Origin of the sequence: Rhizobium sp. BK399 (assembly GCF_014194695.1) — a bacterium.
Classification (GTDB): Bacteria; Pseudomonadota; Alphaproteobacteria; order Rhizobiales; family Rhizobiaceae; genus Rhizobium.
This window is the reverse complement of record NZ_JACIAH010000002.1, coordinates 1-55,910: the sequence shown is the minus strand read 5'-3', so window position 1 is coordinate 55,910 and position 55,910 is coordinate 1. Positions and strand designations below refer to the sequence as shown.

The 55,910-nt window shown below is 59.9% G+C and carries 55 protein-coding genes, 1 tRNA gene, 1 other RNA gene and 1 pseudogene (1 of these 58 running past the window's edge); 34 read left to right on the top strand and 24 right to left on the bottom strand.

The features are described from left to right. Positions 1-368, bottom strand: a transfer-messenger RNA (tmRNA) gene (gene ssrA, locus FHT97_RS06815); it reaches 2 nt to the left of the window's first position. A 373-nt stretch (positions 369-741) separates the two neighbouring features. Here ssrA and FHT97_RS06810 point away from each other — a divergent pair. From FHT97_RS06810 to FHT97_RS06790, 5 genes are all read left to right on the top strand, one after another. Continuing rightward, positions 742-1,536 carry a thymidylate synthase gene (locus FHT97_RS06810; RefSeq protein ID WP_016554467.1) on the top strand — a complete coding sequence of 265 codons (795 nt, stop codon included), beginning with the start codon at positions 742-744 and terminating at the stop codon, positions 1,534-1,536. A gap of 12 nt (positions 1,537-1,548) precedes the next feature. Next, the gene (locus FHT97_RS06805) at positions 1,549-2,064 is read left to right on the top strand and encodes a dihydrofolate reductase (RefSeq protein WP_183860853.1); all 516 of its coding nucleotides are present in this window, start codon (positions 1,549-1,551) and stop codon (positions 2,062-2,064) included. Positions 2,065-2,215: 151 nt separating this feature from the next. Next, positions 2,216-3,301 carry an FtsH protease activity modulator HflK gene (gene hflK, locus FHT97_RS06800; protein ID WP_016554465.1) on the top strand — a complete coding sequence of 362 codons (1,086 nt, stop codon included), beginning with the start codon at positions 2,216-2,218 and terminating at the stop codon, positions 3,299-3,301. Between the two features lie 3 nt (positions 3,302-3,304). Next, the gene (locus tag FHT97_RS06795; protein ID WP_114713142.1) at positions 3,305-4,231 is read left to right on the top strand and encodes a protease modulator HflC; all 927 of its coding nucleotides are present in this window, start codon (positions 3,305-3,307) and stop codon (positions 4,229-4,231) included. A gap of 192 nt (positions 4,232-4,423) precedes the next feature. Then, positions 4,424-6,019: a DegQ family serine endoprotease gene (locus FHT97_RS06790; RefSeq protein WP_183860851.1), complete on the top strand. Its 1,596-nt coding sequence runs from the start codon at positions 4,424-4,426 to the stop codon at positions 6,017-6,019. 119 nt (positions 6,020-6,138) lie between these two features. Here FHT97_RS06790 and FHT97_RS06785 read toward each other — a convergent pair whose 3' ends face one another. Both FHT97_RS06785 and serB read right to left on the bottom strand, forming a co-directional pair. After that, positions 6,139-6,705: a GNAT family N-acetyltransferase gene (locus FHT97_RS06785; RefSeq protein WP_183754656.1), complete on the bottom strand. Its 567-nt coding sequence runs from the start codon at positions 6,703-6,705 to the stop codon at positions 6,139-6,141. After that, the gene (gene serB / locus FHT97_RS06780) at positions 6,702-7,592 is read right to left on the bottom strand and encodes a phosphoserine phosphatase SerB (protein ID WP_183860850.1); all 891 of its coding nucleotides are present in this window, start codon (positions 7,590-7,592) and stop codon (positions 6,702-6,704) included. The genes FHT97_RS06785 and serB overlap by 4 nt, the downstream gene beginning before the upstream one ends. 1 nt (position 7,593) lies before the next feature. Here serB and miaA point away from each other — a divergent pair, with 1 nt between their 5' ends. Further along, complete coding sequence (gene miaA / locus FHT97_RS06775; protein WP_183861399.1) at positions 7,594-8,484, top strand: tRNA (adenosine(37)-N6)-dimethylallyltransferase MiaA; 891 nt, start codon at positions 7,594-7,596, stop codon at positions 8,482-8,484. Between the two features lie 11 nt (positions 8,485-8,495). Here the strand turns inward: miaA and FHT97_RS06770 are convergent, their stop codons facing one another. Beyond that, a complete protein-coding gene (locus FHT97_RS06770; RefSeq protein WP_183860847.1) occupies positions 8,496-10,589 on the bottom strand; it encodes a DUF87 domain-containing protein in 2,094 nt (697 codons plus the stop codon). Positions 10,590-10,934: 345 nt separating this feature from the next. On the opposite strand from FHT97_RS06770, the gene FHT97_RS06765 reads away from it, so the two are divergent. Together FHT97_RS06765 and ilvN are read left to right on the top strand one after the other, a co-directional pair. Continuing rightward, on the top strand, positions 10,935-12,728 hold the full coding sequence (locus FHT97_RS06765; RefSeq protein ID WP_114713136.1) for an acetolactate synthase 3 large subunit: 1,794 nt from the start codon (positions 10,935-10,937) through the stop codon (positions 12,726-12,728). 26 nt (positions 12,729-12,754) lie between these two features. Then, positions 12,755-13,327 carry an acetolactate synthase small subunit gene (gene ilvN / locus FHT97_RS06760; protein ID WP_016554457.1) on the top strand — a complete coding sequence of 191 codons (573 nt, stop codon included), beginning with the start codon at positions 12,755-12,757 and terminating at the stop codon, positions 13,325-13,327. A gap of 80 nt (positions 13,328-13,407) precedes the next feature. Here the strand turns inward: ilvN and FHT97_RS06755 are convergent, their stop codons facing one another. Continuing rightward, positions 13,408-14,388, bottom strand: coding sequence for a LysR family transcriptional regulator (locus FHT97_RS06755; protein ID WP_246712576.1), 981 nt, complete (start codon positions 14,386-14,388; stop codon positions 13,408-13,410). A gap of 82 nt (positions 14,389-14,470) precedes the next feature. On the opposite strand from FHT97_RS06755, the gene FHT97_RS06750 reads away from it, so the two are divergent. After that, on the top strand, positions 14,471-15,595 hold the full coding sequence (locus FHT97_RS06750) for an alkene reductase (RefSeq protein ID WP_183860845.1): 1,125 nt from the start codon (positions 14,471-14,473) through the stop codon (positions 15,593-15,595). Positions 15,596-15,658: 63 nt separating this feature from the next. Here FHT97_RS06750 and FHT97_RS06745 read toward each other — a convergent pair whose 3' ends face one another. Continuing rightward, positions 15,659-16,507, bottom strand: a complete 849-nt coding sequence (locus FHT97_RS06745) for an aldo/keto reductase (protein WP_183860843.1) — start codon at positions 16,505-16,507, stop codon at positions 15,659-15,661. Positions 16,508-16,666: 159 nt separating this feature from the next. Between FHT97_RS06745 and FHT97_RS06740 the strand changes: the two genes are divergently transcribed. The 4 genes from FHT97_RS06740 (at position 16,667) to FHT97_RS06725 (ending at position 18,979) form a co-directional block, all read left to right on the top strand. Further along, on the top strand, positions 16,667-17,260 hold the full coding sequence (locus FHT97_RS06740) for a LysE family translocator (RefSeq protein ID WP_183860841.1): 594 nt from the start codon (positions 16,667-16,669) through the stop codon (positions 17,258-17,260). A gap of 75 nt (positions 17,261-17,335) precedes the next feature. Further along, positions 17,336-17,965, top strand: coding sequence for a nitrile hydratase subunit alpha (nthA, locus tag FHT97_RS06735; RefSeq protein WP_183860839.1), 630 nt, complete (start codon positions 17,336-17,338; stop codon positions 17,963-17,965). Next, complete coding sequence (nthB, locus tag FHT97_RS06730; protein ID WP_183860837.1) at positions 17,962-18,621, top strand: nitrile hydratase subunit beta; 660 nt, start codon at positions 17,962-17,964, stop codon at positions 18,619-18,621. The genes nthA and nthB overlap by 4 nt, the downstream gene beginning before the upstream one ends. Beyond that, on the top strand, positions 18,608-18,979 hold the full coding sequence (locus FHT97_RS06725; protein WP_183860835.1) for a nitrile hydratase accessory protein: 372 nt from the start codon (positions 18,608-18,610) through the stop codon (positions 18,977-18,979). The genes nthB and FHT97_RS06725 overlap by 14 nt, the downstream gene beginning before the upstream one ends. A gap of 3 nt (positions 18,980-18,982) precedes the next feature. Here FHT97_RS06725 and FHT97_RS06720 read toward each other — a convergent pair whose 3' ends face one another. From FHT97_RS06720 to FHT97_RS06710, 3 genes are read right to left on the bottom strand one after another with little or no spacing between them, the layout of a single operon-like run. Continuing rightward, complete coding sequence (locus tag FHT97_RS06720) at positions 18,983-19,765, bottom strand: anti-sigma factor (RefSeq protein WP_183860833.1); 783 nt, start codon at positions 19,763-19,765, stop codon at positions 18,983-18,985. Then, positions 19,762-20,277: an RNA polymerase sigma factor gene (locus tag FHT97_RS06715; protein WP_183754677.1), complete on the bottom strand. Its 516-nt coding sequence runs from the start codon at positions 20,275-20,277 to the stop codon at positions 19,762-19,764. Before FHT97_RS06715 ends, FHT97_RS06720 begins: the two co-directional genes overlap by 4 nt. Before the next feature lie 10 nt (positions 20,278-20,287). After that, a complete protein-coding gene (locus FHT97_RS06710) occupies positions 20,288-20,668 on the bottom strand; it encodes a lipoprotein (RefSeq protein ID WP_016554447.1) in 381 nt (126 codons plus the stop codon). Positions 20,669-20,888: 220 nt separating this feature from the next. On the opposite strand from FHT97_RS06710, the gene FHT97_RS06705 reads away from it, so the two are divergent. After that, positions 20,889-22,016: an ATP-dependent RecD-like DNA helicase gene (locus FHT97_RS06705; RefSeq protein ID WP_183754679.1), complete on the top strand. Its 1,128-nt coding sequence runs from the start codon at positions 20,889-20,891 to the stop codon at positions 22,014-22,016. Positions 22,017-22,029: 13 nt separating this feature from the next. On the opposite strand, the gene FHT97_RS06700 is transcribed toward FHT97_RS06705, so the two are convergent. Then, entirely contained in the window at positions 22,030-22,716 is a 687-nt protein-coding gene (locus FHT97_RS06700; RefSeq protein ID WP_183860831.1) for a MerR family transcriptional regulator, read from the bottom strand. Between the two features lie 420 nt (positions 22,717-23,136). Here FHT97_RS06700 and FHT97_RS06695 point away from each other — a divergent pair, with 420 nt between their 5' ends. Then, positions 23,137-23,889: a pyridoxine 5'-phosphate synthase gene (locus FHT97_RS06695; protein WP_183860829.1), complete on the top strand. Its 753-nt coding sequence runs from the start codon at positions 23,137-23,139 to the stop codon at positions 23,887-23,889. A gap of 57 nt (positions 23,890-23,946) precedes the next feature. Here FHT97_RS06695 and FHT97_RS06690 read toward each other — a convergent pair whose 3' ends face one another. Next, positions 23,947-24,834 carry an SDR family oxidoreductase gene (locus tag FHT97_RS06690; RefSeq protein ID WP_183860827.1) on the bottom strand — a complete coding sequence of 296 codons (888 nt, stop codon included), beginning with the start codon at positions 24,832-24,834 and terminating at the stop codon, positions 23,947-23,949. A gap of 117 nt (positions 24,835-24,951) precedes the next feature. Between FHT97_RS06690 and FHT97_RS06685 the strand changes: the two genes are divergently transcribed. Beyond that, a complete protein-coding gene (locus FHT97_RS06685; protein ID WP_183754687.1) occupies positions 24,952-25,368 on the top strand; it encodes a helix-turn-helix domain-containing protein in 417 nt (138 codons plus the stop codon). Here the strand turns inward: FHT97_RS06685 and FHT97_RS06680 are convergent. From FHT97_RS06680 to FHT97_RS06665, 4 genes are all read right to left on the bottom strand, one after another. Continuing rightward, complete coding sequence (locus FHT97_RS06680) at positions 25,354-26,583, bottom strand: MFS transporter (RefSeq protein ID WP_183860825.1); 1,230 nt, start codon at positions 26,581-26,583, stop codon at positions 25,354-25,356. The genes FHT97_RS06685 and FHT97_RS06680 overlap by 15 nt on opposite strands. Before the next feature lie 70 nt (positions 26,584-26,653). Further along, positions 26,654-27,271 carry a TetR/AcrR family transcriptional regulator gene (locus FHT97_RS06675; RefSeq protein WP_183860823.1) on the bottom strand — a complete coding sequence of 206 codons (618 nt, stop codon included), beginning with the start codon at positions 27,269-27,271 and terminating at the stop codon, positions 26,654-26,656. 60 nt (positions 27,272-27,331) lie between these two features. After that, a complete protein-coding gene (locus FHT97_RS06670; RefSeq protein ID WP_183860821.1) occupies positions 27,332-28,249 on the bottom strand; it encodes a bifunctional helix-turn-helix transcriptional regulator/GNAT family N-acetyltransferase in 918 nt (305 codons plus the stop codon). Between the two features lie 64 nt (positions 28,250-28,313). Continuing rightward, the gene (locus FHT97_RS06665) at positions 28,314-29,033 is read right to left on the bottom strand and encodes an aspartate/glutamate racemase family protein (RefSeq protein ID WP_183860819.1); all 720 of its coding nucleotides are present in this window, start codon (positions 29,031-29,033) and stop codon (positions 28,314-28,316) included. A gap of 161 nt (positions 29,034-29,194) precedes the next feature. Here FHT97_RS06665 and FHT97_RS06660 point away from each other — a divergent pair, with 161 nt between their 5' ends. Both FHT97_RS06660 and FHT97_RS06655 read left to right on the top strand, forming a co-directional pair. Further along, on the top strand, positions 29,195-29,659 hold the full coding sequence (locus FHT97_RS06660) for an Lrp/AsnC family transcriptional regulator (protein ID WP_183860817.1): 465 nt from the start codon (positions 29,195-29,197) through the stop codon (positions 29,657-29,659). 117 nt (positions 29,660-29,776) lie between these two features. Continuing rightward, complete coding sequence (locus tag FHT97_RS06655) at positions 29,777-31,048, top strand: NAD(P)/FAD-dependent oxidoreductase (RefSeq protein WP_183860815.1); 1,272 nt, start codon at positions 29,777-29,779, stop codon at positions 31,046-31,048. A 36-nt stretch (positions 31,049-31,084) separates the two neighbouring features. Here FHT97_RS06655 and FHT97_RS06650 read toward each other — a convergent pair whose 3' ends face one another. Then, the gene (locus FHT97_RS06650) at positions 31,085-32,131 is read right to left on the bottom strand and encodes an NAD(P)-dependent alcohol dehydrogenase (protein ID WP_114713100.1); all 1,047 of its coding nucleotides are present in this window, start codon (positions 32,129-32,131) and stop codon (positions 31,085-31,087) included. Between the two features lie 185 nt (positions 32,132-32,316). Between FHT97_RS06650 and FHT97_RS06645 the strand changes: the two genes are divergently transcribed. The 3 genes from FHT97_RS06645 (at position 32,317) to ilvC (ending at position 35,093) form a co-directional block, all read left to right on the top strand. Then, complete coding sequence (locus FHT97_RS06645) at positions 32,317-33,222, top strand: AraC family transcriptional regulator (protein WP_183860813.1); 906 nt, start codon at positions 32,317-32,319, stop codon at positions 33,220-33,222. Positions 33,223-33,361: 139 nt separating this feature from the next. After that, entirely contained in the window at positions 33,362-34,027 is a 666-nt protein-coding gene (locus FHT97_RS06640) for a TetR/AcrR family transcriptional regulator C-terminal domain-containing protein (RefSeq protein ID WP_183754803.1), read from the top strand. Between the two features lie 46 nt (positions 34,028-34,073). Continuing rightward, a complete protein-coding gene (gene ilvC / locus FHT97_RS06635) occupies positions 34,074-35,093 on the top strand; it encodes a ketol-acid reductoisomerase (protein ID WP_088692034.1) in 1,020 nt (339 codons plus the stop codon). A 49-nt stretch (positions 35,094-35,142) separates the two neighbouring features. Here ilvC and FHT97_RS06630 read toward each other — a convergent pair whose 3' ends face one another. Together FHT97_RS06630 and FHT97_RS06625 are read right to left on the bottom strand one after the other, a co-directional pair. Further along, positions 35,143-35,730 carry a class I SAM-dependent methyltransferase gene (locus tag FHT97_RS06630; protein WP_183754706.1) on the bottom strand — a complete coding sequence of 196 codons (588 nt, stop codon included), beginning with the start codon at positions 35,728-35,730 and terminating at the stop codon, positions 35,143-35,145. A 92-nt stretch (positions 35,731-35,822) separates the two neighbouring features. Next, a complete protein-coding gene (locus tag FHT97_RS06625; protein WP_183754708.1) occupies positions 35,823-36,080 on the bottom strand; it encodes a GlsB/YeaQ/YmgE family stress response membrane protein in 258 nt (85 codons plus the stop codon). Positions 36,081-36,231: 151 nt separating this feature from the next. Here FHT97_RS06625 and FHT97_RS06620 point away from each other — a divergent pair, with 151 nt between their 5' ends. Continuing rightward, positions 36,232-36,702, top strand: a complete 471-nt coding sequence (locus tag FHT97_RS06620; RefSeq protein ID WP_183754710.1) for a YidB family protein — start codon at positions 36,232-36,234, stop codon at positions 36,700-36,702. A 215-nt stretch (positions 36,703-36,917) separates the two neighbouring features. Here the strand turns inward: FHT97_RS06620 and FHT97_RS06615 are convergent, their stop codons facing one another. Next, a complete protein-coding gene (locus tag FHT97_RS06615; protein ID WP_183860811.1) occupies positions 36,918-38,018 on the bottom strand; it encodes a branched-chain amino acid aminotransferase in 1,101 nt (366 codons plus the stop codon). Positions 38,019-38,237: 219 nt separating this feature from the next. On the opposite strand from FHT97_RS06615, the gene FHT97_RS06610 reads away from it, so the two are divergent. After that, on the top strand, positions 38,238-39,458 hold the full coding sequence (locus tag FHT97_RS06610) for a PLP-dependent aminotransferase family protein (protein WP_183860808.1): 1,221 nt from the start codon (positions 38,238-38,240) through the stop codon (positions 39,456-39,458). Positions 39,459-39,482: 24 nt separating this feature from the next. On the opposite strand, the gene FHT97_RS06605 is transcribed toward FHT97_RS06610, so the two are convergent. Further along, positions 39,483-40,541, bottom strand: coding sequence for an aldo/keto reductase (locus tag FHT97_RS06605; protein WP_183860806.1), 1,059 nt, complete (start codon positions 40,539-40,541; stop codon positions 39,483-39,485). A gap of 164 nt (positions 40,542-40,705) precedes the next feature. Here FHT97_RS06605 and FHT97_RS06600 point away from each other — a divergent pair, with 164 nt between their 5' ends. From FHT97_RS06600 to FHT97_RS06570, 7 genes are all read left to right on the top strand, one after another. Beyond that, positions 40,706-41,683 (top strand): ABC transporter substrate-binding protein, encoded by a 978-nt coding sequence (locus FHT97_RS06600; protein WP_183860804.1) that lies wholly within the window; start codon positions 40,706-40,708, stop codon positions 41,681-41,683. Positions 41,684-41,700: 17 nt separating this feature from the next. Beyond that, the gene (locus FHT97_RS06595; protein ID WP_183860802.1) at positions 41,701-43,395 is read left to right on the top strand and encodes an iron ABC transporter permease; all 1,695 of its coding nucleotides are present in this window, start codon (positions 41,701-41,703) and stop codon (positions 43,393-43,395) included. Then, positions 43,383-44,408 carry an ABC transporter ATP-binding protein gene (locus tag FHT97_RS06590; protein ID WP_183860800.1) on the top strand — a complete coding sequence of 342 codons (1,026 nt, stop codon included), beginning with the start codon at positions 43,383-43,385 and terminating at the stop codon, positions 44,406-44,408. The genes FHT97_RS06595 and FHT97_RS06590 overlap by 13 nt, the downstream gene beginning before the upstream one ends. Positions 44,409-44,476: 68 nt before the next feature. Further along, positions 44,477-45,586, top strand: a complete 1,110-nt coding sequence (locus FHT97_RS06585; protein WP_183860798.1) for an endonuclease/exonuclease/phosphatase family protein — start codon at positions 44,477-44,479, stop codon at positions 45,584-45,586. Then, positions 45,583-46,329, top strand: a complete 747-nt coding sequence (locus FHT97_RS06580; protein ID WP_183860796.1) for an NUDIX hydrolase — start codon at positions 45,583-45,585, stop codon at positions 46,327-46,329. Before FHT97_RS06585 ends, FHT97_RS06580 begins: the two co-directional genes overlap by 4 nt. A gap of 66 nt (positions 46,330-46,395) precedes the next feature. Beyond that, the gene (locus tag FHT97_RS06575) at positions 46,396-47,307 is read left to right on the top strand and encodes a PhzF family phenazine biosynthesis protein (RefSeq protein ID WP_183860794.1); all 912 of its coding nucleotides are present in this window, start codon (positions 46,396-46,398) and stop codon (positions 47,305-47,307) included. 124 nt (positions 47,308-47,431) lie between these two features. Beyond that, positions 47,432-47,507 (top strand) — tRNA-Lys (locus FHT97_RS06570). A 155-nt stretch (positions 47,508-47,662) separates the two neighbouring features. Here FHT97_RS06570 and FHT97_RS06565 read toward each other — a convergent pair. Further along, positions 47,663-49,453: a glycoside hydrolase family 15 protein gene (locus tag FHT97_RS06565; RefSeq protein WP_183860792.1), complete on the bottom strand. Its 1,791-nt coding sequence runs from the start codon at positions 49,451-49,453 to the stop codon at positions 47,663-47,665. 300 nt (positions 49,454-49,753) lie between these two features. Between FHT97_RS06565 and FHT97_RS06560 the strand changes: the two genes are divergently transcribed. The 4 genes and pseudogenes from FHT97_RS06560 (at position 49,754) to FHT97_RS06545 (ending at position 52,310) form a co-directional block, all read left to right on the top strand. Then, complete coding sequence (locus FHT97_RS06560; RefSeq protein ID WP_183860790.1) at positions 49,754-50,152, top strand: DUF1236 domain-containing protein; 399 nt, start codon at positions 49,754-49,756, stop codon at positions 50,150-50,152. Positions 50,153-50,274: 122 nt separating this feature from the next. Then, a complete protein-coding gene (locus FHT97_RS06555; RefSeq protein WP_183860788.1) occupies positions 50,275-51,135 on the top strand; it encodes a DUF1236 domain-containing protein in 861 nt (286 codons plus the stop codon). Between the two features lie 142 nt (positions 51,136-51,277). Continuing rightward, positions 51,278-51,875: pseudogene (locus tag FHT97_RS31520) on the top strand (BA14K family protein). A 201-nt stretch (positions 51,876-52,076) separates the two neighbouring features. Further along, positions 52,077-52,310 (top strand): hypothetical protein, encoded by a 234-nt coding sequence (locus tag FHT97_RS06545; RefSeq protein WP_183860786.1) that lies wholly within the window; start codon positions 52,077-52,079, stop codon positions 52,308-52,310. A 608-nt stretch (positions 52,311-52,918) separates the two neighbouring features. On the opposite strand, the gene FHT97_RS06540 is transcribed toward FHT97_RS06545, so the two are convergent. From FHT97_RS06540 to FHT97_RS06530, 3 genes are read right to left on the bottom strand one after another with little or no spacing between them, the layout of a single operon-like run. Continuing rightward, positions 52,919-53,920, bottom strand: a complete 1,002-nt coding sequence (locus FHT97_RS06540; protein ID WP_183860784.1) for a Gfo/Idh/MocA family oxidoreductase — start codon at positions 53,918-53,920, stop codon at positions 52,919-52,921. Between the two features lie 37 nt (positions 53,921-53,957). Beyond that, positions 53,958-55,181, bottom strand: coding sequence for an FAD-dependent oxidoreductase (locus FHT97_RS06535; RefSeq protein WP_183860782.1), 1,224 nt, complete (start codon positions 55,179-55,181; stop codon positions 53,958-53,960). A gap of 6 nt (positions 55,182-55,187) precedes the next feature. After that, positions 55,188-55,502 carry a MocE family 2Fe-2S type ferredoxin gene (locus FHT97_RS06530; protein WP_183860780.1) on the bottom strand — a complete coding sequence of 105 codons (315 nt, stop codon included), beginning with the start codon at positions 55,500-55,502 and terminating at the stop codon, positions 55,188-55,190. Between the last annotated feature and the right edge of the window lie 408 nt (positions 55,503-55,910).

Below are 55,910 nucleotides of genomic sequence, written 5' to 3'. Positions count from 1 at the left end.
TGAAGGCTTCTGTTGCCAGGTGCCTTCGGACCCCGCCTAGAGGTGCGAACCACTAGGGCTTTATTTGAAGTGTCACACCGCGATTAAGCAGCGAGACGAGCTTCCGCATAGTTGTCGTTTGCAACTACAATTTTAGCCCGATAACGGCGGTACAATGCCGAGCAAAAAGACGATCTTTACACCCTTGTCGATCCTGTTTCGCCCCCATCAAAAGCCGGCCATCTCATTGCTGGGCCGCCGGTTTTTGGTGGAGGCGCCGGGTACCGCCCCCGGGTCCAATAGGTTTATTACACCGCTCATTTATCGCCATAGCCGGCCCGAAGACCGGCATGGGTGATATAGTGTTTTCCGTCAGGGATGGGAAGAGGTGTTGTCACAAAACCGTGTGGTCCGCTCAGAAAGCGAGAGGACGCTCGGCAGCCTAAGAGAGAGAGAGAGAGAGAGAGAGAGATCACCTTCCGATCGTGAAGGCGCCACGCTTTCAACATACTGACGATCCCGGTCGCTGCTCCGACTATCGCTACAAACAAGCCAAGGAGAGAGATGCAGGGAAGCGGCGGGCATCAAAGGCTTCGGCAACCTTCGCATTGAACGTCAAATCGCCAATAGGCTGATCCTAGTCAGCGAATGGATACGTGGGCGCTGATCGTGACGGAGATTTGTCGGGATAAAGCCCGCGCGACGATTGGTTTCGATGAGCGAAGCGCTTAAATAAGCTCAGAACGGAATCGGCGGCGAACGATGAAGCAGTATCTCGATCTTCTGAAGCATGTGATGGAACACGGAACCGATCGCGGCGATCGTACCGGCACGGGCACGCGCTCTGTGTTCGGCTATCAGATGCGGTTCGACCTGCAGGAAGGCTTTCCGGTTCTTACGACAAAGAAGCTGCATCTGCGGTCCATCATCCACGAGCTGCTCTGGTTCCTACGTGGCGACACCAATATCCGCTACCTCAAGGACAATGGCGTTTCGATTTGGGATGAATGGGCGGACGAGAATGGCGATCTGGGGCCGGTCTATGGCGCGCAGTGGCGCTCGTGGCCTTCGCCGGATGGCGGCCATATAGATCAGATCGCCAAACTTGTTGCCGGCATCGTCAAGAATCCGAACTCGCGCCGCCATATCGTTTCTGCGTGGAATCCTGCCGAGGTCGATGACATGGCGCTTCCGCCATGCCATTGCCTGTTCCAGTTCTACGTCGCCGACGGCAAGCTTTCCTGCCAGCTTTATCAGCGCTCCGCTGATATCTTTCTCGGGGTGCCATTCAACATTGCCTCGTACGCTTTGCTGACGATGATGGTGGCGCAGGTTGCCGGTCTGAAACTCGGTGATTTTGTGCATACGCTTGGGGATGCGCATCTCTATCACAACCATTTCGAGCAGGCGAAGCTGCAACTGACCCGCACGCCGAAGCCGTTGCCGTTCATGCGGATCAACCCCGATGTGAAGGATATCTTCGGCTTCAAGTTCGAGGATTTCGAGTTGGTCGGCTACGAAGCCGACGCCAGCATCAAGGCCCCGATCGCGGTCTGATTGGAGAGGTCGATGTCTGACATTCGCAAGACGATCGTGGTCGCCGTTTCCGAGAACGGCATCATCGGGCGGGATGGTGACATGCCATGGCGGCTCTCCACCGATCTCAAGCGCTTCAAGGCGCTGACACTGGGCAAGCCTGTTGTCATGGGGCGGAAGACCTATGACTCCCTTGGTAAGCCGCTGCCCGGGCGACCAAACATTGCGATTTCCCGGCAGTCTGCCGCGGTAGCGAATCCGGACGTGCATATGGCTCGTTCGCTGACCGAGGCCATCAGCCTTGCAGAGGACCTTGCCAAGCAAAATGGTGGGAGCGAAATCTGCATCATCGGTGGTGGGCAGATCTATGAGCAGGCCATCGATCTCGCCGATCGGCTGTGCGTGACGCATGTCGAAACCGCGGTCGAAGGCGATACGTCATTTCCGGCGATTGACCCAGCGCTCTGGAGGGCGACGGAGACGATCGACGTGCCTGCAGGCGACAAGGATAGCTATCCCACGAAATTCGTGGTCTATGACCGGCGCTAACCGCTGAAAACCAACTATTTTCCAATAAATATCGTCAAGTTCCTCATGCTGCGTTGAAAGCAGATGCGGCGATACCTATAACGGTCACGATCGCAGCTATCCGCCGCCCCCGTGGGTTAGGCGATCGGAGTTCAACGAATAAGAGGTTTTGATGCCCTGGAGCAATCAGAATGGCGGCGGCGGCCCTTGGGGCGGCGGCGGCGGTAACAATCAGGGACCATGGGGGCAAGGGCCCAATCGCCCGCGCGGTGGCGGCAAGGGTGGGCCGCCTGATCTTGAGGATATTATCCGGCGCGGTCAGGACCAGCTGCGCAACATTGTGCCTGGCGGGTTCAACGGCGGCGTGCTTGTCATCGTTGCGGCGATTTTGGTGGTGTTCTGGCTCTTCCAGTGCATCTATATCGTCCAGCCGGACGAGCGCGGCGTCGAACTGCGTTTCGGCAATCCCAAGGAAGAGGTTTCGACCCCGGGCCTGCATTTCCACCTGTGGCCGATGGAAACCGTCGAGATCGTCAAGGTGACGATGCAGCAGCAGAATATCGGTGCGGCATCGACGTCGACATCCTCGTCGAGCGGGCTGATGCTTTCCGGTGACCAGAACATCCTGAACGTTCAGTTTTCAGTCTTCTTCACGGTCAGCGATCCCAAGGCCTATCTTTTCAACGTGGAGAACCCGGCTGAGACGCTGCAGCAGGTCGCCGAAAGCGCCATGCGCGAAGTTGTCGGTCGCCGTCCGGCCCAGGATGCCTTCCGCGACAATCGTCAGCCGATTGAAACGGAAGTCGCCAACATCGTCCAAGGAACCATGGATCGCTACAGGGCTGGTATTTCCATCGGCGCCGTGACGATTCAGGACGTGGCTCCGCCACGTGAAGTCGCCGATGCCTTCGAAGAAGTGCAGCGAGCCGACCAGGACAAGCAGCGACTGGTCGAAGAGGCCAATCAGTACGCCAACCAGAAGCTCGGTCAGGCGCGCGGTGACGCCGCCCAGATCCGCGAAGCGGCAGCGGCCTACAAGAACCGCGTGGTCAAGGAAGCCGAAGGTGAGGCTCAGCGCTTCTCGTTCATCAACGAACAATATGCGAAGGCGCCCGAGGTCACTCGTACACGTCTCTTCCTTGAAACGATGGAGCAGGTTCTGAAGAATTCCAAGAAGGTCGTGATCGACGAGAAGCAAGGGGTTGTGCCTTACTTGCCGCTTAATGAGATCGGCAAACCGGCGCAGCAGGGAGGTTGAGCCATGACATCGAACAGGCTTCCCCTCATTCTCGGCCTTCTCGCCGTCGTCTTGATTGCGCTCTACTCGTCGGTCTTCGTCGTGAATGCGCGTGAGCAGGCGATTGTTGTCCGCTTCGGTCAGATCCAGTCGGTGAAGACCGAGCCGGGTATCTACTTCAAGTTGCCGTTTGCCTTCATGGATGCCGACCGCGTCCAGATCGTGGAACGGCAGGCACTGCGCTTCGACCTCGACAACATTCGTGTTCAGGTTCGTGGCGGCGCGACCTTCGATGTTGATGCCTTCGTGGTCTACGACATCAGGGATGTCCGCAAGTTCCGCGAAACCGTCTCGGGCGATCGCGAGGCCGCGGAGGCACGCCTTCGCACGCAACTCGATTCTTCGCTTCGACGTGTCTACGGTCTGCGCGACTTCGATGCTGCACTGTCTGAAGAGCGTGTGGCAATGATGCTTGAGGTTCGCGACGACTTGCATCGCGATGCTGAAGATCTTGGTCTCAACATTCAGGACGTCCGCATCCGTCGTACGGATCTGACGCGCGAAGTCGCGCCGAAGACCTATGACCGGATGCGCGCCGAGCGTCTTGCCGAAGCTGAACTCCTGCGTGCGCAGGGTACGGAAGAGGGTCAGCGTCGCCGGGCTATCGCAGACAGGCAGGTGGTCGAAATCACCGCCGAAGCGCAACGCGATTCTGAAGTCCTGCGCGGTCAGGGCGACGCCGAGCGCAACCGCTTGTTTGCGGATGCATTCAGCAAGGATCCTGCGTTCTTCGAGTTCTACCGTTCGATGGCCGCTTATTCGACGGCTCTGACCTCGCAAGACACGACGTTGGTGATCTCGCCGAACTCGCAGTTCTTCCGTTTCTTCAACGATGCAAGCGGCGCGCCTCGAAACGCAGCGCCGGCGATGCCGACAGCACCGACCAACTGATCGCCGCGTTGCGACGCCTGACAAAAAAATGCGAAGGCCGGCTAATCTGCCGGCCTTTTTGCGTGGCGGCACGAGGGCTGCGAGCGCGGTGAACAGGATTGCACGGGATTTCGCGAAAAGGTGATTTCACCCTCCATCATTCCGCCTTATGCTGGTGCTCAGAGTGCGTTTTATTTGAAATGAGGATGCTTGATGGCCCCGACGACCCGCCCGACCTTCAGACGATCGCTCGCTCTCCTGGCCGGCGCCGCACTTCTGGCAAATGTTGGTTTCACCGGCTCGGTGCAAGCGCAGGGCACGCCGCCGATGAACGGCCCGGCATCCGTTGCCGATCTCGCAGAAGGCCTCCTCAATGCCGTTGTAAACATTTCGACTTCGCAGAATGTCAAGGATGACGAGGGTGTTGGCCCGGCCCCGCGCGCGCCCGACGGTTCTCCCTTCCAGGAATTCTTCAACGACTTTTTCAACAAGCAGAAGGGTAACAAGGGCGGCAACCACAACGTCAATTCGCTGGGATCGGGCTTTGTGATCGACCCTCAGGGCTACATCGTCACGAACAACCACGTGATTGAAGGCGCCGACGATATCGAGGTCAATTTCGCGGATGGCACTAAGCTGAAGGCGAAGCTGATCGGCACCGATACCAAGACCGATCTTTCGGTGCTGAAGGTTGAGCCAAAGGCGCCGCTGACGGCCGTGAAATTCGGCGATTCCAGCGGAATGCGCATCGGTGACTGGGTCATGGCGATCGGCAATCCGTTCGGCTTCGGCGGGTCGGTGACTGTCGGCATCATTTCGGGACGCGGTCGCAACATCAACGCCGGACCCTACGACAACTTCATCCAGACGGATGCGGCCATCAACAAGGGCAATTCCGGCGGCCCGCTCTTCAACATGAAGGGTGAGGTTATAGGCATCAACACGGCGATCATTTCGCCGAGCGGCGGATCGATCGGTATCGGTTTCTCGGTGCCGTCGGAGTTGGCTGCAGGCGTCGTCGAACAGTTGCGCGAGTTCGGCGAGACGCGCCGCGGGTGGCTCGGTGTCCGCATTCAGCCGGTTACCGACGATGTTGCTGACAGCCTCGGCCTATCGAGCGCCAAGGGTGCGCTGGTGGCGGGCGTCATCAAGGGTGGTCCCGTTGATGACGGTTCGATCAAGGCTGGCGACGTCATCCTCAAGTTCGACGGCAAGCCGGTCAACGAAATGCGTGATTTGCCGCGCGTGGTGGCGGAAAGCCCCGTCGGCAAGGAAGTCGACGTTGTCGTGCTTCGTGACGGCAAGGAGCAGACCGTGAAGGTGAAGCTCGGCCGCCTGGAGGATAGCGATCAGGCCGCCTCGAACGATGCCGACGCCAACAACAAGGGCGGTGTCATCAATCCGGATCCTGATGAAAACCAGGATATGGATGAGCCCGATGACCAGCAGACCCAACCCATGCCGGATGGCAAGGGCAAGACGGATCAGGCTGCACCCGATGCAACGAATCCGAAGAATGTACTCGGCCTGTCGCTGTCTGAGCTAAGCGCGGAGACCCGGAAAACCTTCGGTATCGCTGAAAGTGTCGATGGCGTGCTTGTCGCTGAGGTCGCAGCCGGCTCTTTGGCGGCGGAAAAGGGCTTGAAGCCTGGTGACGTGATCGTTGAGGTGGCGCAGGAGTTTATGCGCTCGCCCGAGGCCGTCGCCGCGAAGGTGCAGTCGCTAAAGCAGGAAGGCCGGCGGAACGCGCAGATGATGATCGCGTCGGCAAACGGCGACTTGCGCTTCGTAGCTGTGCCGATGGAGTAGCGAGACGAGGGCTCGCTCATCCCTCAATAAGCGTCAAATGGCTTCGTCGTCGGAAGTCCGTGCGGCGACGAAGGCAAGCGGCACCAACTTCTTATGGTGCCGTGCGCCGGCAATTGGCGTTAGCGGATCCCGCATTCCCATTGCTGACGGCTGATCGTGTAAAGAACGTGGCGTTTCAGATGCGGATGCGTGTCCGGAATGCTGGGGTGGTCGAAATCGCGATCAGGTTCATGATGCAAGCCAAGCCGCTGCATGACAGCGGTCGAACGATGGTTGTCGGTTACAGCAAACGAAACGATTTCGCTGGGGTCGAACTCGGTGAAGCCATGGCGCAGTGCGGCCATTCCCGCTTCTGTCGCATATCCGCTGCCCCAGTGCCTTTTCGCGAGACGCCAGCCGACTTCGATCGTGCCCGCTGGCAGAAACGGTTCGAGCTTGGGTCTCCAGAGACCGCAGAAACCGATCGGCTCATTGGTTTCCTTCAGGGCTATCGCATAGAAGCCGAGGCCGGTCTCGGCGATACTGTCGCGGATCGTGTCGAGCATCGAATCCGCTTCAGCGCGGTCGCGACGGAAGGCGAAGAATTCCATCACCTCAGGATCGGAGTTGATCTCGTGGAACAGCGGCCGATCACCGTCGGTCCAGTTGCGCAAAAGCAGGCGATCGGTCTCTAGGATTACCGTCATGGCACTACGAAATCGGTCTTGCGGTAGCCCTGGATATAGAGCAGGGCGCTGAGATCGCCGTGATTGATCTGTATCTTCGCCTGGGCTGCGACGGTTGGTTTAGCGTGCAAAGCGACGCCGGATCCAGCCAATTGAAGCATGCCGAGGTCGTTGGCGCCGTCGCCAACGGCAATGGCGTCGTCGGGAGAAATGCCGAGCCTTTCGGAAATGTCGTTCAGCGCATCGACCTTGGCTTGCTTGCCGAGGATAGGTTCAGAGACGAAGCCGGAAAGAACACCAGCCTCTTCCAGCAGAACATTCGCGCGGTTCTCATCGAAGCCGAGCGTCTTTGCGATGGGGCCGGTGAAGACGGTAAAGCCGCCGGAGACCAGCGCTGTATAATGTCCCTTCGACTTCATGGTGGCGATCAATTCTGGGCCACCTGGAGTGAGCGTGATGCGTCTGGAAATAACGTCGTCGACGACCGAGATCGGTAGCCCTTTCAAGAGCGCAACGCGCTCACGGAGGGCTGGTTCGAAAGCGATCTCGCCGTTCATGGCGCGAGCCGTGATCGCGGCGACCTTCTCCTTTAGCCCCACTTCGGCAGCGAGTTCGTCGATGCATTCCTGGCCAATCATGGTTGAGTCCATATCGGCGATCAGAAGTCTCTTGCGGCGTGTCTCGGCATCCTGGATGACGAGGTCGATGGCAGCGCTGCCGATGGCGGCGAGAATGCCGGCTCGAGCGGCTTCGACGTCGGCTCCATCCCTCAGTGCGATATCGCAGGCAATTCCGTCAGCCAGCCAGTAGAGGCCGGAAGCTTTCACTGCATCGGTCGCCTGCTCGGCAATCGACTGCGTGAGAACAGGATTTGACGGATTGGCAACAAGCGTGGCAACGAGGGCCATGATGGAAAACCTTCTGAGCGCAATGAACGCGATCCTGATAACCGGGCCGACCGCCAGCGGCAAGTCCGCGCTCGCCGTCGAATTGGCAAAAGAGCACAGTGGGGCAGTCGTCAATGCCGACAGCATGCAGGTCTACGACACGCTGCGCGTGTTGACCGCGCGGCCATCTGAAGACGATATACAGGGTATTCCCCATTACCTCTACGGTCACGTCCCCGCGAGTCGTGCCTATTCTACAGGGGCGTGGCTGCGGGACGTTACGGATCTGCTGCAGCGTCTTCGTGCCGATGGACGCAAACCGATTTTTGTAGGCGGAACGGGCCTCTATTTCAAAGCGTTGACCGGCGGCCTTTCCGATATGCCTGCGATACCGGAGGACGTGCGCAACAGCCTTCGCTCACGCCTACAGGATGAGGGACCCGACGAACTCTATCGGCAACTGCAAGAGCGCGACCCTGCGGTCGCCGGCAGTCTTCGTCCGCAGGATGGACAGCGGATCGTGAGGGCGCTCGAGGTCATCGAAGCAACCGGCCGCTCGATCATCGATTTTCAGGCGCAAGCGGGACCGGTGATGATCGACCCCTCGGCGGCTCGCAAGATCGTGGTCGAACCGGAGCGTGCCGTCCTTCACCAGCGGATCAACGGGCGATTTGAAAAGATGCTGGAGCAGGGGGCTGAGGGTGAAGTGAAAGCGCTGCTCTCGCTTTCATTGTCGCCTGACATGCCTGTGATGAAAGCCATTGGCGTTTCGCAGATTGCGGCGATGTTGAATGGCGAGCTTACGCGCGACGAGGTTCTGGAGCGGGGCGCTGCGGCGACGCGGCAATATGCCAAGCGACAGATGACCTGGTTTCGCAACCAGATGGACGAAAGCTGGGAGCGCTTGCGGTAGCGTGGTACCGGCTAGTCCTTGTTATTTAGGCTGCTGAGCGGCTTTTTCAGGATGCTGTCACGGAGGGACATACCGGGTTCACGGCGAATGCTTCCTGCGACAGCTGGGCCGTCGCCGGTCCTGGGTGGCGGTTCTCCGCGCATTTCACGTCGTAGGGCTTCCAGGCGGCCATCGATAGACGTTTCCGGCGCTGCAAGAGGCGCGCGCTGAGGAGCGGCAAATGGCTCTCGCGGGGTGCCTGATCCCGGCAACATGTCGCGACGATATGGTTCGATCGGCGCGAGTGGTGGAGCCGCCAGAGAATGACCCGGCAATGGCGCTGACGGATAAGAGGAAGGTGCTACCGGGCCGTCGTAGTCGTTGTCATAGTCCTCTTCGTCCTCATAAGGACCGCTTGGTGGCATTGCAGCGGAGTAGCTTTGCTGGAACGCCGAAATATCCGGGCCGCTGGTGGCGCGCATGCGGGTTACGATCTTGCGCAGATCGACGTTGTCAGGATCCTCGTCGCTGACCTTCACGTTGGCACCGTTGGCCTTCGGCAAGTAGCGTTCCTCGACGCGCGAGAAGCGCATTCGCATTGGAACGCTGATCGCTTCACCGAAGGCAATCGCCTCGCCGTTGCCGATCGAGGAAATGAAGCTGGTCGTCGAGATCGACGAGTTGGGAATCGCCGAACGAATGATTTCCTGGTCGCGATCATTGGCAAGGCGCATGGCAAACAGCGTCGAGCACTGCGACAAGATCGTCTGATCGAGTTCGCCTGGACGCTGGGTGATGATCCCCAGCGACACGCCGTATTTGCGGCCTTCCTTGGCGATGCGGGCGATTGCCTGCCGTGTCGGGAAGAAGCCGAGATTCGGATCCGACGGAATGTAGCGGTGCGCTTCTTCGCAGACGACGAGCATGTGGATGGCACCGTCGCTCCACAATGCGATTTCAAAAGCCATGCGGCAAAGAACCGAAGCGACTGAGTTCACGACCTCGGAGGGGATGCCGGATAGCTGGAAGGTGCAGATCGGCCTATTGTCGCCAGGGATGCGGAAGATTTCCGCCACCGTCTCCATGATTGTGTCGCTGATGGTGTTGCTGGAGAACATGAAGTGGTAGCGCGGATCGTTGATGGCAGCGAGAACGCGCATCTTCAGCGACCGGAGCAGAGGCTTTTCGCTGCGTCCCTCGAGCCTGCCGATGCGTTCGTCGATCAGCGCCAGCAGATCGGCCATGCGATAGGGAACCGGCGTATCCGCCGTAATCGAGCTCTTTTCCGTTGTGCGCCTGACGAGCGAATTGTCGCTGCCGCGGAAGGCGCGCTTTGCCTCCGGCAGCAAATCCCGCAGGATGTCGACTTCTTCCGGAATCGGTGTTCGGCCTCTGAAGACCACTTCCGCGAACTCTTCCAGTTTCATCAGCCAGAACGGCAGGTCGAGCGTGTCCGTATCGATGACAACCGAGTGCTTCGGGAAGGCGGCAGCAAACTCGTTGTGCGGGTCGAGGATCAGTACGCGCAGCTTCGGGTCAGCCTCGATCGCCTTGTGCAAGAGCAGAGACACGGCTGTCGACTTGCCGACGCCGGTCGAGCCAACGATTGCGAAATGCTTGGACAGCATCGAGGGAATATGGATGGCGGCATCGATGCTCTCGTCTTGCGTGAGCTTGCCAATCACGGCTGTTGTTCCGCTGCCGGCGTCATAGATGCGCATCAAGTCCGTCGAGCGGATGCGGTGAGCGATGGCGCCGAGATAGGGATAGCGTGAAATGCCGGTCGAGAATTGCTCGCGGCCATCCTCGTCAACGCGAACTTCGCCAAGCAATTCGGTTTCGATTTGAAAGTAGTTGTCTTCTCCTTCGCCCCAGCTGTGACCGCCGGTGTTCATGGAGTAGACGAGGGCGACCACCCGGTTTCGACCGACGCTGATCGAAATGAGCCTTCCGACCGACCACAGTTCGGCCAGCTCTGTGCCGCCAGCTTCTGCGACGGCAGCGATCGTGGCGCGAGACCCGCTACACGCAACAACGCGGCCAAGAAACCGGTTACCCGGGGTCTGGTCGTCGCGGCGGTCATGCTCGCCTGCCTTGCCTGCCGTGTGCAAGTCCTTGTTCAGCAAAGGGCTACTCCCTGCGGTAGCAAAGGAGGATATGAGCGAACGTTTAAGAAAGTCTTTTTGCGACAGGCGCGCCAGTCCCGCGCACGTCTGACCGGGACGATTGCATTCGATTTTTTATTGCGGCATGCGTTGACGATGCGAAATTTTCTGTCTATCAATTCGCCCCATGAAAATCGCAGTAGCTCTTATCGTGGTGGGAAGGCGCATGGGCAGGATGGTATAACCATCCGGCGATAGCCACCCATGCGCTAGACGAAGGCTCCCACAGGGGCCTTTTTTTATGTCCGAAAATCGGGCTTCCGGACCACAAAACTCAAATCCCAGCAGTCAAAACGGAAAAGAAACATGACGGGCACGGACAATCAGGCAGCAGGCAATCGGATGACGGGAGCGGAGATCGTCCTCCAGGCGCTGAGGGACAATGGCGTCGAGCACATCTTCGGCTATCCGGGTGGCGCAGTGCTGCCGATCTACGACGAGATCTTCCAGCAGGACGATATCAAGCACATTCTCGTCCGCCATGAGCAGGGCGCCGGCCACGCCGCCGAAGGCTATGCCCGCTCCACAGGCAAGGTCGGTGTCATGCTCGTGACCTCGGGTCCGGGTGCGACAAATGCCGTCACGCCGCTGCAGGACGCCTTGATGGACTCGATCCCGCTCGTTTGCCTGACCGGTCAGGTTCCGACCTCGCTGATCGGTTCGGATGCCTTCCAGGAATGCGATACTGTTGGCATCACGCGCCCCTGCACCAAGCACAACTGGCTGGTCAAGGACGTCAACGATCTGGCCGCGATCATCCACGAAGCCTTCCGCATCGCCCAGTCCGGCCGTCCGGGTCCTGTTGTCGTCGATATCCCGAAGGACGTTCAGTTTGCGACTGGCACCTACACGCCGCCGTCAGCCCATGCGATCCAGAAGAGCTACCAGCCGAAGGTTCAGGGTGATCTCAGCCAGATCCAGGCTGCCATTGAACTGATGGCAAGCGCAAAGCGTCCGGTCATCTATAGCGGTGGCGGCGTTGTCAATTCCGGCCCCGAAGCGACCAAACTGCTGCGCGAGTTGGTCGAACTGACGGATTTCCCGATCACCTCGACGCTGATGGGCCTCGGCGCCTATCCCGCATCGGGCAAGAACTGGCTGAAGATGCTCGGCATGCACGGCTCCTACGAGGCGAACATGGCGATGCATGATTGCGACGTGATGGTCTGCATCGGCGCCCGCTTCGACGACCGTATCACCGGCCGCATCAATGCCTTCTCGCCGAACTCGAAGAAGATCCACATCGACATCGACCCGTCCTCGATCAACAAGAACGTTCGCGTCGATCTTGGGATCCGCGGCGATGTCGGAAGCGTTCTGGAAGATATGGTTCGCCTGTGGCGCGCATTGCCGAAGAAGCCGGAAAAGAGCCAGATCGCCGATTGGTGGGCTGATATCGCTCGTTGGCGCGCGCGTAATTCCTTCGCCTACACCAAGAATAACGACGTGATCATGCCGCAATACGCGCTGGAGCGCCTCTATGCGCTGACCAAGGATCGCGACACCTACATCACGACCGAAGTTGGTCAGCACCAGATGTGGGCAGCACAGTTCTATGGCTTCGAGAAGCCGAACCGCTGGATGACCTCGGGCGGCCTCGGCACCATGGGGTACGGCCTGCCGGCAGCGCTCGGCGTGCAGATTGCCCATCCGGAAAGCCTCGTCATCGATATCGCCGGCGACGCCTCGATCCAGATGTGCATTCAGGAGATGTCGACGGCGATCCAGTACGAGGCGCCGATCAAGATCTTCATCATGAACAACCAGTACATGGGCATGGTCCGCCAGTGGCAGCAGCTGCTGCACGGCAACCGTCTGTCCAACTCCTACACGGAAGCGATGCCTGACTTCGTCAAGCTCGCCGAAGCCTATGGTGCCGTTGGTCTGCGTTGCGACAAGCCCGATGATCTGGACGGCGCCATCCAGGAAATGATCGACGTGAAGAAGCCGGTCATTTTCGATTGCCGTGTCGCCAATCTCGCCAACTGCTTCCCGATGATCCCGTCGGGCAAGGCCCATAACGAAATGCTGTTGCCGGACGAAGCCACGGACGAGGCGGTCGCCAACGCGATCGACGCCAAGGGCCGTCAGCTCGTTTGATATCAAGGTAGAGGAAACCCACGATCATGAACGCACATCTTCAGCCGACGGGCTCTGCCTACTTCATTTCGCCGGAGACGGCGGCGGCCGAAAGCCACACGCTTTCGGTCCTCGTCGACAACGAGCCCGGCGTCCTTGCCCGCGTCATCGGCCTGTTTTCCGGCCGGGGCTACAACATCGAGAGCCTGACCGTCTCCGAGACCGAGCACCAGGCACACCTGTCGCGCATTACCATCGTGACGCGCGGTACACCGCACGTGCTCGAACAGATCAAGGCGCAGCTTGAACGCATCGTCCCCGTTCATCGGGTTGTCGATCTCACGGTCCGCGCCCGCGAGCTCGGCCAGGAGCGTCCGATCGAGCGTGAAGTGGCGCTCGTCAAGGTGGTCGGCACGGGCGAGACGCGCGCCGAAACGCTCCGGCTCGCTGACGCCTTCCATGCGAAGGTGGTGGACGCGACCGTCGATCACTTCATTCTCGAGATCACTGGAAAGTCTTCGAAGATCGACCAGTTCGTTTCGATCATGAAGCCCCTTGGCCTGATCGAAGTCTGCCGCACCGGCATTGCCGCCATGAATCGCGGCCAGCAGGGCATGTAAGAAAACAGACGTGCCGGACAACGTGGCGTCCGGCACTTCCTTCTTCCTTATGCCGCGCGCCCATGGATCTGGGCGTCAAGCTATTCGGCAGCGATCAAGACGATATCGGATCCTGCATTCGCCTCCAAAACCTTGGCACGCACAGGCTCTAGCGCCGCAAGGACCTGTTGGCGCAGCCATACGTGGCCGGCGTTGCGGTCGGACGAGGTATGCCATCCAAGCGAGATGTCGTAGGGCGGGATGTCCACCGGTCCGGGGCTGATGGCGAGGCCGAACACCGGCGCCCAGGCTCGCGCGAAGCTTGCCGGCACGGCAGCGATCACGTGCGTATCACGAACCAAGATCGGCAGCGTGAAGAGGTGTGGCGTGGTCACCGCTGCGCGTCGTTTCAATCCGCGCTCAGCCAGCACTTCGTCCACGAGCCGGCAGCGGCCGTCCTTGCTGACGATCACGGCCTGCGGGGTCGCAAGAAACGTCTCGAGGTCGATGGCGCCGGAACCACCGGTTGTCTCGGGGTTGCTGAGGATGACATAGCGCTCGGACCAGAGCTTGCGACGTTTATGAAGTTCGTTGCCTGTCTCCACCTTGCCGATCGCGAGGTCTATCTCGCCGCTGTCCAGGAGATCCGCGGGATAATCCTGGTCGATCGACCGTATCACGAAATTGACATGTGGCGCCTGCTCGTGAACGGAAGCGAGCAGCGGCGGCATCAACAGGCTTTCCAGATAGTCAGTCATTCCGAGCGTGAAGGTTCGCTCATCCGTTGCCGGGTCGAATTGCTCCGGCTCGATCAGGCGGGATTGGATCGTGCACAGGATGCCGCTCACGGTTTCGGCGAGTTCCTGCGCCCGTGGCGTCGGTTCGATTCCGCGCGCCGAGCGAACAAACAGCTCGTCGGACAGAAGCGCTCGCAGGCGCCCAAGGTTGTGGCTCAAGGCGGATTGGGACGTGCCGATGCGCTGTGCCGCCCGCGTGACGTTGCGCTCGCTCATCAGGGCGTCAAACGCAACCAGCAGATTCAGGTCGAACTTCAAGATATGAGCGTGATCGATCGACATCATGATTTCCATCTGTTGGATTTATGACTGTGCCAGAGATATCTGTTTGGTCGATGATAATCAACCCAATTAAGGAATAACGCTCATGAAGTCTCTCTTTGAAGTCTACGATCTTCGCGGCCAGAAGCTTCGCAACCGCGTCGTCATGGCTCCGATGACCCGCGCCCGGGCGAAGGACGGTATCGCCGACCAGCAGACCGCCCAGTATTACCGCCAGCGCGCCGGCGCCGGTCTGATCGTCTCGGAAGGAACGCCGATCTCGCAAGAGGGAACAGGCTTTGCCTTCATCCCTGGCATATGGTCGGACGATCAGGTCCGTGGCTGGCAGGGCGTGACGAAGGCCGTGCACGAGGAGGGCGGGAAGATTTTTGCGCAGATCTGGCACGTCGGTCGCATGTCGCACACCTCTCTTCAGCCGGCCGGCGGACAGCCTGTCAGCTCCAGCGCCAAGCCTGCGCGCGACGATAAGAGCACGGCGTATGCGTTCAATGAGGACGGCGTTGCCGGCTTCGTCGAAGCGAGCGTACCGCGGCCGCTCGGGACCGACGAGGTTGCGAGGGTTGTAGACGACTTTGCGAATGCCGCGACAAATGCCATTGCGGCCGGATTTGACGGCGTCGAAATCCACGGCGCAAACGGCTATCTGCTTGAGCAGTTTCTCAATCCTGAAATCAACGACCGCGCCGATCGGTATGGAGCGGGCAACGTCGAGGACAGGACGCGCTTCGTGCTCGAGATCGTCGATGCGGTGGTAGCGCGGATTGGCGCGGAGAAGGTCGGCATCAGGCTTTCACCATTCGGCAAGCTGTTCGACATGCCGCATCATCTGTTGATCGAGGAAACCTACCTGCACCTTGCTGCTGCGCTCGCTGAACGCAACCTTGCCTATGTGCACTTGAAGGACCAGGGTCCGGCCAGTGCTCCGGCTCTTTCGAGAGATTTCCTGCGCAAGTTCCGCCAGAGCTACTCCGGTACGCTGATTCTTGCTGGTTCCCTCGACAAGGGTCGCGCCGAAGAGTTTCTGCGGGACGGCTTGATTGATCTTGCCGCCTTTGGTCAGCCGTTCATCGCAAATCCGGATCTGGTAGAACGTCTGCAGGGGGATCTGCCTTTGGCGACGCCCAACCGTGACACCTACTACGGCGGCGGCGCCGAGGGATACACTGACTACCCGGTATACGCGGGTGGCACTGAGGCAAAGGCTGCCTAGTCGCGGCGCCGACCAGCGATTTCCAGGAAATCGCGACGCGACGTCATAGAAAGCCGCTGGATGTCACAGCATCTCCAGCGGCTTTTTTCTTGCTGGAGGCGGGAAGGCAGTGTCGAGTGCCGCCCAGTCCTCGTCGGTAATATCGAGCGAAACGGCGTCGCGGTTTTCGGTGGCGCGGGCAGCGCTCGATGTCTTCGGGATAACGATTACACCATCGCGCTCCAGCAGGAAGGCAAGCGCCACCTGCGCAGGCGTCGCCTGGTATGCCTTGGCAATGCGGATCAGTTCCGGATGATGCAGGATGCGACCCTGTTCGATCGGCGAATAGGCCATGACAGGGATCTGCCGCTCCTGACAAAATGGAAGCAGATCATATTCGACGCCGCGGCGCGACAGATTGTAGAGGACCTGATTGGCGGCGACGTTGCGGCCATGAGGTACATCAAACAGTTCCTCCATATCGCTCTTGTCGAAGTTGGAAACACCCCAAGCTCCGATCTTGCCCGATGCCTTGAGCCCCTCGAACGCTTCGACGGTTTCCGACAAAGGGTGGTCGCCGCGCCAATGCAACAGATAGAGGTCGATCCGATCCGTCCCGAGACGCGACAGGCTGCCTTCACAGGCGTCGATCGTGCCCTGCCGGCTGGCGTTCCAGGGATACACCTTGCTGACGACAAAGACCTCTTCTCGGCGCCCACGGATTGCCTCGCCGACGATCTTCTCAGCACCGCCATCGGCGTACATTTCCGCCGTATCGATCAGCGTCATGCCGAGATCCAGGCCTGCCCGCAGGCTCTCGATTTCCCGCTTTGCCTCCGAGGATCTCTCGCCCATGTTCCAGGTGCCCTGGCCAAGGGCGGGGACCTCCGCACCGTTCGGAAAGCGGATCGTTGGGATGGCGTCGCCTTGCATGATGTCGTTCCCGGTTTAGGAGAAGATTGGACAGATCGATGATCTTTCAACCAATCCTGTCACCATGACAATGGCCGTGTGGAAAGACGAATTTAGGTCACGTACACTGACCTAAATTCAAAGGCCTCGCCGTACCGGACGCGGGCTTCGGGAGGTTCCATGCCGCTGGACACATTTCTTGCCCTGGTGCTCTTTGCATTTGCAACATCCATAACGCCGGGGCCGAACAATATGATGCTGTTCGCATCCGGCGTGAATTTCGGTTTCCGCCGTACCGTTCCGCATATGCTGGGTATCGGGGCAGGGTTCTTTTCACTGCTGATCGGCGTCGGATTCGGGCTCGGGGCACTCCTGCATACGGTGCCGGCGCTCTACATGACGCTGAAGTTTGCCGGTGGCGCCTATCTTGCCTGGATCGCGTGGAAGATTGCGACGTCGCGTTCTATCGGCGAAGGCAAGAGCGGCGCGAGGCCGATGTCCTTTCTGTCTGCGGCCGCCTTCCAGTGGGTCAATCCGAAGGCCTGGGTCATGGCCGTCACAGCAATGGCGACCTATACGATCCCCGACATCTATCTGGCGAGCGTTCTGATCGTCGGCGGCGCGTTTGCAGTGGTCAACGTGCCAAGCGTGTCGACTTGGGCGGGCTTTGGTTCGGCGCTGCGCGATTGGCTGTCAGAGCCGACACGGCTCAAATGGTTCAACATCACCATGGCCGTACTGTTGGTGCTAAGCCTGTGGCCGTTGTTAAAGTAGATACCGGCAGGCGGTGAGCTTGGCGGCTGGATTTCAACCGCCTAAGATGCGTCACGCATTGGCGGAGGATGTCCCTTGCACGACGACGATCACGACCATCATCACCATCACGACAACCGCTACACGGACATGCAGGCGCGGGTGAGGGCGCTGGAGACTGTCCTGACAGAGAAGGGGCTGATTGATCCGGCAGCGATAGACGTGATTGTTGAGACCTACGAAACAAAGGTCGGTCCCCGCAACGGAGCGCGTGTCGTCGCGAAGGCCTGGAGCGATCTCGAATTTGCGGACTGGTTGCGACAAGATGCGACAGCTGCGATCGCGAGTCTCGGATATGCGGGGCGCCAGGGCGAGCATATGCGTGCGGTGTTCAACACCGACGACACCCACAACCTCGTCGTCTGCACGCTCTGCTCCTGTTACCCCTGGTCTGTGCTTGGCTTGCCGCCGGTGTGGTACAAGGCACCGGCCTATCGCTCGCGGGCAGTCATCGACCCGCGCGGCGTACTGGCAGAGTTCGGCGTTACATTGCCGGAGAGCAAGAAGATCCGCGTCTGGGATTCTACGGCCGAGTTGCGGTATCTCGTTGTTCCGGAGCGGCCGAACGGCACGGACGGTTGGAGCGAGGAACGACTTGCCGATCTCGTCAGCCGTGACGCGATGATTGGAACAGGTCTGGCAGCTGTTCCGGAGAATGCACGATGAACGGCCCGCATGACCTTGGTGGCCAGATGGGCTTTGGCCCAGTCGCGCCGGAAAAGAACGAGCCGTATTTCCATGCCGAGTGGGAGAAGCGGGCACTTGGACTTACGCTGTCCAGCGGCGCGCTTGGCGCCTGGAACATCGATGAGAGCCGCCATACACGCGAAAGCATCCCGCCAGCCGATTACCTTGGCGCGAGCTACTACGAGATCTGGACGCGGGCACTGGAGGTGCTGTTGCAGCGACATGGCTTCGTCACGGCTGCGGAGATCGATGCCGGCCGCAAGCAATCGGATGGCGCGATGCCGAAGCGGGTACTTAAAGCCGATATGGTGGCGGGTGTGCTCGCCAAAGGCGGCCCCTGTGACCGGTCTGTGACAACGGCGCCCCGGTTCGCTGCCGGTGACAAGGTTCGAACCAGAAATTTCAATCCGACCACCCATACGCGGTTACCACGTTATGCGCGCGCGAAATCGGGCGTGGTGGAAGCGGTTCAGGGCTCGTTCGTCTTTCCGGACGACAATGCCCACGGAAGGGGTGAAAACCCGCAATGGGTGTATACCGTTGTGTTCGATGGCGGCGAGATCTGGGGCGAGGGTGCCGATCCGACACTCCGCGTTTCGATCGATGCCTGGGAGAGCTACCTTGAGCCAGTGTGATACACGCTCGCTGCTGGCGCGATCGCCGCAATTGCCAAGATCGGCTGACGGCGAGCCGGTTTTTCCGGAGCCCTGGGCCGCTGAGGCGTTTGCGATGACAGTCCATTTGCATGAGCGGGGACTGTTTACCTGGAGCGAATGGGCGGACGCCCTATCCCGGGAGTTACATGAGCCCGGCCGGGCCGAAGACGGTAGCGACTACTTCGATTGCTGGGTGGCAGCGCTTTCGGCGCTACTCGTCAAACTCGGCGTGGCCGACGCCGACACCATCATCGATCTACAGCGGAGTTGGCAGCGGGCGGCCGAGGCGACACCGCACGGCAAGCCGATCGAACTTGCCAACGATCCGCTGCGCTGAGGCTCAGGACGGAAACTGCCTGTAACATTCCTCCGCGACCTTCCTCAGCAGATCGCGCGAGACTTCGCCGGTAACGGCATAGCCGAGTTCCCCATCGATCCAATAGAAGGTTTCGACATCGCCTGATGAGGCGAAGCGGAAACTGGTCGATTTGTTATCCGCGTTGCGCCCAACGAGCACTGTCAGGCGTTCGCCTGCCTGATCCTCGTACATGAACATCGCGCCAGGGCTGCCATCGACGGGCAACAAGCGGCCGCCGACCAACTTGAAGCCGAGTTCCTGCAGGTTGGGAAGCTTGAGGTTCTGCACAGCAAGCCGCTTGCCCAGCCAGGTCGCAAGATGCGCTTCCTCGTTTGCAAAGACCTCCACGGGATGGCGCACTTCTCCGGCGTAGACCAGGAAAGCGTTGCGCGCTTCGTTGGGAAGAGTTTCGAGTTCCGTCAACTGCAGATCCGGCTTCTCGATCAGTGCCGGTCCGTAATGGCCGCTCAGCGCTCCAAGACCAAAAACCACGGCGATCGCGGCTGTCATCGCCAGTCGCTTCGGCCAATTGGCAGGCCGGCTCCGACCTGTGACAAGCTGTACGTCCGCGTCCGTGGACTTCTCATAGCCAGCAAAGAGTGATCGGATCTGGGCATTTTGCACAGTCCATTCCGCCACTCTGGCGGCATCATCCGGATTGTCATCGAGCCATGCCTCGATGCGCGCGCGTCCCTCGTCTGGAAGCTGCCCGTCGGCGTAGGCATGAAGATCCGCTTCGGTCACGGTCTGGTTGATATCTTTCATTTCGGTCTCCGAAGCGTAATGACATTGTCGGCCTTCATCCGCTCTCCTATGCGCTGGCGTGCGCGCGACAGGCGCGACATGACGGTACCGATGGGGATGTCGAGCGCGATCGCAACCTCTTGGTAGGTATAGCCTTCGATGACGACCAGCATCAGCACCGAGCGGTTTTCTTCCGAAAGACTGTTCAGCGCGTCCTCCAGCCGCGAACGTTCGAGCGGATCGGGAGCCGGATCCACCGACACGATCTCTTCGGCGCTATCGAGTTCCACGAACGGGGCGCGGCCGGTCTGGCGCCGACTGTTGCGATAGAGGTTCGTCATGATCGTCAGGACCCAGCCGCGCAGGTTCAACCCGCGCCATTGTCCGCGACGGGTGAGCACCTTCTCGACGCAATCCTGCAGCAAATCCTCGCCATCCGCATCGGAGCGAGTGAGGCTACGGGAGTAGCGCCTCAGCGAGGGAAGGAGGGCCAGGATTTGGCCCTCGAACGTATCATGACCCGGTGTCTTCAAGTCCGTTCGCTCACGGCTTGACGAGATCCCAGTTGCCGCCGACGCCGTCACCGGTGATATCGCCCATCTTCTTGTCTTTGACCCAATAATACAGCGGCATGCCGTCTTTCGCCCACTGCTTGGTGCCGTCCTTCCGTTCGACGATCGAATATGCACCTTCCGGCTTCGCACCGCTAGCGGCCATGAGTGGCGGCCAGTTCTTGGCGCAATCCTCATAGCAATTCGACATGCCTTTATGGTCTTTCTTGAAGGTGTAAAGGGTCATGCCTTTTTCGCCGGCCAGGACCTTGCCCTTGGCGGTGTCGACGGTCTCGACGGGCGGGGCGGCAAAGGCAGCCGTTGCGGCAGCGGAAGCGACGGCAAATGCAACTAGCATCTTTGCGGATTTCATGGGCTCTCTCCTCACATCTTGGGCAGGCTTGATTGCCTTGCCTGACATGAGACACCATCGGTCCCGGTTTTATTCCCCTATCGCCTGTCCGTGGCGCCCTTATTTTTGCGGCGGCGTCGGAAGACTGGGAAGCGTGCCGAGACACCGAACTCCCATAGAGTCGTGCGCCCGGATTTTCAGGGTTGCCTATGTCGGGCGAATCCTGCCAAGTCGATCCACGATGCAATTTGCTCCGCAACAAGACGAAGCCCTCAAGGCCGTTTCCACATGGCTGAAGGAGGGGCGGTCTCCGCTTTTCCGCCTGTTCGGTTATGCCGGCACGGGTAAGACGACGCTTGCGCGCCATTTCGCGGAGCATGTGGACGGTGACGTGCTGTTTGCCGCCTTTACCGGTAAGGCGGCCCAGGTCTTGCGGTCGCGCGGCGCCAGCAACGCAAAGACGATCCACTCGCTGATCTATCGCCCGCGGGGCGAAGAGGCTGTCGAGGACGAAGAGACAGGCAAGACCTCCATCGCCCCGATGTTTTCCATCAACCGGCAGAGCCCGGTTGCCAAAGCCGCCCTTATTGTGGTCGACGAGTGTTCGATGGTGGATGAGGCCCTCGGCCGGGACTTGATGAGCTTCGGAACCCCGATCCTGGTGCTCGGCGATCCAGGTCAGCTTCCTCCGGTTTCTGGCGGCGGCTTCTTCACCAATCAGGAGCCGGACTATCTGCTGACGGATATTCACCGCCAGGCTCGCGACAATCCGATTATCCAGCTCGCGATGCAGGTGCGAGAAGGCAACGAAGTCGGCTATGGCGACTACGGGACAGCGCAGGTTATCTCGAAAGGCGAGGTGAACCAGTCTCTGGTGTTGGATGCTGATCAGGTTCTCGTCGGAACCAATCGGACGCGGCGCAGATACAATCAGCGTCTTCGCGAGCTGAAGGGCTTCACGACCGAGTATCCGCAAACGGGCGACAAGCTCGTTTGCCTGCGCAACGATCCGGCAAAAGGGCTGCTCAACGGCTCGCTCTGGCAGGTGATGACGTCGTCCAAGGAGACGACGAAGCCGGGGATCAACCTGCTGATCCGCCCAGAGGACGATGACATGGATCGCGGCGCGGCCAAGATCAAGCTGCTGAAGCAGGCGTTCGAGGATGGCGAGGGCGAGATTCCCTGGAACACGCGCAAGCGCTACGACGAGTTCGACTACGGCTATGCGCTAACGGTCCACAAGGCACAGGGCTCGCAGTGGAACAATGTCGTGCTGTTCGATGAAAGCTGGGCCTTCCGTGATACCCGCGAACGCTGGCTCTACACCGCCATCACGCGCGCGGCCGAAACGTTGACGATCGTGCGCTAGGTGCTTCTCCCGGTCAGATCTGGACTACACCCAACATGACGGCCTTGGCTATCGCCTGGAAACGGTTGTTGGCGCGGAACTTTTGAATGATGCCGGTTTCCAGAGAGTGTGCTTCCTCGTTCCGAAGGTCGAGGGTGCGTGCAATGCGCTGCGTTGAAAGACCTGCCGCCATCAGAGCCAGGCATCGCGACTCCTGATCCGTGAGTGCCGATCCACCCTGGTTGTCGTTCAGCGGCTGATCATCGCTTGTCTCGCGCTCGAGCAGGTTACTCACCTGCTGCATCTGCCGGTGTAGCGTGGACATTTCAGCGCTGAGTTCGCGCTTGCGGGTGTTAAGCGCGTCGCGAAACAAGGTTTCCGCAGCTTCCTGCGTCTCAGCCTCAATCAGGTCATTCATCAGGTCTTGTATCACCGCAACGGCCATTCCGGCCTCGCGGCAAGCGTTGATGACCGCCATGCGCCTGACGTCGCCCGGCTCGTAGACGCGCATCAGGCCGATTCGGCCGGCGGAGATCAGGCCTTTCTCCTCGTAGAAGTGCAGGGTGCGATGGGTAACGCCGAAGGCATTGGCCATATCGGCTATAGGCACTCTTCCGCGGGGCAGGTCGGCGGGCAATGCCGCTGAAGGGAGGAAACGGTGCCTCGGGCGAGTTTGCGTCACGTGGTCTGAGGTGAACCCTTGATTGTAACCTTCTGCCATGGTCCCTCCCGTTGTGTTCATTATGCGACTGCATTGCAAAGGGTGCGGTTGAGTGGGGTTTCCTCTTAGCGTTCCTGTCCAGTTATCGAAGGACTTGGCGGTGTCTTCTTCGATATCGCAAGCTTACGTTACCCGTGATTGACGTATTTTGTTAGTATCAAAATTAGTGACTTTTAATTTACAGGGCAATCCGCCTTGAAAGCTTCACGAAGCGACGTTGATTCGCGGCGAAAGGGGCCCTGGCGAAACATTTGGCCGTTTAATGCGCGAAGGCCGAACCAAATCTACTTGCAGCCGTTCCGCTAACGGACGAAACGCTCGCGCCATCACGGATTTGCATGCATTCATGTACGAATCTCGTTGGTCCCTGACGACTCATTGGCTTAGAAACACTTGTCCTTCGTTTCAGTGGAACCCGCTATGCCGACTACGCTTTCCGTCAATCTCAATGCCGTCGCGATGCTCCGAAACCGCCGCGATCTACCGTGGCCAAGCATAGAAGGACTCGGGCGGATCGCGCTGCAATCCGGCGCAAGCGGTTTGACCGTGCATCCGCGCCCCGACCAGCGGCACATCCGCTTCTCCGACCTGCCGGTTATCCGCAACTTGATCGACGATGAGTTTCCGGATGCCGAGTTCAATATCGAAGGTTACCCGACTGACGAATTTCTGGAGCTCTGCGCCAGCGTTGCGCCGGAGCAGGTGACGCTGGTTCCTGATGATCCGACGCAAGCGACGTCGGATCATGGCTGGGATTTCCGCAAGCATCGGGACTTCTTGGCTGACGTGATCGGGCGGCTCAAGAAGATGGGAACGCGTGTATCGCTGTTTGCCGACGGCGACGGTGATGCCGAGGCTGTTGGGGTTGCCAAGGTCGTAGGCGCCGACCGAATCGAGCTTTATACGGGTCCCTATGGCGGGTGTTTCGACGCACCGGAGCGGGCCGGACCAATCCTCGAGGCACTGGGCAAGACTGCGGACGCCGCATTGGCGATCGGCTTGGGCGTCAATGCCGGGCACGATTTGACGGTGGCGAATCTGCCGCCGCTGGTAAAGCGAATTCCGAAGCTGGCCGAGGTATCCATTGGCCACGGATTGACGGCAGATGCGCTTGAGTTCGGCATGGCGGAAACGGTGCGGCGGTTCTGCCGGGCGTGCGGCCAGAAGATCTAGACTGGGAATTGGGCGAAAGCCCGCTCCGCGGTGCAAAAGCGGGCCTTGTCGACTGGCTCAAGCGATGAGCGCGGTCTTGTGTGCGACGAAGAAGTCCTTGAGCATTTCGGGCTTCCCGCCGGTCAGCTTCTCATAGTCAGCCGTTACGAGATCAAAGTTGCCGGCGCGGATGTTCGCATCGGCGGAGACGAGCATGTCGGCGACGAAATCAGGCAGTCCGGCGCCGCGCATGCCTTGGCCGAGTTGCTCGTCCGTGACGCTGACGACCTTCAATGGTTTTCCGACTGCATCGGCCAAGACGGCGGCAATCTTGTCAGCGTCCAGGGATTCTGTTCCAGTCAGCGTATAGGTCGCGCTTTGGCTGGTGTTGGAGGCAAGAGATGCGGCGATCGCACGCGCGCAGTCTTCGCGAGAAATGTTTGAAATCTTGCCTTCGCCGGTGGCCGTGTACCAAGTGCCGGAGTGGAGATTGTGCGGCATCCCATGGAGATAGTTCTCCATGTACCAGGCATTGCGAATGATCGTGTAGGGGATGCCCGTCGCCTTGATCGCGTTCTCCGTGCCGAGATGGTCAGGCGCGAAGGTTACCAGCGATTTGTCCGGCGATGGCATTGACGTGTAGGCGATGTGCTTTACGCCTGCCTTGGCGGCTGCATCAACCGCTGCCTTGTGCTGCTTGAGGCGTTGACCGGGGACGGCGAGCGCGTCAGTGCTGATGATCAGCAGCCGATCGACGCCTTTGAAGGCAGCTTCGAGCGAGGCGGCGTCGTCGAAGTCGGCCCTGCGGGTGGCGACACCCTTGGCGGCAAGGTCTCCGAGCTTGGCGGTGTCGCGCGTTGCGGCGATGATGTTTGCAGCAGGAACCGTTTCGGTCTCGAGCAGATGGTGAATGATCCGCTGGCCGAGCTGGCCGGCAGCACCGGTGATGAGAATGGTCTCGCTCATGTCTTTCCTCTAGGTTCGATAAAGGTCTCAAAAAGAGACTAGCTCTAGATTAGGAATTGACTGCGAGCTGTAAAGAGGGCAGTTTTTTCGCTCTACGTTACCAAAAGGGAACCATGCATGAGCGGCGCCGTCCTCAACCTGAAGAACAAGGCTTCCGGCGTTCGTCGCGACGTCGACCTCAGCAACCTCGACTTCGACAATTGCCCGGTTCGGGACATGATGCAGCAAATCGGCGGCAAGTGGTCGACGCTGATGCTCGAGGCGCTCTCCAAGCGTCCGTATCGATTTGGAGAGCTACGGCGGATGATCCCAGACATCTCGCAGCGTATGCTGACGCAGACATTGAGAGACCTGCAGCGTGACGGTTACATCGAGCGGGAGGTTTTTCCGACCAAGCCGCCGAGCGTCGAGTATCGCATGACCGATCTTGGCCGCTCGCTCTACGGCACTCTGGCGCTACTGCTGAACTGGGCGGAAGAAAACCATGATTTGGTTCGCGCCGCCCGGCTCAGATTCGATTCAGCCGACGTCTGAAACTGTCTGCCTGCCGAAGCCTTCCGTAAGGAAGAGAAGGAAGGCGAGGGCTGGAAAGCAAAAACCGATCCATGCAGTCATCGTCCAGCCGCCAGTCGCGTAAGCCCAGCCGCCCACCGCCGATCCGATCGCGCCACCGGTAAAGAACGTCGCCATGTAGAGGCCGTTCAGGCGACTGCGATGCTCGGCGCTGATCGCGTAGACGGCGCGCTGGCCACAGACAAGGTTGGTGGTCACTCCGAAATCGAGCAGGATAGCCGCCGCAGTCAGCAAAAGCAGGGCCGTTAGGGAGCTGTCCGTCGCGAATTGACTGATGAGAAACGCCGACATTCCAAGCAGCATCGCCAGTGTGGAAGCCGCTCTCGTGAGCCCGCGGTCGGCGAGCCGTCCGGCGATCGGCGAGGCCACAGCGCCAGCCGCGCCAGCGAGCGCGAATAGTGCGATACCGTTCTGCGTCAGCCCAAATTGAGGGCCAGCAAGGAGTAGCGGCGTGGTAGTCCAGAAGAGACTGAAGGCACCGAACATGCCCGCCTGATAAAGCGCGCGACGCTGGAGAACGCGGGAGTGGAGGGCGAGGTCTGCCATCGAAGCAAGCAGCTTGCCGTAGCTCAGTCGCGTGTGGGGGACACGGACCGGAAGCTTGGCTCTTAGAATGACGACGAGCACGACCATGGCGGCGGCAGTCAGGAAGTAAACCATGTGCCAGGACGTCGCCTCCGCAACGAAGCTGGCGAACGGGCGTGCCAGCATGATGCCGCAGAGTAGCCCGCTCATGACGTTACCGACGACGCGCCCCCGGATTGCGTCCGGCGCCATATGAGCAGCAAAGGGGACGAGTACCTGGACGGCAACCGAGGCGAGACCGATGCTCAATGAGGCCAAAAGAAACATTGCGGGAGTCGATGACAGACCTGCACCCACCAAGGCAACGGCGGAGACCGCAATAAGCGTCAGCACGAGCCTGCGGTTTTCCAGAAGATCGCCGAGCGGAACGATCAATAGGAGGCCCAGACCGTAACCGATCTGGGTCAGCGTAACGATCAGGCCTGTTGCCGCTGGCGTGAAGCCGAGAGACGCGCTGATCGGGCCGGCGAGCGGCTGACCATAATAGAGATTCGCCGCGACAAGTCCGCACGCGGCGGCGAAAAGAAATGTCATCAACGGCGAGATCGTCTGTGGCGCGACGGGTTTTCGCGTGTTGGTCGAAAGGCTCATAGTAGGCTCCGGTGGGGCTATCGGATGTCAAAAAAGGTTGCGCGCTGAAGCGGGTCTTATTCAACCCGTTTCACGCCAGAAGTTTCATTGCAGTTGCAGCGACCGCGGCCATCTCGTCTTCGCTGGGTCCCGTTTTGCCCACTACGCGCATTCCCATGGTCAAGCAAAGGAGCGAGCGGGCGGTGGCGGCAATGTCGATGTCGCCTGAGATTGAGCCATCGCTTTGGCCGAGTCGGAGGAGATCGGCGATCAGGGCCTCGTTGCTGGCAAAGGCAGCAGCGACATGTTCGGCGGCCTTCTCGTCGAAGAGGGCGAGATCGTTCGCACTGCCGACGACCAGGCAGCCACGCAGACCGGCGGCGCCGTGCGAGGAGAGCGCGTAGTGTGTCAGGACCTCGCGGATCTTGTCGCGGCCGGTTTCGGCTTTCGCCATGCGTTCGTCCAGCAACGCGCGACGAATGGTCCGATATCGGTCGAAAGCAGCGAGGAACACGCCGCGCTTGTCCTTGAAAGCCTTGTAGATGCTGCCTGAAGCAAGGCCCATGGCTTCGGTAAGCTCACTGATCGACGCGGCCTGATAGCCGCGCTCGGAAAAGACCTGCAGCGCTTTGTCGAGCGCTGCGTCGCGATCGAATTCGCGTGGTCTACCGCGTGTCCGGGTCGTCTCAGTGAAGGTCGCCATGGTCATGGCGGAATAATTAGGAAATGATCGTTTCCAAATCAAGCGAAACTTTTGGGACGCAGCAAATCAGAGGTCAAGAACCCAGGTTTGGCCATTCTCCTCCGGACCAAACATTCGGTGTCGCTCTTCGGAGACAAGGCGAAAGCCCGCCTTCACATAGATGCCGCGCGCCGCGTGCAGAACGTCGTTCGTCCAGAGCGATACCTGACGGTATTTCTTCGCCCTCGCGAACCGAATGCACTCGTCCACCAGCATCTTGCCGAGTCCGAGACCGCGCGCCGCCTTGTCCACGTAGAGCAAGCGAAGCTTGGCGATGCCGTCGCCGCCGTTGGTGACGAGGATAGAGCCGACGTTGATGCCTGCACGTTCTGCGATCCAACAATACTCCATTGAAGGATCGAAATTTGCCAGGAACTTGCCGGCGACCTCGGCGACAAGACCCTCGAAGCGCATGTCCCAGCCGTACTCCTCGGTATAGGCTTTTCCCTGGCTCTGAACGATCCAGCCGATATCCCCAGGCTGATGCGCTCGGACGATTAACGGAGGTGGCGACGCGTCGGAATCCAGCAGTGAACGGATGGCCGTCATTGCAGTCACGATGCTTTGGGGTTCGCCATCGACCAGCGTTGCAAAACGCTCTGCGATCTGAGCGTTGGAGCGTCGGCCAAGTTCCTCGAACTGATCGTGTCCCTTGGTGGTGACTGTGATGATCTGGCTGCGAAGGTCACTGGGATCAGGCGCCGTATCAATCAGTCCGGCGGCACGAAAGCGCTTGAGGATGCGGCTGAGATAGGCGGGGTCGAGATGCAGATCGCGCGCCAACGCGACGGCGCTGACGCCCTTGCTGGAGCCGATCTCGAAGAGCACACGCGCGTCAGTCAGCGTGAACTCGGTATCGAGATAGGCCTTGTTCAAGACCCCCAAGAAGTTTGTGTAGAAGCGATTGAAGTCGCGGGCAGCGTCGATCAAACCTGAATCAGCCATGGACAAAACCTCCGATTAGGAGATTTTGTCCTGCTTTTATTTGACTGAGTCAATTAAATTCACATTAGGCGGCGACCGTCTCGTCAACTGTTTCGTCAGCGAGCGCGAACTCGACAGCCGCCCTTGCATGGATCTCAGTCGTGTCGAAGCCGGGTAGCGGCAGCCGGTTCGGGTCGAGGATGAGGCAGATTTCCGTGCAACCGAGAATGATTCCATCTGCACCCTTGGCACGCTCCCGTTCGATGATCTGCATCAGTTTCTCACGCGAGCTGTCTAGCACCTTGCCGGCGCAAAGCTCGTTGAAGATGATGTCGTGAACGGATGTCCGGTCGGCGGCTTCGGGAACCACGATGTCGACGCCGAGCCTCTTCATGCGATCGGCATAGAAGCCATGCTCCATTGTGTATCGGGTCGCAAGCAGCAGCGGGCGCTTGCATCCGGCTGCCTTCAGTGATTCAGCGGTCTCGTCGATGATGTGAATCAGCGGCACGGAGATGCGTGAGGCAACCTGATCGGCGATCAGGTGCATGGTGTTCGTGCAGATCAGCACGCAACGCGCGCCGGCAATTTGCAGATGCAGGGCAACGTCGCCGAGCCGGTTTGCGGCGGCGTCCCAGTCACCGGCTTTCTGCATCGAAACAATCTCGTCGAAATTGACGGAGTGCATCAACAACTCCGCCGAAGACAGTCCACCGAGGCGCTCGCGCACCATCTCATTGATCATGCGATAATAAACCGCCGAGCTTTCGAAGCTCATTCCGCCGATCAGTCCGATTGTTTGCATTCTGGTTATGCTCCCCGTCTGGAATTTCCTATTGGCGAAATCATGCATCAATCATCGCGCAAATGGTTTGCTTTCTTTGATCCGAACTCCCCATTTGCGCTGTAGTTTTGCACAAGATGGCAATATTGTGCAAAATTAACTCGCCACTCCTGGAGGGCTCAATGCTGGATGATCGCGACCGCCGAATCCTTGAATTATTGCAGGCTGATGCCGGCATTTCGGTGACGGATCTTGCGGAGAAGGTCGCTTTGTCGGTCTCGGCCTGTTCACGGCGCATCCAGCGGCTGGAGGAGAGCGGTCACATTGCACGGCGGATCGTGGTGCTCGACCGCGCGAAGATGGGCGTCCCGACAACGGTGTTTGCGTTGATCAAGACGGCACACCACACGGACGAATGGATCGAGACATTTCGCCGGGCAATCAGCGCCGTTCCCGAGATCGTCGAGGCGCACCGCCTTACCGGGAACTACGATTACATTCTGAAAATCGTACTCCCGCGCGTCGAGCACTACGACGTGATCTACAAGCAAATCGTTCGCAAGATCGAACTCTTCGACGTCTCCGCGTCCATATCGATGGAGTTGCTGAAAAGCGGAACATCGATCCCCGTGGCCTACGCGGACTGACCGCCGTCGATACTTCTCGACCATCGCCGTGAGCAGGCGAGCTATGCGGAAAGGAAGCTTGAAAGCTGCGTTGGATCAACGACATTGGCTTTGGCGAAATGACACGGAAGGCAGGTCATGAGCGAGCAACATGTTGTCGTTATCGGCGGTGGCTTCGGTGGATTGCAACTGGTCAACGATCTCAAGGGCGCAGGGCTTCGGATCACGCTCGTCGACCGACGCAATCATCATCTCTTCCAGCCTCTGCTGTACCAGGTGGCGACAACGATCCTTTCCACATCCGAAATCGCGTGGCCCATCCGGCATCTCTATAGCGACCGGCAGGATGTGACGACGTTGCTTGGTGAAGTCGTTGGCGTCGATACCGCCGTAAAGGAAGTTTCCTTACGTAGCGGCATGACGCTGCGTTATGACACCCTCGTTCTCGCCACAGGCGCGACCCACGCTTACTTTGGGCGCGACGATTGGGAGCCGGTGGCGCCTGGGCTCAAGACATTGGAGGATGCGACGACAATTCGTCGGCGCGTGCTGCTGGCCTTCGAACGGGCCGAGACTGAAGCCGATCCTGCCGTTCGCGATGCGCTTCTGACTTTTACGATCGTCGGCGCTGGGCCGACCGGTGTCGAACTTGCCGGAATCATCGCCGAACTCGCACGCAAGACCCTGCCGCGCGAGTTTCGCAGTATCGATACGCGAAAGACGCGGGTCGTCCTTGTCGAGGCTGGGCCAAGAGTGCTTCCGACCTTCGCCGAGGAGCTTTCTACCTATGCCAGCAAGGCTCTCACTGAACTGGGCGTCGAGTTGCATATCGGCGAACGGGTTATGGAATGCACAGCAGAAGGTGTCTCGACAAGTGAGGGGTTCATCGCCAGCCGCACGATTGTCTGGGCTGCAGGCGTGCAGGCATCGCCCGCGGCCAAGTGGCTCGATGTTCCGGCAGATCGGGCGGGGCGCGTCATCGTTGGGAAGGATTTGACGGCACCAGGACTTCCGGATGTCTTTGTCGTCGGGGACACGGCGTCGGTTATCCAGGAAGGCGGTGCTCCCGTGCCTGGAATCGCACCGGCTGCGAAGCAGCAGGGCGCTTATGTCGCCAAGGTGATCCGGGCGCGCCTCGCGGCGAAGCCGGCGCCTCCGCCGTTCCGCTACCGCCATCAGGGCAGCCTTGCGACGATCGGTCAAAGTGCCGCCATCATCGATTTCGGCCGCATCAAACTGAAAGGCTGGATTGCCTGGTGGATATGGGGGATTGCCCATATCTACTTCCTGATCGGGACGCGTTCGCGTTTCGCGGTGGCCTGGAGTTGGCTGTGGATCTATCTGAGTGGCCAGCATAGCGCGCGGCTGATTACGCAGAAAGAAACGATGCGCGACGACGATCGGAAATAGAAAAAGGGCGGCTCAAGGCCGCCCTTTGCGTCTTTGTCAGGCAGCCAGCGAGGCGATATCGATGACGAAGCGGTAGCGAACGTCGCTCTTCAGAACGCGTTCGTAAGCTTCGTTGACCTGCTGAATGTTGATCGTCTCGATCTCGGAGACGATGTTGTGCTCGCCACAGAAATCCAGCATTTCCTGGGTTTCCTTGATCGAGCCGATCATCGAGCCGGAAATGCTCTTGCGGCCTGGGATCAGCGAGAAAGCGTGGACCGGGATCGGGTTTTCCGGTGCGCCGACCACGACGAAGGCGCCGTCGACCTTGACCAGACCGAGATAGGCATTCCAGTCAATTTCAGCGCTGACCGTGCAGATCACCAGATCGAAGGCACCGGCGAGCTTTTGGAATGTCGCCGGGTCGTTGGTAGCGTAGTATTCCTTGGCGCCGAGCTTGAGACCGTCTTCCTTCTTGGAGAGGGTTTGCGACAGAACGGTAATCTCAGCCCCCATGGCCGCGCCGAGCTTGACGCCCATGTGCCCGAGGCCACCCATGCCGACGATTGCGATCTTCTTGCCGGGACCGGCATTCCAGTGACGCAGCGGCGAATAGAGCGTGATGCCGGCGCAGAGCAACGGGGCGGAAGCATCGAGCGGAAGGTTGTCCGGGATGTTCATCACGTAGCCTTCCTTGACGACGATCGAGTCGGAGTAACCGCCCTGAGTGCGCGTCTTGCCGTCGGCTTCGAATTCGTTGTAGGTGCCGACGAGACCCGGCATGTACTGCTCGCGGTCGACGTCGCGGGTCGCACAGCCGACGCAGCTGTCGACGAAGCAGCCAACGCCGACGCGGTCGCCGACCTTGAACTTGGTCACCGCCGAGCCGACGGCGGAGACGATGCCGGCAATCTCATGGCCCGGCACGATCGGGTAAACGGCGTTCTTCCATTCGTTGCGGACGGTATGGATATCCGAATGGCAGATGCCGGCAAACTTGATGTCGATCACAACGTCATCCGGATTGGGGTCGCGTCGTTCGAACGTAAAGGGGGTAAGTGGTTTCGACGCGTCAGTGGCAGCATAGCCTTTTGCGATAGGCATCCGAGACTTCCTTTCGGGTTGCTGGGAGGATGGCCGAAGATGCAACGGATCGAGTTCCATGCGGTAGAGCAATCCTCCGCGGTTTTTGCACGATCCTGCAAAATTGAAGGGACGGGCTATTCTCGGGCGCGCGAACCTATCCTAGATACTGCGCATCCCGGCGCCGCAGATGAAGGTTTCCTCGCATGACATTGCCGTTCAATCCCTACCAGGAAATTGCTTCGATTGCCGCTCGACATGCCGGCGCCGAGGGTGAGTTCCGCACCGCCATCGAGAGCCTTGGGATCAGCCGCCGGCATACGCCGAGCGCACCCTGTCACGGCAGCTACCGGCCCTGCATTGCCATTGTTATCCAAGGGGCCAAGAGCCTCCGTCTCGGAACCGACGTCATCAACTATGGGGCAGGCGATTATCTTCTGACGTCGCTCGATCTGCCTGTCATCTGGCGCGTGGTCGAGGCGAGCGCCGAGATTCCTCATTTTTGTCTGACGCTCGGCATCAATAGCGAAAAGGTTCTCGAATTGCTGAGTCGAGCCGATATTCCACGGCCGATAGCGCAGGGGCCGGGCCGCGGCATTGCGGTGAATGTTGCGACGCCGGAGTTTCTGGATGCGGCCGTTCGGCTGCTGCGTTTGCTCGATCGTCCAAAGGATATCGCAGCGATGGCGCCGTTGATCGAGCAGGAGATCCTCTACCGTGTGCTCACTGGGCCTGATGGCGGTCGGCTGATCAACATCGCAGTCGCCGATAGTCACGGCAACCGCATCGCGCGAGCCATTGCCTGGCTGCGGCAGCATTTCGCAAGCTCGCTGCGGATCGAGGATCTCGCCGAGCAGGTCAATATGAGCGTCTCGTCTTTCCATCATCATTTCAAGTCGATCACGGCGATGACGCCGGTGCAATATCAGAAGCAGTTGAGGCTGCATGAGGCTCGCCGTCTAATGCTAGTCGAACGCCTGGATGCCGGAACGGCGGGGCATCGGGTCGGCTACCAGAGCCCGTCGCAGTTCAGTCGCGAATACAGCCGGATCTACGGTTTGTCACCCGCGCGAGACATGGAGGCTGCGCGCGAACCGGTCGAGCGCACTTGAGCGTGCGTGGTTGATCTCGAGCGGGACGTGAACGGCCGAGATTTTTGAGTGTGTTGCAGTATGAGATTTTCCCCACAGGCCGCTTGACGCGCATGGTGGATTGCAGCATAAAGCCCGCGAACCGTACCGTACGGTACTTATTGGGAGTGAGGCCGTGGCCGTCGATAATTTGGAGCCCAGCGAGTTTTCGCCGCGCCAAAACGCAGTTCTAGAGCAGGCATTGCGGCTGCTCGTCGATGGCGGCGAAAAGGCGTTGACGACGTCGGGCGTTGCCCGTGCCGCAAACTGCTCCAAGGAAAGCCTCTATAAGTGGTTCGGCGATCGCGACGGACTGCTGTCCGCCATGATCGCCTATCAGGCCAGCAAGGTGCGCACCTTCGAGCGCAATGGCGAGCGGCTGACATCAGCCAGCCTGCACGATCACCTTGTCATCTTCGCAAAGGACCTGCTTGAGGTTCTCGCCGGTGATGTTTCGCTGGCGCTCAACCGTCTGGCCATCGGCCAGTCGCATCGCGACGGCTCCAAGCTCGGCAAGCTGCTCCTTGAGCGGGGCCGCCGCCAGATTGATCGCCGCGCCATGGGCCTGATCGACGCGGGCAAGCGCGCCGGGCTTTTGCGCTTCCATGATGCCGATGAGGCATATCACACGCTCTACGGCCTGATCGTTTCCGATCTGCATGTTCGCATGCTGCTCGGCGAGCCGGGTCTCAAGGATACCGCGCGTCAGGCGGAGAGGGCGGTTTCCGCCTTTCTGCGCCTCTACGGCACGGAAAAGGTTTTGGCGGAGATGCCGCTGGTCGGCTGATCCCACTTACAACAGTCACAGGACAAGCAAAGGGAAGGACATTCAAATGCGCGTCTATTACGATCGTGATGCAGACCTCAACCTCATCAAGTCGAAGAACGTCGTCATCGTCGGCTACGGTTCCCAGGGTCGCGCACACGCCCTGAACCTGAAGGACAGCGGCCATGCCAACGTGGCGATCGCTCTCAAGGCCGGTTCGGCAACCATCAAGAAGGCAGAAGCTGACGGCTTCAAGGTCATGACCGTTGCCGATGCCGCCAAGTGGGGCGACCTGATCATGATGGCAACGCCTGACGAACTGCAGGCCGACATCTACAAGGCCGACATCGCCGGCAACATTCGTGACGGCGCGGCTATCGCCTTCGCACACGGCCTTAACGTTCACTTCGGCCTGATCGAGCCGAAGGCTTCGCTCGACGTCGTCATGATCGCGCCGAAGGGCCCGGGCCACACGGTTCGCGGCGAATACCAGAAGGGCGGCGGCGTTCCCTGCCTCGTTGCTGTTCACCAGAACGCTTCGGGCAACGCTCTTGAACTCGCTCTCTCCTACGCTTGCGGCGTCGGCGGCGGTCGTTCGGGCATCATCGAAACCAACTTCCGCGAAGAATGCGAAACCGACCTCTTCGGCGAACAGGTCGTTCTCTGCGGCGGTCTCGTCGAGCTGATCCGCGCCGGCTTCGAAACGCTGGTTGAAGCAGGCTACGCGCCTGAAATGGCATACTTCGAGTGCCTGCACGAAGTGAAGCTGATCGTCGACCTGATCTATGAAGGCGGTATCGCCAACATGAACTACTCGATCTCGAACACGGCGGAGTGGGGCGAATACGTCACCGGCCCGCGCATCATCACGGCTGAAACCAAGGCTGAAATGAAGCGCGTCCTGCACGACATCCAGACCGGCAAGTTCACGTCCGACTGGATGCAGGAATACAAGGCTGGCGGCTCGCGCTTCAAGGGCATCCGCCGCATGAACGACAGCCACCAGATCGAAGAAGTCGGCGCGAAGCTCCGCGGCATGATGCCTTGGATCGGCAAGAACAAGCTGGTCGACAAGTCCGTCAACTAAGCGGCTTCAAAGTGCTGGATCACGAAGGCCGGGACGAAAGTTCCGGCCTTTATTTTTGCGTCCGTACAGCAAGCCAGCGGGTAGGCTTTCCATCATAGCCGGTGCCGTCGCCTTCACTGATGACTATGTTATGCCAGCCTCCATTGCTCAGCATTTCCGAGAGTAGCTCCGCCGACGGATAGTTGTAGTAGCGACCGAACGCATCGTGCCCTTCGGCCTCGCCCGCCTTGAAAGTGGCGTGAAAGGTGCCGCCGGGCCGCAACGCAGTGCGGATCCGTTCCAGCACCTCGGGAAGGGTGGCTCGCGGGACGTGCACCAAGCTTGCCTCTGCCCAAACGCCATCGAATGCTTCTTCCTCGTCCAGATCCTCGAAGCGCAGGACCGCGACGGAGTGACCGAGGAGGCTTTCGGCCTGCCTGGCTATTTCCGGTGATCCGTCTGTCGGCATTACGGCGAAGCCCTTCGACAGCATATACTCGCTGTCCTGTCCTCCACCGCAACCCAGATCGAGGATCGCCGCACCGGGCGGGAGCAACGACAGAAAGGCATCGAGCCGCCGTACCGGCAGCTTGCGTTGCCGCGAGGCATAGGTTGCCGCGTTGTCGTCGTAGAATGAAGATGTACTCTCGTCTGCCATGATCGTTTGCCCGATGCGCCAAGGCCGGAGTTACACGCACAAAGTCGCCGCCTTTGAGGCAGCGCTCATCCCGTCGACATAGAAATGGCGAGCTAAACGGACCGGCGCCCGCTGACGGCGTGGTACAGCCAGAGAACAACGACAGCACCGATGACCGCGACGACGAGGCTGTAGATATTGATGCCCGTTACGCCCGATGCGCCGAAGAAGCTGAAGATGACGCCGCCGACGATCGCTCCAACGATGCCGAGGACGATGTCCATCAACATCCCCGCGCCCGACTTGTTGACGATCTTGCTGCCGATGAATCCCGCGATCAGTCCAAGGATAATCCAACTGATTACTGACATCCGCCGTGTCCCTCCTTGATTGGTTGAATATTCAGACCATCTTCCCGTTTAGCTAAATAGCTCGCCGGGGAATTCAAGGTTCGTGAGAGCCTTATGCTTTCATTCTACAGTTGTTGTTCAGTGAAATGAAGAAACCAAAAAGGAGGATGGCATGGGTATCTTTGACGACGCCGTTCCAGGCGGAAATATATCAAAGCCGATCATGATTGCTCTCGGCGCGTTGCTGGTGGGCAAACTCCTCGGTGGCGGCGGCAGCCAGACGGATCCGGCTGGCCAGCAGGCCAATCCGCAAGCCAGCCCGCAGGCCGGTGACGGCGGCCTTCTCGGCGGGCTTGGGGGTCTCGGTGGCCTTGGCGGTCTTCTCGGCAAGCTGACGGAAGCCGGGCAGGGCGATACGGTGGATTCCTGGGTCCAACCCGGGCAGAACAAACCGATCGCACCGGGCAGTCTCAATAGTGCGCTCGGGTCCCAGACGATCAGCGATCTCGCACGTCAGGCGGGTATCAGCGAGCAGGAGTTGCTGAACCAATTGTCGACCGTTCTGCCTGGAGTGGTCGACAAGCTGACGCCGCGAGGCCAATTGCCGACACAAGAGCAGATCGCCGCCCTGTTCCATTCCTGAGCGCGAGACGGTCGAGCTGCAGTCGGAAAGACTCCCCCGCTTCCCCAAACGGAAGCGGGGAACGAAGGCTTTTCCTATGCCGCCCGAAACTCCTTGATTTTGCGAGCGGCTGGAGCTTCACGCCTCCCGGCGCAAACCACAAAAAACCGGGCGTGGCCCGGTTTCCGAAGTCTCTGAACTACTGGCGGCCGACTGCTCGCGCGCCGCTGATGACCTCAGGCGAGGATACGGCGTGTCCAGCCACGTTCATCGTTTGTGACGCCCTTCTGCAGGCCGACGAGCTCCTGACGCAACTCGCTGGTCAGCTTGCCGGTCTGTCCGTCTCCGATACGGAACTCGCCGCCGGCGTGTCGCACGAGGCCGATGCCCGCGAGGACTGCTGCAGTGCCGCAAGCGAATGCTTCCACGAGCTTGCCGCTGGCCGCATCGGCCTTCCATTCCGCGAATGAGTAGGGGCGCTGCTCAACGCGCAAGCCCTTTTCTTCGGCGAGAACTATTACCGAGGCGCGCGTGATGCCCGGCAGGATCGTGCCGCCGAGAGGTGGGGTTACTACAGATCCGTCGTTCATCACGAAGAATACGTTCATCCCGCCGAGTTCCTCGACCCAGCGATGTTCCGCTGCATCAAGGAAAACGACCTGATCGCACTCCTTCTTCGCCGCCTCGGCCTGTGCCACGAGGCTGGCCGCGTAGTTTCCGCCGCATTTGGCAGCACCGGTGCCGCCGGCTGCTGCTCGGGTGTACTCAGTCTCGACCCAGAGGGAAACCGCCTTTGCTCCGCCTTTGAAATATGCACCCACCGGGGAGGCGATGATGCAGAAGATATATTCCTGAGCGGGGCGGACGCCGAGGAACGCCTCGTTGGCGAACATGAACGGGCGCAGATAGAGGCTGCCGTCGCCTGATGGAATCCATGCCTTGTCGACGCGGACAAGCTCCTCGACCGCCTTCAGGAAAAGTTCTTCCGGCACGGCAGGCATCGCCATCCTGGCCGCCGACTGCGCGAAACGACGGGCGTTCTCTTCAGGCCGGAAGAGCAGTATGCGACCATCGTCCGCCTTATAGGCTTTCATACCTTCAAAGATTTCCTGGGCGTAGTGCAGTACTGCGCTGGCAGGATCGAGTTGCAAAGGCCGCCGCGGCGTGACCTTCGCATCGTGCCAGCCTTTGTCGGGAGTCCACCGGGCCAGAACCATATGATCCGTGAAGACCTTTCCAAAGCCGGGTGTCTCCAGAGCCTGAGTTCGATCGGCTTCCGAGACCGGCGACGCGTGGAATTCGATCTTGATTTCAGGAGTATTCGACGACGCGGACATTGCTGGCACCTTCATAGCATGTTGGATAGTGGCGGCGACACTACCGCCACCGGGTGGGTCTTGAAAAGATCGATTCTGGTCGGTTCTGGCTTCTGTTTACAGAAGTGACCTTCGCTTTCCGAAATTGTCATGGCGGCAAAGAGATAGGTCAGTAATGTTGACTTATTTTTTATTGCGTGGTTCTCTCGCTTAAAGACAAAAAATTGCGAGGAAATACCAATGTTGAATTGGGAAGGCATGTTCGCGACGCGTTCTTCACGGATGCGCGCATCGGAGATTCGCGAGCTTCTGAAGCTCCTTGACCGGCCTGAGATCATTTCCTTTGCCGGCGGTATCCCGGATCCGGCGCTCTTTCCCGATCAGGAGTTCAAGGCGGCCTACGCCGATATCTTCAGCAGCTCGGCCGTGAACTCGGCGCTGCAGTATTCGGTCAGCGAAGGTTACAAGCCGCTTCGCGAGTGGCTGGTCAAGCAGATCGCCGCGCTTAACATTCCGTGCGAGCTTGAGAACGTCTTCATCGTGTCCGGCTCGCAGCAGGGACTGGACTATCTCGGCAAGCTTTTCCTCTCGCCTGATGACACGGCACTGGTTACTTGGCCGACCTATCTCGGCGCACTCCAGGCCTTCAATGCCTACGAGCCGACCTACGACCAGCTGACACCGAACGGCAACCGTACGCCCGATTCCTATAAGGCGCAGGCCGCTGCGGCGGGCGGCAAGGTGAAGTTCGCCTATCTCTCCGCCGATTTTGCCAACCCGACGGGTGAAACCGTCGATCAGGCCGGACGAGAGAAGGTTCTCGCGCTGGCTGAAGAACTCGATATCGCGGTCATCGAAGACGCGGCCTACCAGTCGCTCCGCTACGACGGCACGCCGGTCGCGCCGATCCTGGCGACCGAGATCGCGAAGAAGGGACACATCAACAATACCCGCACGATCTATTGCGGCAGCTTCTCGAAGACGCTGGCTCCCGGTCTTCGCGTCGGCTTCATCGTTGCCAACGCTCCCGTCATCCGCAAGCTGGTGCTGATGAAGCAGGCGGCTGACCTGCACTCCTCGACGATCAATCAGATGGCGATCGCCCACGTCGCGGAACGCGGTTTCGATGCGCAGGTCGCGAAGATCAGGTCCGTTTATAGCCACCGCCGCAATGTCATGCTGGCGGCGCTGGAGAAATACATGCCGGCCGGCACGAGCTGGACGAAGCCGGAAGGCGGCATGTTCATCTGGGTAACGCTACCTGATGGCATGGATGGCGCGAAGCTGCTCGCCAAGTCGCTGGAAACAGCCAAGGTCGCGTTCGTCCCCGGCAAGGCATTCTTCGCCGACGGCTCGGGAGAGAACACCTTCCGCGTCAGCTTCTCCTGCGCCAACGATCTGATGATCGAGGAGGGAATCAGTCGCCTCGGGGCGCTCATCACCGCGGAAATCGGCGGCTGATTGGCCTCGGACTTTCGGAACCAACTACCGATTTAGGTGCGGGCCGAACAATTCCAGATCGGCCTCACTCAGTCTGTCGCTTGCCGTATTGAGCTGGTGCCAGTACGGATAGAGCACAGGCGGCAGGCTGACGGCATCGAGGCGCTTGCGCTCGTCTTCGGTCAGCTTCAGTTCAGCCGCGGCCAGATTGTCCTTGAACTGGGCTTCGGTGCGACCACCGATGATCACCGAGGTCACCGCCTTGCGACCGATCAGCCAGGCAAGCGCCACTTGGGCTGCCGAGGCGCCACGTTCTTCGGCGATCGCCACCAGCGTTTCGACGATATTCCAGAGGCGGTTTTCGTCGCGAATCGGCGGCTCGGTCCACCCGGCGAATTGACGCGACCCTTCAGGGGCGGTCTGGTTGCGGCGATGCTTGCCGGAGAGCAACCCGGCAGCGAGCGGGCTCCAGACGAGCACGCCGAGCCCCTGGTCGACGCTGATTGGAAGCAGTTCGTATTCCGCGTCGCGTGCTTCGAGGGTGTAGTGGATCTGCTGGCTGACGAACCGCTCCCGCTTTTCCCTTTCGCTGACACCAAGCGCTTTCATGATGTGCCAGCCTGAGAAATTCGAGCAGCCGACATAGCGGACCTTGCCTTGGCGGACGAGCGTGTCGAGCGCTTCCATGGTTTCTTCGAGAGGCGTCTGTCCGTCCCATTCGTGAAGCTGGTACAGGTCAATGACGTCGGTCTTCATGCGCCGGAGGCTCGCTTCGCAGGCGCTGATGAGATGATAGCGCGACGAGCCCGTATCGTTCGGCCCGTCTCCCATGCGAAAGCGTGCCTTGGTCGCGATCAGCACGCCTTTCTTGCGCGGCCCTCCGATGATCTCGCCGAGAATTTCCTCGCAAACGCCCTGCGAGTAGACGTCGGCCGTATCGATGAGGTTGACGCCGGCGTCGAGGCATAGGTCGACGAGTCTGCGCGCTTCGGCGACTCCGAGATCACCAACCATCTTCGCCCAGCCTTGGCCGCCGAACGTCATCGTGCCCATTGTCACGGTCGAAATCTTGAGGCCGGAGCGGCCGAGAAGCCGGTATTCCATATGCGTCCTCCTCCCAAAGGCTTGAGCCAAAACGTGCTGTAGAAGATAGGTGCGGGGCAGGCGGGTCAAGGGCCAGATTGCACGTCAGCGTCGCGAAGCAGACTGTCACAATCATGTTATCCGAGATGGCTAAGGATCGGCTCTCCCATCACCGAGGATCCACCATGAAGACGATCGTTTCCGCCGCGGCGCTGCTCGCAGCAATCTTGCTTGCAATTCCGGCATCAGCCGCAAATCTCGTTCTCTATACCAGCCAGCCGAATGAAGATGCGCAAGCGACTGTCGACCGCTTCATGGCGGCCAATCCCGACGTCAAGGTAGACTGGGTGCGTGACGGCACGCCGAAGATCATGGCAAAGCTGCAGGCTGAAATCGAGGCCGGCAATCCGGTTGCTGATGTGTTGCTGATCGCAGACACGGTCACGCTCGAGCGCCTGAAGGAAGCCGGCAAGCTACTGGCCTATAAGTCGCCGGAAGCTGCCAGCTATGACGCCGCACTCTATGACGCTGACGGCTACTACTATTCGACCAAGCTGATCACCACCGGCATCGTCTACAACACTTCTGCCGCGTTCAAGCCGACGAGCTGGAAGGATCTGACGAAAGCCGAAGCCAAGGGCCTCGTGACTATGCCGAGCCCGCTGACGTCGGGCGCGGCCCTGATTCACGCACAGACGCTGGCCGGTGTCGACGGCCTCGGCTGGGACTTCTACAAGGATCTCGCCGCCAATGGCGCGACGGCGGCCGGTGGCAACGGTGCGGTGCTCAAGTCGGTCGCCTCGGGCGAAAAGGCCTTCGGTATGATCGTCGACTACATGCCGATCCGCGAAAAGGCCAAGGGCGCGCCGGTCGAGTTCGTCTTCCCGACGGAAGGCGTCTCCGCGGTAACGGAGCCGGTGGGTATTCTCGCAAGCTCGAAGAATGCCGATGCGGCGAAGAAATTCGTTGACTACGTCCTTTCCGAAAAGGGGCAGGAAGGGTTCCTCAAGCTCGGCTACATCCCGGCTCGCAACGGTATGAAGCTGCCGGAGGGTTTTCCGGCTCGTGAGAGCATCACGCTGCTGCCGATCAATGCCGCCGAGGCGCTGAAAGACACCGATCGGGACCTCAAGACCTTCTCCGGCATCTACGGCTCGAACTGATCGTCGCCAGAACGCAGATGCGCGAATATGTTCGTCCCGGAAACAGCCAGCCCGCCTGGCTGTTTCCTCTTGTCGTTATCGTTGTCCTGGTCCTGAGCGTGCTGCCGCTGGCGCGGCTCGCGGCAACGGGTATTGCGTCACTTGCAAATGGCGGCGTCGGCGCGGTGCTCAGCGATCCCGCGCTTTGGTCGGCGACCTACTACACGCTCGTCACGGCCATTCTTGGCACGCTGATTTCGCTGGCCATCGGCTGCGCCTTCGCGTTCCTGCTGACGCTGACGGATATCAGCGGCAAGGGAGCGTTGAGCTTCCTGTTCGTCCTGCCGATGATGATCCCGCCGCAGGTGACGGCGCTTGCCTGGGTGCAGATGTCCGGGCCTTCAAGCCCACTGTTGAAAGCTCTGCACATTGCGCCTCCGCTTGGATCGCCGCAGCCGCTCTATTCGGTCAGTGGTATTTCGCTGCTCTACGGAGTGCAACACGCGCCGCTCGTCTATCTCGCTCTTCGGGCCGGCCTGATGGCGTTGCCGCGCGATGGTGTCGAGGCGGCGCGTCTCGCTGGAGCGGGGAGTCTTCGGGTTTTCCGCGACATCATCCTGCCGCTTTCGCTGCCCGGCATCATTGCCGGAGCTGCGATCTCCTTTGTTTCCTGCACCGGCAACTTCGGCATACCGGCGATTCTCGGCATACCGGCTTCGATCTACACGCTTCCGACACTGATTTTCACCAAGTTTTCCGCCTTCACTAGCCGGACTTTCGGCGATGTTGCGGTGCTTTCGGCAATCATCGCAATCATTTCCGTTGCCGGGCTTGCCATTCAGGATCGCGCTTTGCGCGGACGCGATTACCGCGTCCTCGGCCTTTCAGGCGCGACCGCTGCCTTTGAGTTGGGGCCCTGGAAGTTCCTTTTGCAGCCACTGCTCTGGCTCTGCATCTTCGTCATGCTGGTAGCGCCATTCTTCGCGCTCCTCGCCGGCGCACTCGTGCCGGCCTATGGTGTGTCGCTGACCTTCAAGACGATGTCGGCAAGCGCTTTCTACGAAATTCTCTTCCGGCAAGCGGTCACGCGCACGGCGTTCGTAAACTCGCTCTCCCTCGCGGCCGGAACGGCACTATGTCTCCTTCTGGTGACCATGCTGACGGCTTACGCGTTGACGCGACGGACAGACGTGCTTGGCAGGATCGTTTCCAGCCTGATCGAGATTCCATATTCGCTGCCCGGCATCGTCATTGCCGTGTGCTTCATCCTGGTGTTTGCCGCACCGCTTCCGATCCTGCACATGACGCTGTACGGAACAATCTGGATCATTCTGATCGCCTATCTCTCCAGTTTCTTTGCCGTTAGCCTGAAGCCCGTCGTCAGTGCGTTTCATCAGCTCGATCCGGCCCTGGAGGAGGCCGCAAGGCTCTCGGGGGCTGGCTTCTTTCGGCGGCTCGTCGATATCATTGTACCCTTGATCGCTCCCGCAGCCGGCGCATCGGTGATCCTGGTGTTCCTGATCGCCTGCAATGAGCTCACCATTTCCGCGCTTTTGTGGTCTGCCGGGACGCAGACGCTTGGCGTTGCCATTTACAATCTCGATGACAGCGGCAGTTCCGATCTCGCTTCGGCGCTCTCCGTGCTCGTTGTCCTTATGGTCGTCTTCATGATGCTTCTCCTGGAACTGATGGCAAAACGCCTGCCGAGAGGAGTCGTACCGTGGCGGAACTGATCCTCAACCATCTTGCCAAGGACTTCGGTACCGGGCGCGCGGCGGTCGCCGATTTTTCGCTGAAGGTCCGCCACGGCGGCTTCCTGGCACTGCTCGGACCGTCGGGCTGCGGCAAGACAACGGTTCTGCGCATGATCGCCGGCTTCGAGGCGCCAACCGACGGCTCTATCCATCTTGGCGAGCGGCTGCTCGCAGACGCGTCGCGGTCGTTGCCACCGGAACGGCGCAATATGGCGATGGTGTTTCAATCCTACGCATTGTGGCCGCATATGAGCGTCGCAGACAATGTCGGCTATCCCCTGAAGGTGCGTGGCGTCTCCGATGAGACGTACAGGCGGAGGGTTCGTGAAGCGCTGGCAACGGTGAGGCTCGCCGACCATGCCGAGCGGCGCCCCGCTGATCTCTCCGGCGGCCAGCGACAGCGCGTGGCCTTGGCCCGCTGCCTGGTTTCGTCACCCGACGTCGTGCTGCTCGATGAGCCGCTTGCCAATCTCGACCGGCACCTGAAACAGGAGATGGAGGAAACGTTTCGTGAGTTCCACCAGCGCTCTGGAGCGACGATGGTCTATGTCACGCACGATCAGAGCGAGGCGATGGCCCTTGCTACCGACGTTGCGGTCATGTCCGAGGGCCGCCTCCTGCAGGCTGCGTCGCCCGCGGAAATCTATGCGCGGCCCGAGGGCCGGCTGGTTGGCGGGCTGATCGGTCGCGGTGCGATCCTGTCGCTGTCGTCTCCGGCTAGTGACACCCGGATTTTCGATTGGAGCGCCCTCGCGCCCATGTTTTCGGGCGAGGAAAATGGGCCAAAGGTGGACGTTCTGGTGCGCCAGGAGGATGTCTTGATCGCGGGTGAGGGTGTTCCGGCACGCGTCGAGTCCATCCTCTACGAAGGTGAACGCTATGCTCTGAAGTTGCTGCTTGACGACGGACAGGTGCTTCGCGCGTTCAACCGGGAGCGCTTGCAGGTCGGCGAAAGTGTGCGCGTCATTGCGCGCGCCGCCTGGCGTCTCTGATCTCGAAACGTCTTTCCGAAGCGGGGCTTAGCCACTACTAATGGCATAGAGCCAATTGGAAATGTTCGATGTCGCTTCGCATTGCTACCTTCAACGTTGAAAACCTCATGACGCGTTTCGACTTTACCGGCTTTCGCAACCAACTGCGCCAGGACCGGGTCATCAAACTTTTCGAAGTGCGCAGCGAGGGCGTCTATCAGCAGCTCGAGCAGGCGCGGGTAATCGCTTCCACAGACGATACCCGACAGATGACGGCGCTGGCGATTGCAGACGCCGACGCCGACATTCTCTGCCTGCAGGAAGTCGACAACATGGAGGCGCTGCAAGCTTTCGAATACGGCTATCTCTTCAGGATGGTCGGCAACGGCTATCGGCAAAAATATCTCGTCGAGGGCAATGACAGCCGCGGGATCGACGTCGCGGTGCTCATGCGGGAAGAGACGCGCGAAGGGCAGAAGATCGAACTCAAGCAGATCAAGAGCCACGCGATGCTCACCTATCGCGATCTTGAACTTTTCAACGACCAGCTGGCGCTGACCAACCGCATCGACGACAAGATCTTCAAGCGCGACTGCCTGGAACTCGACCTCGAGATCGGCGGTGTTCCGCTGTCACTCTACGTGGTTCACTTCAAGTCGATGGACGGCCCCCGCACGAACGGCGTCGATAGCAGGCTCGGTACCATGCCGGTGCGCCGGGCCGAAGCACTCGCCGTGCGCCGTATCATCGAGGACCGTTTCAACGCTCATACCGATGACAAGCGCTTCGTTATATGTGGTGACATGAACGATTATCAGGAGCGCGTCGACGTCATCGGGCGTCGCCGCACGGGATACCGCTTCGAGCATCAGGACGAGAACATCAGTGCACTCGACGTCTTCAGTCACGATGGTTTTGCCGAGAACGTCGTCCGTCGCCGTGATCCGCTCGATCGCTGGACGCTCTACCATGCCCGCGGACCTCAAGAGCAGTGGCTGTGTCAGCTCGACTACATCTGGACCTCGGCGGCCCTCGCCAGAACGAATGCTGGTCGCTTGCCGGAAATCGTTCGGCACGGGCAGCCCTATCGCACCGTCTTCCCACCTGGCCAGGAGATCGAGCGTTATCCCCGCACCGGCTGGGACCGGCCGAAGGCCTCTGACCATTGCCCCGTTGTCATGACATTGGATTTGATATGAACCTGCATTTTTCTGAGGATTTTGCCGGCTGGCCGCCGGAGCAGACGGTATTTCCGATTGCTGGGCTGGACCTTCGCGTCCTCGCCGGAGACCATCCCTTCTATGTCGCTGAGCGCGAGGCGATCCGCGAGAACTGGGAACGAGAAACTGCGGCCAACCCGGCGCTCTTCGATGGCCGCATGGTCTTCCAAAAACGGCTGGCGCTCACCGAAAGTGGCCTGGCGGCCGAGGGCCACGTCATCCCATTCTCGACATTCATGTGGTGGCGCCGACAGCCGGATCGGCAGGGCGGCATCCATCTGTTCGCCTATCCGGTTCTTGAGACCTCCGACGGCGCCTTGGTGGCAATCCGCATGGGAAACCATACGGCCAATCCGGGTCAGGTATATTTTGCCGCCGGTTCGCTGGAACCTGAAGACATCTCCGGAAACCGCTGCGACGTGGATGGCAACATGCGTCGCGAGGTGTTCGAAGAGACCGGGCTTGATCTTTCCGATGCCGACGCTGGCGATCACTACTATGCGAGCCATGTCAGGCGTACGGTGACGGTGCTGCGTCTCTTCCGCTTCGACCTGACTGCCGATCAAATGATTGCGAAGATCCACGCACACATGTTGGTTGCCGACGACAAGGAAATTGCCGGCGCGGTTGCGATCCTTTCCGCTGACCCGAAAGCGCACCCCTACAATATCGCGATGCTTCCCGTCATCGATTGGTACTTTGGAGAGAAGCCCCGCTCTTAACGCCTTGCGCTCGGTCGTCCGGTCGGGCAGGTTGGCGAAACGAGGACCGAGACCAGGGAGGCCCATGTGGCGCGAAGCTACAGTGTCTACGACGTGTTTACCGACCGCAAACTCGCCGGAAACCCGCTCGCCGTCATCTTTGATGGGGATGACCTGAGCGACGACGCCATGCAGGCGATAGCGAAGGAAATGAACCTTTCAGAGACAGTCTTTGTGCAGGCTTCGGGTAACCCCGCCTACACGGCGCGAATCCGTATCTTTACCCCCGGTCGCGAGCTGCCTTTTGCCGGACACCCGACCGTCGGAACGGCCATCGCTCTCGCCGAGCAAGCGCATCGCAACGCAACTATCGATCTCGTTTCGGTGCTGGAGGAAAATGTCGGGCCCGTACGGTGCGCGGTTCGACTGCGAGAAGGCGAGGCGAGTTTTGCCGAATTCGATCTGCCGCGGAAATCGCAGCAGATCACCATGCCCCTCGACAAGCTCGGAATTGCCAATGCTCTGTCGCTGAACACCACGGAAATCGGCTTTGAAAATCACGTTCCGTCGTTGTGGAGCGCCGGTGTACCGTTCCTGATGGTACCCGTGCACGACCTTGGTGCTGCGCAACGCATGGATTTCGACCCACAGCTTTGGGAAGCGACCGTTCCTTTTGTCGATGGGGCGCTCGCCTCGGCCTATGTTTATTGTCGCGGCGGTGTGAACCATATCGCGAAGTTCCACGCGCGGATGTTTGCGAGCGGCATGGGGATTGTCGAAGATCCGGCCACGGGGTCGGCGGCCGCGGCGCTTTCCGGCGCTATCCACCATTTTGACCGCCAGACGGATGGCCACCACGATCTGACGATTGAGCAGGGTGTAGAAATGGGTCGGCCGTCCTTTATTCACCTGCACATGGATGTCGAAGGCGGGGCAATCTCGAATGCCCGGATTGGCGGGCAGGCAGTGCGGATGGCGAGCGGAACACTGGACCTTTGATTTCATTGCATTTCAGCCATGCGCAAAAATCTTCGCATTTAACCAAAGAAATTTCAGGCAGGCGCTAGACAAGCCAAACGATCATGTTTATACGCCCCCTCACACCGCGCAACACGGCGGTTACGGGTGATTAGCTCAGTTGGTAGAGCAGCTGACTCTTAATCAGCGGGTCGTAGGTTCGAGCCCTACATCACCCACCAAAAACTCCTTTAAACAAGGACATAGGGAAACTAGCTAAAGCTGGTTTTTATTGTCTTTGGACTTTAGCTCCGATGAAAAAGTCGGCCGCCGCTTCCAGTCGAAATGGCCTGGCCCGGTTCCTCCCCTGTGGTGAAGCTGGTGCTGCGAACGACGGTTATTCGGCCCGTTGCTCGGCGGGTCCCTCAGCCCGTGCGAGATTGAGCGCGCTGTTGATAAGTCCGACATGACTAAACGCCTGGGGAAAGTTTCCCACCATCCGTTTTGCCTGGGTATCGTACTCCTCCGCGAGAAGGCCGACGTCATTGCAGAGCGAGAGCAATCGCTCGAAGAGATGCAGCGCGTCGTCCCGGCGTCCGATCAGCACAAGTGCATCGACAAGCCAGAAACTACAGGCAAGGAAGGCGCCTTCGCCAGCAGGCAGTCCGTCGTCGACTTCACGGGTTTCGTATCGAAGGACCAGACCATCGCGCAGGAGCTTGTGCTCGATCGCCTCGACAGTGGCGATGTAACGTGGGTCTTCGGGAGGGAGGAACCCGACCATCCCAATGTGCAACAGGCTGGCGTCGAGGGCTTTTGATCCATAGGCTTGGACGAAGCAGCCAAGCTCCGAATCGAATGCCCTGTCGCAGACATCCTGATGAATGCGGTCGGCGACGGCCTTCCAACGTGCTGCGGCCTCACTGTTATCTTCTTCGCGTGCCGTCGTGGCCGCGCGGTCGAAGGCGACCCACGCCATAACCTTCGAATAGGTAAAGTGCTGGCGCTGCCCCCGCACTTCCCAGATCCCTTCGTCTGGTTCGGTCCATATCTTCTCCAGGAATTGGAGGATGGCATCGCTGAGCTGACGACTGCGCGGATGTGGCGGCAGTCCACCCTTGCGTGCCTGCAGCATCGCGTCGGCGACCTCGCCATAGACGTCGAGCTGAACCTGTTCTGCGGCGCCATTGCCGATGCGTACCGGGCGAGACCCTTCGTAACCCGCCAGCCAGGGAACCTCCCACTCCAGCAGGTTACGTTCCCCTGCGACGCCATACATGATTTGCATCTGCGCCGGGGCACCCGCGACAGCGCGCAGCAACCAATCGCGCCACCCACTGGCTTCCTCGTAGTACCCAAGCTTCATAAGTGCCAAAAGGGTAAGTGTGGCGTCCCGAAGCCAACAATACCGGTAGTCCCAGTTGCGCGGCCCTCCGAGTTGTTCGGGGAGGGACGTCGTCGCCGCGGCGACGATACCGCCTGTCGGCATATAGGTCAGCGCCTTTAGCGTTATCAGCGACCGTTTGACCAGCGGCTTCCATACGCCCACGTGTGAGCATGTGCTTGCAAACGATTTCCAGAAGCCTTCGGTGTCCTCCAAGGCGGCCCGGATCGATCTCGCTACCGGCCGAGGAACGTGCGACGGGTTCCATGTCAGGGTGAAGGATTGCTGTTCTCCCGCGGAGACAGAGAACGAACCCACAGTCCGCATTTCGTCGCCATGCAGGGGTACCGATGATGTCAGGGTCAGCCTGTCCGGGCCGGCGATCGCCGTTAGGGTGCCATCCTCGCTGCTCGTCACCCAAGGCACAGTTCGTCCGTAGTCAAAGCGAAGAACGAACTCCAGGTCGAACGCCAAGGTGCCGTCCGTGCCCTCGACGATACGCATCAGATCACTGCGACCGTCGCGAAGAGGCATGAAGTCTTTGATGACCGCGCTGCCTGTCTCCGTTCTGAACTCTGTCTCCAAGACGAGCGTGTCTTCGGCATATCGGCGCGTCACCTCGTAGTTCTCGCTGGAAGGTCGGATCAGCCACCGTCCATTGTCGTCGCTGCCGAGCAGCGCCGCGAAGCAGGCTGGAGAGTCGAAGCGCGGAAAGCAAAGCCAGTCGATCGATCCACCTTTCGACACCAGCGCGGCGGTCTCACAGTCTCCGATGAGCGCGTAGTCTTCGATGCGGGCCGGCACGACCGATCTCCTTTGTTCGTGGTCTCGTCTAAGGTAGAGGCCTGGAAGGAGGGTCAAGTGCACATAGTGGTCCTTCGACGGAGCCGGTTTGGCAGCATGCTTCCCGCAAGTTGTTTGTTTGAAAGCAATGAGACGCGCGTAAGCACCCCTTCTCCTTGCCAGTTCGCCGGCATGAAAGCGTTCGCTCGGACTAAAGTCGGGTTCACCTGGGACTGAGGTCCGGTAGACGGAACCGTCAGGATTCCACCTCGTTGGATTTACGAGCGGCCCGTCGAGGCCGCTTTGTTCAAGGAGGAAAACATGCTTATCAAACATTCGATTGGCGCTGCCGCAGCATTGGTCCTAGCGTCCGGCGTAGCATTCGCGCAGTCGTCGACCGTCAACGGCGCGGCAGGCGGTGCAGTCACCGGCGCGATCGTCGGTGGACCGGTTGGCGCAGCCGTTGGTGGGGTCGCCGGAGCGACTGTCGGCGCGATCCTCGAGCCACCGCCGCAGAAGGTGGTTACCTACGTCCGTGAGGCGCCTGCGCCTTCGGCACGGGTCGTCGTCAAGCAGAAGGTCATCGTCGGTCAGCCGCTTCCGGAGACCGTTGTCGTGACGCCTGTTCCTGACAATCCGAAATACTCCTATGCCGTGGTGAACGACGAACGTGTGATCGTCGAGCCTTCATCGCGCAAGGTCATCCAGGTCATCAACTGATCCTGGTCCAGAGCGCGGCAACGCTGCGCTCACCACCAGCACCAATCAAACGACATCAAGGGAATATGCCGCAGCCGCGATCGGTGTGGCTGCGTCTGCCTTGTCGTTCAAGGAGAATAAACATGAAACGCAAGACACTACCCATCATCGTCGCGGCGTTGGCGATCGGAACTTCGCCCCTCGCTTTTGTTCCCGCGTCCGCCCAGGACGCTCCGATCCTGCCGAAGAAGGGAAGCTCGCAGCAGGGTACGCAGCCACAGTCCGACGGCGCCACGACGCAGCAACCGGACGCCGGCGCACCCGCGACAGGCGACGGCTCTTCGGGCGGGGGAGCTTCGGGCCAGAGTGAATCGGGCGGAGGCCAATCAGATACTCAGAAGCCGGCTGAACAGGGTTCAAGCGGATCGTCCACTGGTGAAAACTCCGGCAAGACGATGAAGCCTTCCGAGAACGGTGCGACCGGCAGTCAGGGGGGATCTCTGAGCGGTTCTGGCGATGCCGGATCGACCACAAAGACAAAACCCTCGAATGACAACGGCTCTTCCACCAAGGGCGGCTTGTCTTCGAGCGGCTCGGGTTCCGAAACCAATTCCAATTCTACCACCAGCGGCCAAAACCAGCCTGCACAGGGCGGTGATGCGTCGAAGTCTTCGAACACCGAGCAGCATTCGACGACCACCAATAAGTCGTCAACGGAAACGAAGACCGAGAACAACACGACGAACGTGAATATTTCAGTGGAACAGCAGACCGAGATCCGCCAGGTCGTCAAGGAAGTTCACGTCGAGCGCGTCAAGGAGACGAATTTCGAGGTCGCCGTCGGCACCAACATTCCGCGCCATATCGACCTTGAGCCGTTGCCGTCGCGGATCGTCGAGGTCGTGCCGCAGTACAAGGCCTATCGCTTCTTCATCCTTGCTGATGGACGGATCGTCATCGTCGATCCGGACGACTTCACGATCGTCTACATCCTGACGGCATAGATGACCGGCCCGGCGACGCAGTGCCGCCGGGCTTTCGCCGAGCGAGGCAGGACGAGGAGGAACAAAGTTCCGGAAGGCGGGTTTCTCGCTGAACTCGATTGTGTCGCACAATCAGTTGGATCGAGGGGGTAGGGAGGCTGCTATGAAAGCGATTGCTACGGTGCTGTTCGGCGCTGCCGCGGCGGTGGGGGCCTGTCTCATCGGCGCGGCTGCTGCCACATACATCCGTGCCGTGCCCGAAGGACAACACTTGGGCAATCTGCAAACTGCGGGCCCCTGGACTTCAACTCCTGAGCGCGTCGATCCTCGGAGCCAAAAGTTCGAGCGCGTTGCGCCCCTTGTCTCCGCAGCCTATCCGATCACTCCCGTCGTCCCGGCACCTAAGACGGACCCCGTAACGGAAGCAGCCTCCCAGGGCATGTCGGCAGACTCCGGCGACACTTCGCTGCGCAACGATCATGAACAGTGGTGCGCGTCGCGTTACCGGTCCTACAATCCCACCAGCGATACCTATCGCTCCTATAGCGGTCAGGTCCGCACCTGCCTCTCCGTTCGCGGCCCCATCCACGGAGGTCACGGGATCGGTAAGCAACGGGAATACCAACCATGTCGTGTGGTGTTCGGGCCGCTATGCGTCCTATCGGACGGATGACAATACATACCAGCCGTATGGCGGCCCGAGGCGCGAATGCGTCTCGCCGTTTCCCGAGGGCTCAAGCATCATAACTGTCAGCCAGTAAGCCTCGCCCGGCACTGTGGGCGATTGCCGCTCTTTTGCGTTAAGACAGAACGAGACGGCGGGAACCAACAGCCTTTCATCGCGTTCTAGGCACAGTTCCAAGGCGTTTCGCACACTGCGCCTTGGCCTTTCCAAATGTCCCTGTTATCTGCCCCGCTTCCCTGCGGGGCTCCTTTCTGCTGTGGAGGAGGGAGGAACCACTATGTCCCACAAACGCTACAGCCGCCGCGACGAGCCGTTGCATTCCAAGGATCTGGCAGTCTGTCATCGTGTGCTCCACCATATCCGCAATGAACAGGGGATCGAGGCGTCCTCGGACGAGTCCGAACGGATCGCTTCCATCATCATCGAGTTCTATCGTCAGGGAGTCCACGACGAGATGCAATTGCGTGCCCTGATCGACGTGGCGCGAGGCTTCACGCACCGGGAGACGTAGCAACGGGAAACGGTCGGGAACAGAAGCAGACCTGCGGCGTTTTCCCATTCAGCTCGTGTCGCCCTAGACACGTTGTTTTGAGATGTAGCGATACTAAAGAGCCCCGCCAACACCGCGGGGCTTTTCTCTGCCGCCTTCCCCGGAGCTCCTGTAGGACTTAGGTCCTATAGGACCTCAAACGGCTGAACCATAGGGATCATGGGGCGTTGAATCTGCAGAGAAAGGAGACTGACCATGAAACGGTTGATTATCGCAGTGGCCGGCCTCGCAGCACTTCTGGTAAGTGCCCCTGCGGACGCCCAAGGTGTTTATTTCGAGTTCGGTTCCGGAGACTCTCGATACTATGACGATCCGCCGCCACCTCGTTATTACCGAGAGGGACCGAGGTATCGTGACTACTACCGACCGCGTTACGCTTATCGCGACGTTTGCTGGAGGGTGCCGTATCAGCACCGAAGCCACAACCACTACATTACGCGGTACAGAACGGTCTGCCGATAAGAGTGAGCCTCGCGCGAAGCGGGGCTTTCTCGTTGACGTCTAGGCCAACCTCGCCATTCCCGCGCTGACGTGCCGGACGTCAGCCGATTTCCTCGATTCCTGTGGTGTTACTGATACAGAGACGGTTTTTCGGGGAGTTCCACGGCAACACGATTGCCCGTCTTCCAGGCCTGAAGGCAAGCCTTCGTCACCAACATCGCCATGTAGCCATCCCAAGCACTCGAGCCTGAGGGCCTCTGTGTGAGGATGCCAGCCGTCCAGGCTTCCAACTGCGCGCGGTAGGCTTGCCGGAACCGCGGCCGCCAATCCGCAGGTGTCCGGAAGCCGTCGTGGCCCTTTGTACGCAGCGTCGTTGCCGGGCTGGGATCCAGCGCGATGGTTCCATCCTCGCAGACGAGTTCTGCCCGCACATCGTATCCATACTGGGCGTCCGTGAAGACCTCGATATCGACCACCACACCGGACGCAGTTTGCAACAGAATGAACTGCGGTTGCCTGTTCGGGGCATTTCGGGTTGCCGGTGGGCTGGCGACGACTGCTGAGGTGATCTCTTCGTCGAGGAGGTACCGCGCGATGTCGAACTCGTGGCCGGCGGAATTGGCAATCACCAGTTCGGATGTGAGGTAGTCTGGGCCGACAGCGTTCCGGTGAACGCAATGGAGAAAGAGCGGTCGCCCCAGTTCGCCGGAGGCGAGCGCTTGTTTCATCTCGACGTAACCGGCATCAAAGCGCCGCATGAAACCGACCTGTACCAGGCGCTTTCCGGCTGCGACTTCCGCTCGAATGATCTCCTCGGCATCCTCCAAGCTTGCTGCCAGAGGTTTTTCGACGAGCACGGGCTTTCCCGCCGCAATTGCCTTCAATGCCAGCGCCGCGTGAGTGCCATCAGGCGAGCAGACCATCACGGCATCGACGTTGGGATCGCTGATCAAGGCGTCCGCATCTGCGATGGCGCGCACACCAAGGGATGCGGCGACGTTTTCAGCGCGGCCGCGAACAAAATCCTGCACCGCGACAAGCCTCGCGTTCGCGACACCATCGGCCAGAATCGTTGCATGATCGGCACCCATGACGCCGGTTCCGATGATACCGATCCGGAGCTCTTTCATTGCCTCTCCCATTCGAAAGTCGCCAACTCCGGAAAGTCTATGACCGGGATAGCAAAGATTTCAAGCTCACTGCAGGCGACGATAACGCGCTCGGTGCGGGCTTGGCGCGCTGAGCGATCAACATCTCGGCCACCTTGATATCTCGTGCAATCCGGTTGCCCCGTGCCCAGCCACTCGCCGCAACGATCCGCTGATCGTCAGCGAGATGAAATAAGATCAATGCTTCCTCGTCGATCTCCCGAGTGATGGTGCTCGTCGATTCATTGGCGAGACCGGCTATCTGAAGCGAGAAGTCGTATTGATCGGACCAGAACCAGGGAACCACTTCGTAGGGTCTTTCCGCCCCCAGCATATTGGCGGATGCATGCGCCCCTTGGTCTTGGGCGTTTCGCCATGCTTCCAGGCGGATCCTCTTGCCTCCGTAAGGGAACGAGCAGCAATCGCCAGCGGCATAGATGGCTGGATCGCTTGTCTGCAGCGTGGCGTTGACGGCGATGCCGTTCTCGACCGAGAGGCCCGCGAGATGCGCGAGTTCGCAGCGAGGTTCGGCACCAATGCCGACGACCAGGGTCGCTACATCGAGGATTTCGCCGTCATTCAGGGACAGGGTGATGCCGGCGGCATGCGGCGTGATCTGCCCCGCGCTTGTACCGCAAAGGATGCGTACGCCATGGGCCTGGTGGAGCGCTTGGACGCGTGCTGCGATGGCATCCGGTACCGCTCGCATGAGGATGCGCGGCAGCGCTTCGATAACCGTGACTTCGAGGCCTCTTTGCCTCGCCGCTGCAGCCAACTCCAGGCCGATGAAGCCTGCGCCGATGATTGCCAAATGCCCTCCGGGGACAAGACGTCGCGACAGGCGCTGGGCATCGTCGTGTGTGCGCAGATAGAAGACATGCTCCATGCCTTCCACAGAGGAGAGCTTTCGCGGGGACGAACCGGTTGCGAGCAGTAGTTTGTCGTAGGAGACACGGCGTCCGCTTGCCAGTTCCACCGACCGAGCCTGGCGATCCAATCCGACGGCGGCATCGCCCGTCAACGTCGCTATCTTCCGTTCAGCAAGCACGCTACCCGTGACGACGAAGGGAGGTTCGATACCCTCCGGTGACATCAGATGTTCCTTCGACAAGGGTGGACGCTCGTAAGGAAGGTGCCGTTCTTCGCCGATCAAGGTGATGCCACCATCAAATCCTTGATCGCGTAGCGCAAGCGCTGCTCTTGCGCCGCACTGGCCGCCGCCGACAATGACAAACTCTTCCATGGTTCCTCACTCCAGGCCAAGGTAGACGTTTCCGTCTTCGATCTTTGTCCGGTAGGTCCTGAGGTTGACGCACACGGGGGCTCCGCGTGCCTCGCCGGTGCGGTAGTCAAACCTGCCATTGTGTTTTGGACACTCGATGATGTGGTCCATCACCAATCCGTCGGCGAGATGCACCTTTTCGTGAGAGCACATCCCATCCGTGGCATAGAAGCTGTCGTCGGGGCTCCGATAGATCGCGAAGGTCTTGCCTTCGTGATCAAAACGGATGACGTCCTCATTGTCGATGTCATCGATTTCACAGGCCTTGATCCACGCGCTCATCTGGTCCTCCCAAGCTTGTCTTGCTGATTGAGGCTAGGCCAAAACGCCGTTCGGCGCGGGAGAAAAGATGATCAAAAAACCTCAAGTGCCGGTGGTGTGCACAGGAGAGCTTGGTGCAGAGAGAGATTTACACCTGATGAAAAGACTTCATTCAGTCGCGAAAGCGGCCGGTTTGCGGGTAGCTGCCGCGCCGCCGTTGCTGGCGCGGCCCGGATGACCTACGTCCGCGCCCGCGATAGCTAGGGCCGCCACTGCTGCAGGTGCTGCGCTGGCGAACCTTCTTGAGTGAAGCTCAGTCTCTGGACTCCGAGCGTCGTCCTCGTCTCAATACAGTACCACGCTTCGGATGCTTTCGCCGGAATGCATGAGCTCGAAGCCCTTGTTGATGTCTTCCAGCGGCATGGTGTG

Coding starts and splice junctions, on each gene's coding strand:
- FHT97_RS06810 (WP_016554467.1), top strand. CDS start 742: ATGAAGCAGTATCTCGATCTTCTGAAGCATGTGATGGAACACGGAACC.
- FHT97_RS06805 (WP_183860853.1), top strand. CDS start 1,549: ATGTCTGACATTCGCAAGACGATCGTGGTCGCCGTTTCCGAGAACGGC.
- hflK (WP_016554465.1), top strand. CDS start 2,216: ATGCCCTGGAGCAATCAGAATGGCGGCGGCGGCCCTTGGGGCGGCGGC.
- FHT97_RS06795 (WP_114713142.1), top strand. CDS start 3,305: ATGACATCGAACAGGCTTCCCCTCATTCTCGGCCTTCTCGCCGTCGTC.
- FHT97_RS06790 (WP_183860851.1), top strand. CDS start 4,424: ATGGCCCCGACGACCCGCCCGACCTTCAGACGATCGCTCGCTCTCCTG.
- FHT97_RS06785 (WP_183754656.1), bottom strand. CDS start 6,705: ATGACGGTAATCCTAGAGACCGATCGCCTGCTTTTGCGCAACTGGACC.
- serB (WP_183860850.1), bottom strand. CDS start 7,592: ATGGCCCTCGTTGCCACGCTTGTTGCCAATCCGTCAAATCCTGTTCTC.
- miaA (WP_183861399.1), top strand. CDS start 7,594: ATGGAAAACCTTCTGAGCGCAATGAACGCGATCCTGATAACCGGGCCG.
- FHT97_RS06765 (WP_114713136.1), top strand. CDS start 10,935: ATGACGGGCACGGACAATCAGGCAGCAGGCAATCGGATGACGGGAGCG.
- ilvN (WP_016554457.1), top strand. CDS start 12,755: ATGAACGCACATCTTCAGCCGACGGGCTCTGCCTACTTCATTTCGCCG.
- FHT97_RS06755 (WP_246712576.1), bottom strand. CDS start 14,388: ATGATGTCGATCGATCACGCTCATATCTTGAAGTTCGACCTGAATCTG.
- FHT97_RS06750 (WP_183860845.1), top strand. CDS start 14,471: ATGAAGTCTCTCTTTGAAGTCTACGATCTTCGCGGCCAGAAGCTTCGC.
- FHT97_RS06745 (WP_183860843.1), bottom strand. CDS start 16,507: ATGCAAGGCGACGCCATCCCAACGATCCGCTTTCCGAACGGTGCGGAG.
- FHT97_RS06740 (WP_183860841.1), top strand. CDS start 16,667: ATGCCGCTGGACACATTTCTTGCCCTGGTGCTCTTTGCATTTGCAACA.
- nthB (WP_183860837.1), top strand. CDS start 17,962: ATGAACGGCCCGCATGACCTTGGTGGCCAGATGGGCTTTGGCCCAGTC.
- FHT97_RS06720 (WP_183860833.1), bottom strand. CDS start 19,765: ATGAAAGATATCAACCAGACCGTGACCGAAGCGGATCTTCATGCCTAC.
- FHT97_RS06710 (WP_016554447.1), bottom strand. CDS start 20,668: ATGAAATCCGCAAAGATGCTAGTTGCATTTGCCGTCGCTTCCGCTGCC.
- FHT97_RS06705 (WP_183754679.1), top strand. CDS start 20,889: ATGCAATTTGCTCCGCAACAAGACGAAGCCCTCAAGGCCGTTTCCACA.
- FHT97_RS06700 (WP_183860831.1), bottom strand. CDS start 22,716: ATGGCAGAAGGTTACAATCAAGGGTTCACCTCAGACCACGTGACGCAA.
- FHT97_RS06695 (WP_183860829.1), top strand. CDS start 23,137: ATGCCGACTACGCTTTCCGTCAATCTCAATGCCGTCGCGATGCTCCGA.
- FHT97_RS06690 (WP_183860827.1), bottom strand. CDS start 24,834: ATGAGCGAGACCATTCTCATCACCGGTGCTGCCGGCCAGCTCGGCCAG.
- FHT97_RS06685 (WP_183754687.1), top strand. CDS start 24,952: ATGAGCGGCGCCGTCCTCAACCTGAAGAACAAGGCTTCCGGCGTTCGT.
- FHT97_RS06680 (WP_183860825.1), bottom strand. CDS start 26,583: ATGAGCCTTTCGACCAACACGCGAAAACCCGTCGCGCCACAGACGATC.
- FHT97_RS06675 (WP_183860823.1), bottom strand. CDS start 27,271: ATGACCATGGCGACCTTCACTGAGACGACCCGGACACGCGGTAGACCA.
- FHT97_RS06670 (WP_183860821.1), bottom strand. CDS start 28,249: ATGGCTGATTCAGGTTTGATCGACGCTGCCCGCGACTTCAATCGCTTC.
- FHT97_RS06665 (WP_183860819.1), bottom strand. CDS start 29,033: ATGCAAACAATCGGACTGATCGGCGGAATGAGCTTCGAAAGCTCGGCG.
- FHT97_RS06660 (WP_183860817.1), top strand. CDS start 29,195: ATGCTGGATGATCGCGACCGCCGAATCCTTGAATTATTGCAGGCTGAT.
- FHT97_RS06655 (WP_183860815.1), top strand. CDS start 29,777: ATGAGCGAGCAACATGTTGTCGTTATCGGCGGTGGCTTCGGTGGATTG.
- FHT97_RS06650 (WP_114713100.1), bottom strand. CDS start 32,131: ATGCCTATCGCAAAAGGCTATGCTGCCACTGACGCGTCGAAACCACTT.
- FHT97_RS06645 (WP_183860813.1), top strand. CDS start 32,317: ATGACATTGCCGTTCAATCCCTACCAGGAAATTGCTTCGATTGCCGCT.
- ilvC (WP_088692034.1), top strand. CDS start 34,074: ATGCGCGTCTATTACGATCGTGATGCAGACCTCAACCTCATCAAGTCG.
- FHT97_RS06630 (WP_183754706.1), bottom strand. CDS start 35,730: ATGGCAGACGAGAGTACATCTTCATTCTACGACGACAACGCGGCAACC.
- FHT97_RS06625 (WP_183754708.1), bottom strand. CDS start 36,080: ATGTCAGTAATCAGTTGGATTATCCTTGGACTGATCGCGGGATTCATC.
- FHT97_RS06620 (WP_183754710.1), top strand. CDS start 36,232: ATGGGTATCTTTGACGACGCCGTTCCAGGCGGAAATATATCAAAGCCG.
- FHT97_RS06615 (WP_183860811.1), bottom strand. CDS start 38,018: ATGTCCGCGTCGTCGAATACTCCTGAAATCAAGATCGAATTCCACGCG.
- FHT97_RS06610 (WP_183860808.1), top strand. CDS start 38,238: ATGTTGAATTGGGAAGGCATGTTCGCGACGCGTTCTTCACGGATGCGC.
- FHT97_RS06605 (WP_183860806.1), bottom strand. CDS start 40,541: ATGGAATACCGGCTTCTCGGCCGCTCCGGCCTCAAGATTTCGACCGTG.
- FHT97_RS06600 (WP_183860804.1), top strand. CDS start 40,706: ATGAAGACGATCGTTTCCGCCGCGGCGCTGCTCGCAGCAATCTTGCTT.
- FHT97_RS06595 (WP_183860802.1), top strand. CDS start 41,701: ATGCGCGAATATGTTCGTCCCGGAAACAGCCAGCCCGCCTGGCTGTTT.
- FHT97_RS06585 (WP_183860798.1), top strand. CDS start 44,477: ATGTCGCTTCGCATTGCTACCTTCAACGTTGAAAACCTCATGACGCGT.
- FHT97_RS06580 (WP_183860796.1), top strand. CDS start 45,583: ATGAACCTGCATTTTTCTGAGGATTTTGCCGGCTGGCCGCCGGAGCAG.
- FHT97_RS06560 (WP_183860790.1), top strand. CDS start 49,754: ATGCTTATCAAACATTCGATTGGCGCTGCCGCAGCATTGGTCCTAGCG.
- FHT97_RS06555 (WP_183860788.1), top strand. CDS start 50,275: ATGAAACGCAAGACACTACCCATCATCGTCGCGGCGTTGGCGATCGGA.
- FHT97_RS06545 (WP_183860786.1), top strand. CDS start 52,077: ATGTCCCACAAACGCTACAGCCGCCGCGACGAGCCGTTGCATTCCAAG.
- FHT97_RS06540 (WP_183860784.1), bottom strand. CDS start 53,920: ATGAAAGAGCTCCGGATCGGTATCATCGGAACCGGCGTCATGGGTGCC.
- FHT97_RS06535 (WP_183860782.1), bottom strand. CDS start 55,181: ATGGAAGAGTTTGTCATTGTCGGCGGCGGCCAGTGCGGCGCAAGAGCA.
- FHT97_RS06530 (WP_183860780.1), bottom strand. CDS start 55,502: ATGAGCGCGTGGATCAAGGCCTGTGAAATCGATGACATCGACAATGAG.